At 62.0% G+C, this 57671-nt stretch carries 50 protein-coding genes (1 of these 50 cut by a window edge); 35 read left to right on the top strand and 15 right to left on the bottom strand.

Annotation, left to right across the window (positions count from 1 at the left end; all coding sequences use genetic code 11):
* From X566_RS16925 to X566_RS16875, 12 genes are all read left to right on the top strand, one after another.
* A protein-coding gene (locus X566_RS16925) for a polysaccharide biosynthesis protein (RefSeq protein ID WP_034469582.1) crosses the window boundary here: on the top strand, positions 1-259 show its 3' portion. Its footprint begins 770 nt before the window's first position; the window shows 259 of its 1029 coding nt (coding positions 771-1029); its start codon lies off the left edge, out of view; its stop codon occupies positions 257-259.
* Positions 260-264: 5 nt separating this feature from the next.
* Positions 265-1377 carry a UDP-2-acetamido-2,6-beta-L-arabino-hexul-4-ose reductase gene (gene wbjC, locus X566_RS16920; RefSeq protein WP_034469581.1) on the top strand — a complete coding sequence of 371 codons (1113 nt, stop codon included), beginning with the start codon at positions 265-267 and terminating at the stop codon, positions 1375-1377.
* Positions 1374-2507, top strand: a complete 1134-nt coding sequence (wecB, locus tag X566_RS16915; RefSeq protein WP_034469579.1) for a non-hydrolyzing UDP-N-acetylglucosamine 2-epimerase — start codon at positions 1374-1376, stop codon at positions 2505-2507. The genes wbjC and wecB overlap by 4 nt, the downstream gene beginning before the upstream one ends.
* 9 nt (positions 2508-2516) lie before the next feature.
* Positions 2517-3539 (top strand): glycosyltransferase family 4 protein, encoded by a 1023-nt coding sequence (locus X566_RS16910; protein WP_206538711.1) that lies wholly within the window; start codon positions 2517-2519, stop codon positions 3537-3539.
* Between the two features lie 279 nt (positions 3540-3818).
* Positions 3819-4751: an NAD-dependent epimerase/dehydratase family protein gene (locus X566_RS24400; RefSeq protein WP_081740285.1), complete on the top strand. Its 933-nt coding sequence runs from the start codon at positions 3819-3821 to the stop codon at positions 4749-4751.
* Positions 4752-4818: 67 nt separating this feature from the next.
* Entirely contained in the window at positions 4819-6003 is a 1185-nt protein-coding gene (locus X566_RS16905) for a glycosyltransferase family 4 protein (RefSeq protein ID WP_034469576.1), read from the top strand.
* A complete protein-coding gene (locus X566_RS25535; protein ID WP_081740284.1) occupies positions 5960-6877 on the top strand; it encodes a methyltransferase domain-containing protein in 918 nt (305 codons plus the stop codon). The genes X566_RS16905 and X566_RS25535 overlap by 44 nt, the downstream gene beginning before the upstream one ends.
* A 270-nt stretch (positions 6878-7147) precedes the next feature.
* Positions 7148-8452 carry a nucleotide sugar dehydrogenase gene (locus tag X566_RS16895; RefSeq protein WP_034469570.1) on the top strand — a complete coding sequence of 435 codons (1305 nt, stop codon included), beginning with the start codon at positions 7148-7150 and terminating at the stop codon, positions 8450-8452.
* A gap of 4 nt (positions 8453-8456) precedes the next feature.
* Positions 8457-9515, top strand: coding sequence for a Gfo/Idh/MocA family protein (locus X566_RS16890; RefSeq protein WP_034469568.1), 1059 nt, complete (start codon positions 8457-8459; stop codon positions 9513-9515).
* A gap of 2 nt (positions 9516-9517) precedes the next feature.
* On the top strand, positions 9518-10099 hold the full coding sequence (locus tag X566_RS16885; RefSeq protein WP_034469566.1) for an acyltransferase: 582 nt from the start codon (positions 9518-9520) through the stop codon (positions 10097-10099).
* Between the two features lie 3 nt (positions 10100-10102).
* Positions 10103-11212, top strand: a complete 1110-nt coding sequence (locus tag X566_RS16880; protein ID WP_152539942.1) for a DegT/DnrJ/EryC1/StrS aminotransferase family protein — start codon at positions 10103-10105, stop codon at positions 11210-11212.
* 127 nt (positions 11213-11339) lie between these two features.
* Entirely contained in the window at positions 11340-13268 is a 1929-nt protein-coding gene (locus tag X566_RS16875) for an SDR family NAD(P)-dependent oxidoreductase (RefSeq protein WP_034469564.1), read from the top strand.
* A gap of 3 nt (positions 13269-13271) precedes the next feature.
* Here X566_RS16875 and X566_RS24760 read toward each other — a convergent pair whose 3' ends face one another.
* Both X566_RS24760 and X566_RS16865 read right to left on the bottom strand, forming a co-directional pair.
* Complete coding sequence (locus X566_RS24760; protein ID WP_152539941.1) at positions 13272-14753, bottom strand: hypothetical protein; 1482 nt, start codon at positions 14751-14753, stop codon at positions 13272-13274.
* A gap of 489 nt (positions 14754-15242) precedes the next feature.
* The gene (locus X566_RS16865) at positions 15243-16370 is read right to left on the bottom strand and encodes an AGE family epimerase/isomerase (protein WP_034469560.1); all 1128 of its coding nucleotides are present in this window, start codon (positions 16368-16370) and stop codon (positions 15243-15245) included.
* A gap of 149 nt (positions 16371-16519) precedes the next feature.
* Between X566_RS16865 and rfbC the strand changes: the two genes are divergently transcribed.
* From rfbC to X566_RS16835, 6 genes are all read left to right on the top strand, one after another.
* A complete protein-coding gene (rfbC, locus tag X566_RS16860) occupies positions 16520-17083 on the top strand; it encodes a dTDP-4-dehydrorhamnose 3,5-epimerase (protein ID WP_034469556.1) in 564 nt (187 codons plus the stop codon).
* Between the two features lie 2 nt (positions 17084-17085).
* Positions 17086-18147 (top strand): dTDP-glucose 4,6-dehydratase, encoded by a 1062-nt coding sequence (gene rfbB, locus X566_RS16855; protein WP_034469554.1) that lies wholly within the window; start codon positions 17086-17088, stop codon positions 18145-18147.
* Positions 18144-19052, top strand: coding sequence for a dTDP-4-dehydrorhamnose reductase (gene rfbD, locus X566_RS16850; RefSeq protein WP_034469551.1), 909 nt, complete (start codon positions 18144-18146; stop codon positions 19050-19052). The genes rfbB and rfbD overlap by 4 nt, the downstream gene beginning before the upstream one ends.
* Positions 19049-19918 carry a glucose-1-phosphate thymidylyltransferase RfbA gene (gene rfbA, locus X566_RS16845; protein ID WP_034469549.1) on the top strand — a complete coding sequence of 290 codons (870 nt, stop codon included), beginning with the start codon at positions 19049-19051 and terminating at the stop codon, positions 19916-19918. The genes rfbD and rfbA overlap by 4 nt, the downstream gene beginning before the upstream one ends.
* Positions 19919-20048: 130 nt before the next feature.
* Positions 20049-21083 (top strand): NAD-dependent epimerase, encoded by a 1035-nt coding sequence (locus X566_RS16840; RefSeq protein ID WP_051444280.1) that lies wholly within the window; start codon positions 20049-20051, stop codon positions 21081-21083.
* A 116-nt stretch (positions 21084-21199) separates the two neighbouring features.
* Positions 21200-22141 carry a glycosyltransferase family 2 protein gene (locus tag X566_RS16835; RefSeq protein ID WP_034469546.1) on the top strand — a complete coding sequence of 314 codons (942 nt, stop codon included), beginning with the start codon at positions 21200-21202 and terminating at the stop codon, positions 22139-22141.
* Between the two features lie 12 nt (positions 22142-22153).
* Here X566_RS16835 and X566_RS16830 read toward each other — a convergent pair whose 3' ends face one another.
* On the bottom strand, positions 22154-23392 hold the full coding sequence (locus X566_RS16830) for an MFS transporter (RefSeq protein WP_034469860.1): 1239 nt from the start codon (positions 23390-23392) through the stop codon (positions 22154-22156).
* 348 nt (positions 23393-23740) lie between these two features.
* Between X566_RS16830 and X566_RS16825 the strand changes: the two genes are divergently transcribed.
* Entirely contained in the window at positions 23741-24709 is a 969-nt protein-coding gene (locus X566_RS16825) for a tripartite tricarboxylate transporter substrate binding protein (protein WP_034469544.1), read from the top strand.
* 81 nt (positions 24710-24790) lie between these two features.
* On the opposite strand, the gene X566_RS16820 is transcribed toward X566_RS16825, so the two are convergent.
* Entirely contained in the window at positions 24791-26020 is a 1230-nt protein-coding gene (locus X566_RS16820) for an ABC transporter substrate-binding protein (protein WP_034469540.1), read from the bottom strand.
* 239 nt (positions 26021-26259) lie between these two features.
* On the opposite strand from X566_RS16820, the gene X566_RS16815 reads away from it, so the two are divergent.
* On the top strand, positions 26260-27513 hold the full coding sequence (locus X566_RS16815) for a cytochrome P450 (RefSeq protein ID WP_034469539.1): 1254 nt from the start codon (positions 26260-26262) through the stop codon (positions 27511-27513).
* A 27-nt stretch (positions 27514-27540) separates the two neighbouring features.
* Here the strand turns inward: X566_RS16815 and X566_RS16810 are convergent, their stop codons facing one another.
* Positions 27541-28425 (bottom strand): NAD(P)/FAD-dependent oxidoreductase, encoded by an 885-nt coding sequence (locus tag X566_RS16810; protein ID WP_034469537.1) that lies wholly within the window; start codon positions 28423-28425, stop codon positions 27541-27543.
* Complete coding sequence (locus X566_RS16805) at positions 28419-28877, bottom strand: Rrf2 family transcriptional regulator (RefSeq protein ID WP_034469535.1); 459 nt, start codon at positions 28875-28877, stop codon at positions 28419-28421. The genes X566_RS16810 and X566_RS16805 overlap by 7 nt, the downstream gene beginning before the upstream one ends.
* A 363-nt stretch (positions 28878-29240) precedes the next feature.
* On the opposite strand from X566_RS16805, the gene X566_RS16800 reads away from it, so the two are divergent.
* From X566_RS16800 to X566_RS16765, 8 genes are all read left to right on the top strand, one after another.
* On the top strand, positions 29241-30212 hold the full coding sequence (locus tag X566_RS16800) for a tripartite tricarboxylate transporter substrate binding protein (protein WP_034469534.1): 972 nt from the start codon (positions 29241-29243) through the stop codon (positions 30210-30212).
* Positions 30213-30332: 120 nt separating this feature from the next.
* Complete coding sequence (locus X566_RS16795) at positions 30333-31421, top strand: tripartite tricarboxylate transporter substrate binding protein (protein ID WP_244434814.1); 1089 nt, start codon at positions 30333-30335, stop codon at positions 31419-31421.
* A 312-nt stretch (positions 31422-31733) separates the two neighbouring features.
* Complete coding sequence (locus X566_RS16790; RefSeq protein ID WP_034469858.1) at positions 31734-32699, top strand: tripartite tricarboxylate transporter substrate binding protein; 966 nt, start codon at positions 31734-31736, stop codon at positions 32697-32699.
* Between the two features lie 332 nt (positions 32700-33031).
* Complete coding sequence (locus X566_RS16785; RefSeq protein ID WP_152539961.1) at positions 33032-34003, top strand: tripartite tricarboxylate transporter substrate binding protein; 972 nt, start codon at positions 33032-33034, stop codon at positions 34001-34003.
* 208 nt (positions 34004-34211) lie between these two features.
* A complete protein-coding gene (locus X566_RS16780; RefSeq protein WP_034469532.1) occupies positions 34212-34673 on the top strand; it encodes a tripartite tricarboxylate transporter TctB family protein in 462 nt (153 codons plus the stop codon).
* A gap of 9 nt (positions 34674-34682) precedes the next feature.
* Positions 34683-36194: a tripartite tricarboxylate transporter permease gene (locus X566_RS16775; RefSeq protein WP_034469530.1), complete on the top strand. Its 1512-nt coding sequence runs from the start codon at positions 34683-34685 to the stop codon at positions 36192-36194.
* Between the two features lie 236 nt (positions 36195-36430).
* A complete protein-coding gene (locus X566_RS16770) occupies positions 36431-37414 on the top strand; it encodes a LysR family transcriptional regulator (RefSeq protein ID WP_034469528.1) in 984 nt (327 codons plus the stop codon).
* Between the two features lie 119 nt (positions 37415-37533).
* Entirely contained in the window at positions 37534-38325 is a 792-nt protein-coding gene (locus X566_RS16765; protein WP_034469527.1) for an enoyl-CoA hydratase/isomerase family protein, read from the top strand.
* A 216-nt stretch (positions 38326-38541) separates the two neighbouring features.
* Here the strand turns inward: X566_RS16765 and X566_RS16760 are convergent, their stop codons facing one another.
* From X566_RS16760 to X566_RS16720, 9 genes are all read right to left on the bottom strand, one after another.
* A complete protein-coding gene (locus X566_RS16760) occupies positions 38542-41688 on the bottom strand; it encodes an efflux RND transporter permease subunit (protein WP_152539960.1) in 3147 nt (1048 codons plus the stop codon).
* On the bottom strand, positions 41688-43013 hold the full coding sequence (locus tag X566_RS16755; RefSeq protein ID WP_081740280.1) for an efflux RND transporter periplasmic adaptor subunit: 1326 nt from the start codon (positions 43011-43013) through the stop codon (positions 41688-41690). Before X566_RS16755 ends, X566_RS16760 begins: the two co-directional genes overlap by 1 nt.
* Before the next feature lie 271 nt (positions 43014-43284).
* On the bottom strand, positions 43285-44001 hold the full coding sequence (locus X566_RS16750) for a rhomboid family intramembrane serine protease (protein ID WP_051444278.1): 717 nt from the start codon (positions 43999-44001) through the stop codon (positions 43285-43287).
* A 36-nt stretch (positions 44002-44037) separates the two neighbouring features.
* Complete coding sequence (locus tag X566_RS16745) at positions 44038-44979, bottom strand: alpha/beta fold hydrolase (RefSeq protein ID WP_034469524.1); 942 nt, start codon at positions 44977-44979, stop codon at positions 44038-44040.
* 204 nt (positions 44980-45183) lie between these two features.
* Positions 45184-46032, bottom strand: a complete 849-nt coding sequence (locus X566_RS16740) for a uroporphyrinogen-III synthase (protein ID WP_034469522.1) — start codon at positions 46030-46032, stop codon at positions 45184-45186.
* A 211-nt stretch (positions 46033-46243) separates the two neighbouring features.
* The gene (locus X566_RS16735) at positions 46244-47485 is read right to left on the bottom strand and encodes a CaiB/BaiF CoA-transferase family protein (protein WP_051444277.1); all 1242 of its coding nucleotides are present in this window, start codon (positions 47483-47485) and stop codon (positions 46244-46246) included.
* A 71-nt stretch (positions 47486-47556) separates the two neighbouring features.
* Positions 47557-48687 carry a serine hydrolase gene (locus tag X566_RS16730; protein ID WP_034469520.1) on the bottom strand — a complete coding sequence of 377 codons (1131 nt, stop codon included), beginning with the start codon at positions 48685-48687 and terminating at the stop codon, positions 47557-47559.
* A 276-nt stretch (positions 48688-48963) separates the two neighbouring features.
* The gene (locus X566_RS16725; protein WP_244434813.1) at positions 48964-49398 is read right to left on the bottom strand and encodes a host attachment protein; all 435 of its coding nucleotides are present in this window, start codon (positions 49396-49398) and stop codon (positions 48964-48966) included.
* Positions 49399-49543: 145 nt separating this feature from the next.
* Positions 49544-50446, bottom strand: a complete 903-nt coding sequence (locus X566_RS16720; RefSeq protein WP_152539940.1) for a hypothetical protein — start codon at positions 50444-50446, stop codon at positions 49544-49546.
* Positions 50447-50784: 338 nt separating this feature from the next.
* Here X566_RS16720 and X566_RS16715 point away from each other — a divergent pair, with 338 nt between their 5' ends.
* From X566_RS16715 to X566_RS16685, 7 genes are all read left to right on the top strand, one after another.
* Positions 50785-51957, top strand: coding sequence for an ABC transporter substrate-binding protein (locus X566_RS16715; RefSeq protein ID WP_034469852.1), 1173 nt, complete (start codon positions 50785-50787; stop codon positions 51955-51957).
* A gap of 184 nt (positions 51958-52141) precedes the next feature.
* On the top strand, positions 52142-53008 hold the full coding sequence (locus tag X566_RS16710) for a branched-chain amino acid ABC transporter permease (RefSeq protein ID WP_034469510.1): 867 nt from the start codon (positions 52142-52144) through the stop codon (positions 53006-53008).
* Position 53009: 1 nt separating this feature from the next.
* Positions 53010-54089, top strand: a complete 1080-nt coding sequence (locus X566_RS16705) for a branched-chain amino acid ABC transporter permease (protein WP_051444276.1) — start codon at positions 53010-53012, stop codon at positions 54087-54089.
* A complete protein-coding gene (locus X566_RS16700) occupies positions 54086-54838 on the top strand; it encodes an ABC transporter ATP-binding protein (protein WP_034469508.1) in 753 nt (250 codons plus the stop codon). The genes X566_RS16705 and X566_RS16700 overlap by 4 nt, the downstream gene beginning before the upstream one ends.
* The gene (locus X566_RS16695) at positions 54831-55544 is read left to right on the top strand and encodes an ABC transporter ATP-binding protein (RefSeq protein ID WP_034469504.1); all 714 of its coding nucleotides are present in this window, start codon (positions 54831-54833) and stop codon (positions 55542-55544) included. The genes X566_RS16700 and X566_RS16695 overlap by 8 nt, the downstream gene beginning before the upstream one ends.
* Before the next feature lie 18 nt (positions 55545-55562).
* Positions 55563-56417: an SDR family oxidoreductase gene (locus X566_RS16690; protein WP_034469501.1), complete on the top strand. Its 855-nt coding sequence runs from the start codon at positions 55563-55565 to the stop codon at positions 56415-56417.
* 81 nt (positions 56418-56498) lie between these two features.
* Complete coding sequence (locus tag X566_RS16685; RefSeq protein ID WP_034469498.1) at positions 56499-57617, top strand: cobalamin-independent methionine synthase II family protein; 1119 nt, start codon at positions 56499-56501, stop codon at positions 57615-57617.
* Positions 57618-57671: the final 54 nt, after the last annotated feature.

Raw genomic sequence — 57671 nt, 5'->3', positions numbered from 1 at the left:
GCTGTACGAAACGCTGCTTAGCCGTGAAGAGATGAGCCATGCGGAAGATCTTGGTGGCTACTATCGCGTGCCGCCGGACGGACGCGACCTCAATTATGAGAAGTTTATCGAGAAGGGTGAGAAGCGCATCAACCTCGGTCAGGACTACAATTCGCACAATACCCATCAGCTCGATGTGGAAGGCATGAAGGAGTTATTGCTTCGCCTGGACCTGATGCAGCGTGTGAAGCGCGGCGAGTCTGCCGCTGTGGATGATTGACTATCATGCGCATCGTCCTGACAGGCTCTGACGGATTCATGGGCGCCAACCTGAGTGTGCGGCTGCGCGAGGCCGGATACAATGATGTGGTTGGCATAACGCGTAACACGTCTCAGAAGCAATTTGAGGCTGCCATCGCGTCGGCTGAATTTGTGTTTCACCTTGCTGGCGTGAACAGGCCCAAAAGCGAAGATGAGTTCGCCTCGGGCAATGCGCGGGTCACCGAGGCGCTGTGTTCGATGCTTGCGGCCAGAGGCGTGGCGGTGCCTATCGTTTTCACTTCGTCGACCCAGGCCGTGATGCCGAATGCCTATGGTCGCAGTAAGCTTGCGGCCGAGGATGCTCTCTTACGCTATGGGCGCGAGAGCGGTTCGCCGGTGTATCTGTTCCGCTTGACCAACGTGTTCGGGAAATGGGCGCGTCCTAACTACAACTCTGCTGTCGCGACTTTCTGCCACAACATTGCACGCGACCTTCCCATCACTGTCAATGATCCCGCAGCAAAGTTGCGCTTGATCTATATCGATGACGTAGCGGACGCGTTTCTGAGCTTACTGAAATCGCCACCAGTCGAGAGCGGACCGGTGGAGGCTGGTCCCGTTTACGAGACGACGGTCGGGGAAGTTTCGAGCGTCATCCAGAGCTTTAAGGACAGTCGCCGCTCTCTTGTGATCCCACCGGTGGGAACTGGGCTGGTTCGGGCTCTGTATTCGACGTATGTTAGTTATCTGCCACCAGAGGCCTTTGCCTATCAGGTGCCGATCTACGGCGACCCGCGTGGGGCATTTGCCGAAGTGTTGAAAACTCCGGACTGTGGGCAATTCTCGTATTTCACCGCGCATCCCGGCATTACGCGGGGCGAGCACTACCACCATAGCAAGACCGAGAAGTTCGTGGTGATACGCGGGCTCGCACGCTTTCGCTTTCGCCACATCCTAACCGGTGAGTTGCGCGAAATCGACGTCCGCGGTGGCGATGGATACACCGTCGAGACGGTGCCAGGCTGGGCACATGATATCACGAACATTGGCGAGGATGAGCTCATCGTCATGTTGTGGGCGAATGAGATTTTCGATCGTGCGCGACCGGACACCATCGCGATGAAGGTGCTCTCGTGAAAAAGCTCAAGGTTGTCACTGTCGTTGGAACGCGGCCGGAGATCATTCGGTTGTCGCGCGTAATGGCGAAGCTCGATGCCTATTGCGATCACGTTCTGGTCCACACAGGGCAGAATTACGACTATGAACTGAACCAAATTTTCTTCGATGATCTTGGCGTCAGAAAGCCGGATCATTTCCTCGACAGTGCGGGCACGAGTGCCGCCCAGACGATCGGTAATGTCATAAGTTTGATCGATCGTGTGTTCGAAAGCGAGAAGCCGGATGCCATGCTGGTACTCGGCGATACAAACAGCTGCCTTGCTGTTGTTCCGGCGAAGCGGCGCAAGATCCCGGTCTTTCATATGGAGGCGGGAAATCGCTGTTTCGATCAGCGGGTACCGGAGGAGATCAATCGCCGGATTGTCGATCACACGGCCGATGTGAACCTGACCTACAGTTCCATTGCGCGAGAGTATCTGCTGCTGGAGGGGTTGCCTCCGGATCTTGTCATCAAGACCGGAAGCCCGATGTTCGAGGTTCTGACGCATTACCGGAGCAAGATCGAAGCTTCGGATGTTCTCTCGCGGCTTTCACTTGCCCCTAATGAATTCTTTGTTGTCAGCGTTCATCGTGAAGAGAATATCGATTCGCAGCGTGTATTCGGCAAGCTCGTGAATGTGCTGAATGCGGTTGCAGAAGATCACGATCTTCCGGTGATCGTTTCGACGCATCCGCGCACGCGGAAGCGCGTCGATGCGGAAGGCATTACGTTTCATCCGCGGGTACAGTTGCTCAAGCCATTGGGCTTTAGCGATTATGTCAAACTGCAACTCTCCGCCCGTGCTGTGATGTCTGATAGCGGCACGATCAATGAAGAGTCATCTATTCTAAATTTTCCGGCGCTCAATTTGCGCGAGGCGCATGAACGTCCGGAAGGCATGGAAGAGGCTGCCGTCATGATGATTGGGCTCGACGTCGATCGCGTTCGGCAGGGACTTGCCATTCTGGCAGATCAGCCTCGCGGTGAGGAGCGCGTGCTTCGGCAGGTGGGCGATTACAGTATGCCGAATGTTTCGGACAAGGTCGTGAGGATCATTCACAGCTATACTGACTACGTGAATCGAGTCATCTGGCGGAAATACGATTGAGAGAGTCCCTTGCATATCTTGATCGTAAGTCAGTATTTTTGGCCTGAGAACTTTCGCCTTAATGAGCTAGCTACAGAGCTCGTATCGCGAGGCCATGAGGTTACGGTTCTTACCGGGACACCCAACTATCCGGACGGGGACGTTTTTCCGGAGTTCAAGAAGGATCCTGCGCGGTTTTCTCAGTATGCGGGAGTTTCGATTGTTCGGCTCCCCTTTGTGCCCCGTGGGCAAAGCAAGATTCAGTTGATCCTGAACTACATGAGCTTCGTGCTGCTCGGTCTGACGCTGGGCGCCTGGCGATTGCGCGGCAAGAAGTTCGACGCGATTTTTGCCTACCTGATTTCACCGATTACAGCTGCCTTGCCTGCGCTCTTTCTTGGCAAATTAAAGCGCGCACCGGTCTTCATTTGGGTGTTGGATCTCTGGCCGGAAACGCTGTCGGCTGTCGGGGTGGTCCGCTCGCCATGGATTCTCGGTCTGGTTGGTCGGCTTGTCGCCTTCATTTACCGGCATTCCGATCGTGTGCTGATTCAATCAAAGGGCTTTGCCTCGAATGTTTCGCGATATGGTTGTGAGGCGGCACGTGTCAGGTATTTTCCTGGCTGGGCGGAACAGGTGTTTGAAGGGCAAGCCTCTGATAGCGAAGTGGCGCCAGAATTAGAAGCCTATAGAGATGGCTTTAATATTCTGTTTGCCGGGAATATCGGTGACGCTCAGGATTTCCCCGCGATACTAGACGCTGCCGATATTTTGCGTCACCGCAGCGACGTGCGATGGATTGTTGTCGGTGATGGTCGTGCGTCGCCGAAAGTGGTTGCTGAGATCGAGAAACGCAATTTGCATGACAAGGTTGTTATGCTGGGGCGCTTTCCCGTTGAGAGGATGCCGTTTTTTTTGCGGGGGCGGACGCCCTGCTGGTCACGCTGCGTAAGGATCCTATTTTCAGTCTTACGATTCCGGCGAAGGTGCAGAGCTATCTGGGTGCGGGGAAGCCAATTCTTGGTATGCTCGATGGAGAGGGCGCGAGCGTGATCGAGGAGGCTGAAGCGGGGTTCGTTGGGCCAGCAGGTAACGCAGCGATATTGGCTCGGAACGTCGAGCGATTAATTGAATCCGGTTCTGCAGAACGGATTGAGATGGGCGCCAGAGGTAAGGCGTACTGTCAGCGTGAGTTCGAGCGGACAAAACTCCTTGGTCAGCTCGAAGGATGGATGACTGAGTTGGCTTCTCCGTGATGGTGGGTTCTTGCCATCGGCTGATGCCTTCCCGCGTCGAGTTGTTGTAGCGCCACAGTGTTCGGGTATATTGAAGATGCCTTATCGAATTCTGGTGACGGGAGCGTCGGGCTTTATCGGGTCTGCGCTCGTGAACTCGCTTTCAGAAGAGGGGCATGATGTGGTTGCTGCGGTGCGTGAGCCTGAACGCTTTGTCGCTTCCAGGGGATGGGAGTGGGAGGCTGTCCGGTTGCCAGATCTCTCAGGTCCTATCGCGTGGGAGCGAATAGTCGAAGGTGCAGATATCGTTGTGCATCTCGCGGGTATCGCTAATCGAGGCGGTAGTGATGATACTCTCTATGATCGAGTTGTACATCTAGCGACCGCGGAGCTTGCCGATGCCTGCCTACGGCAAGGCGTAAAGCGCCTCATCTTTATGTCGTCCATAGGCGCGCAAACTGGATCCTTCGCAGATCATGTCGTAACGGAAGGCGACGATCCGCAACCGGTTACCGCGTACGATCGAGCGAAGCTTGCCGCCGAACGGGCTGTGGAACGATCGGGAATGCCTTACACAATTCTCCGGCCTGTAATTGTATATGGACCGGGTGCGAAGGGAAACATTGCGTTGTTCCTGCGGCTGGCAGAATCCGCTATTCCATTGCCCTTTGGGAGGTTTAACAATCTACGATCCTATGTGGCGCGAGAGAATCTTGTGAAGGCCATTGTATTGGCGCTTGATAGCCACTTGATGCAGAATGAAACCTTCATTGTTGCAGACCCCGAGCCGATCTCGCTTGCCGATGCTTTCACGGTATTGAGACAAGCGAATGGTCGTCCTGCCAATCTCGTCAAAGTTCCAAGCTGGATAATAAGATTACCTTTGATCGTGATGGGGCGTCGGACAACTTGGGAGCGAATAAGCGGCAACCTAATCGCGAGTTCCGAAAAGCTGCAAAAGGCAGGCTGGAACCCTAGGCTAAGTACCAGAGACGGTTTGGCTATGATGATTCAAGTAGATCGTCACTAATGCTATGGCTCAGCCGTGCTGTCTTCTTGCTTTGCAAGCCGCAAGCTGTATCAGTCTGGAATGAACTATGAAGATACTGATGTTATGTGAATTTTATAACGAGACGCTGGAGTACCAAGAGAATCTTCTCGTTAAGTATTACATTAAGAATGGACATCAGGTGACCGTGGTAACATCCACGTTTGATTCAGTTTTTGACTACTACAACGATAGACATGATAATTCCATATCTCCTAAGGTGTACTTTGATGGTGATGCCAAGATTATAAAGCTACGTTATCGGTATAATGTCCTCAATCGTTTGCGAGCCTACACGTGTATTGACGGCATTCTTGCCGAAGAGGCGCCTGATCTCATTTACGTACATGATATAAGTCCGAATTTTCCGGAGGTGATCAGGTACGTAAGAGCGCATCCGCGTTCTCGCGTAATTATGGATTATCACGCAGACTACAGTAATTCCGGAAAGAACTGGGTCTCACTGAAAATTCTGCATGGCATCCTGCGCAAATGGTTCCTCGATAAAGCACGGCCATATCTCAGCAAAATTTTTGTGGTGGTGCCCGCTTCGGCGCGTTTTCTAAATGAAGTCTATAAGGTGCCAAATGATGAAATTGAATTGCTGCCGCTAGGTGCTGACCTAGATACTTGTGCCGAAGTGAAGAAAGCGCAGTGCGGCAGAACGTTGCGCCGGAAATTAGGGATTCGAGACGAGGCAATCGTTATCTTCACGGGCGGGAAACTGGATCCATTAAAAAGGACGGAGCTATTGATCGAGGCTGTGGGACGTATGGCTCACTTACCTCTTGAGCTCGTTGTAGTCGGTGATAGTGATCCGACAAATAAGCGGTATGGCGATCATCTGCGTAGTATGGCGGCCGGCAGCGCAAATGTTCGATTTACGGGGTGGCTTAAACCTAGAGATATTTACGGATATCTAGATATGGCAGATATTGCCGTGTTTCCCGCGAGTCAGTCGATCCTGTGGCAGCAAGCTATTGCGATGGGGTTGCCGTTGATCGTGGGCGATACGGGGGAACAGGACGTTTCATATTTGAATCTCTACGAAAATATTATCATTCTTCAGAGCGAGGAGATCACTAGTAAGAAAATTGAGCAGATGGTGTCCGAAGTCATTCTTGGTCCGCAGCGTCTTCGAGCTATGAGCATGGGTGCGCAACGTGTGGCGTATGAGTGTTTGAACTGGGATGTTCTCATCCAGAAGACTATTCAGTTTTGTCCGCCCTCGTAGCCCATATACACACATCTCTCGCAGGCGCGTTATGGCTTCTGTTTCGCTCGACCACATATGTTGCCCTAATTGTGGCTCTCATGAATGCTTAGATTGGGCGGAGGAAAAGGGCTTCGCCGTTGTGCGATGTGTAACCTGTCAACTGCTCTATGTTAATCCTCGACCGGTTGCCACTGCAATTGATGCGGCGGTGAAAACGGGGGTGCATGAAAATGTAGGCAATCTTGACGTTCGTTCGCAGCGGATTCCGAGGAAGATTCGGAGCTACCGGAGGATTCTTCGGCGGATGTTCGGGAGTGTCTGGAAAGTGGGGCGCCCGATTGTGTGGCTCGATGTGGGGGCCGGATACGGAGAAATTATGGAGGCGGTTGCTGGTTTAGCGCCGGCTGGAAGCCAGGTTCTTGGTGTAGAGCCGATGGAAGCCAAAGCTAAGCAGGCAATAGCCCGTGGTCTTCAGCTTACGCATGGTTACTTAAGATCGGATCACGTCCCTGTAGATTTTGTCTCAGTCGTAGACGTTTTCTCTCACATTCCACAGTTTGCAGATTTTCTTGTTATCGTGAGAGACGTTCTCAAGCCAGGCGGGGAGCTGTTTATTGAGACCGGAAATCTAGCCGATATTGAGCACCGGTCGCATTTTCCGGGCGAGCTTGGCCTGCCAGATCATTTGGTCTTTGCAGGTGAGCGCCAAATCCGCAACTTTCTAGAGCGTGGGGGATTTGAGGTGCTCGAACTCGAGCGGCTGCGAATTGACGGCGTTGCGTACTTTGTGAAAAATGTCATAAAGGCATTTATCGGCCGATCAGTGCTCATTCGACTGCCCTATACGTCGCGCTACCGGCGCCTCTTGGTGCGCGCGAGGAAGCGGAGTTGAGGCTCCCACTCGATTGTGTTACGCGCCGTGTTTACTCCATACTAAAGCGCGAACTCGCAGCAGACGATTTGATGTTTGAACGGCCTAGTGGCGTATTCGATTGAAGTTTTTGCGCTGGCCGGGTAGTTATACCGGTAGCGCATGATGTCTTTTATGGCGACATGACGGGCGTTGTTTTGCGAGAGTTGCTCTTTCGTAACAAACGAAAATAACAAGTGAAATGACATTCGAAAATTCGGGTGTCATCTGACTATCCGCTATGAGCTTCGAATGAATATTGAACTTGTCAGCCGGCTTGAGCGTAGAACCGCGACAATAGGCATCGTAGGCCTGGGTTATGTCGGCTTGCCGCTGATGCTTCGCTACTGTGAGGTCGGCTACAAGGTCGTCGGTTTCGATATCGATCAGGCCAAAGTTGATACGCTCAAAGCCGGCAAATCCTACATCGAGCATATCTCGCCGAAGAGCATTTCCGATGTGGTCGGTCGTACGTTCGATCCGACGACCGACTTCTCTCGTGCTTCCGAAGTCGATGCGCTGATCCTATGCGTGCCCACACCGCTCAATAAGTATCGGGAACCGGATCTCAGCTTCGTGCTGAATACGGTCGACTCCCTATTGCCATATCTGCACAGCGGCATGGTGGTCTCGCTCGAGAGCACGACGTATCCAGGTACGACTGAAGAAGAGCTGAAGCCTCGGATCGAGAAGCGGGGGCTCGAGGTCGGTCGGGACATCTTCCTTGTGTTCTCGCCGGAGCGCGAAGATCCAGGCAATCAGAATTTTTCCACGCGCTCGATTCCGAAAGTCTGCGGTGGATGCACACCGGTCTGTCTGGAGGCAGGCCTCGCGCTTTATCGCCAAGTGATCGATAAAGTCGTGCCAGTCAGTTCCACACAGGCAGCTGAACTGACCAAGCTGCTCGAGAACATCCATCGTTCGGTCAACATCGGTCTCGTTAACGAGATGAAGATGGTCGCAGACAAGATGGGGATCGACATCCATGAGGTCATTCGAGCAGCTGCCACGAAGCCCTTCGGATTTGTGCCTTATTATCCGGGGCCCGGCATTGGCGGTCACTGCATTCCGATCGATCCGTTCTACTTGACCTGGAAAGCGCGTGAATACGGCATGCATACGCGCTTCATCGAACTCGCCGGCGAGATCAACTCGTCGATGCCGGATTATGTGGTCGCCAAGGTTGCGTCTGCCTTGAATGGCAAGCGCAAGTCGATCAACGGCAGCAAGGTTTTGGTCCTGGGTATCGCCTACAAGAAGAACGTCGATGATGTGCGCGAGTCGCCTTCGGTGTTTCTGATGGAGCGTCTGCGCGATCAGGGTGCCCGCGTTGCCTACAGCGACCCGCACGTGCCGGTTTTCCCCAAGATGCGCGAGCATCATTTTGACCTGTCCAGCGTGGCGTTGAGCGCCGAGGTTCTTGCCGGTTTCGATTGCGTGTTGCTGGCAACCGATCACGACAGATTCGATTACGATCTGATCAGGACAAAATCCGGGTTGCTGGTGGACTGCCGCGGCAAGTTCTCCGAGCCCGCCAGCCATATTATCAAGGCATAGAGCGATGACGTATTTCGCGCCGATCGTAGATCGAAACATCAAGTTCGCCCTCGTCGGTTGTGGGCGGATCGCGAAGAACCATTTTAGTGCGCTCAAGCAACACGCCAATCGGGCCGAAATCGTTGGCGTATGCGACGTCGTTCCGGAAGCGCTCGAAGCTGCGGCTCGCGAGACTGGCGCCGTGCCCTATCGTACTCTGTCTGAAATGCTAGCGAAAACCGATGCGGATATCATTGTCCTGACGACACCGAGTGGATCGCATCCGCAGCAGGCCGTGGAAGTCGCGCGGTCGGGCCGCCATGTGCTGACTGAGAAGCCGATGGCCACTCGCTGGCACGACGGCCTGCGCATGGTGCGTGCCTGTGATGAAGCCGGTGTCCGATTGTTCGTCGTGAAACAGAATCGGCGAAACTCGACGTTGCAGATGCTAAAGCAGGCCATTTGGAAAGGCCGGTTTGGCCGCATCTACATGGTCAACATCAACGTGTTCTGGACGCGGCCGCAGGACTATTACGATGCTGCGTCATGGCGCGGAAAGTGGGAGCACGACGGCGGCGCGATGATGAATCAGGCCAGCCATTATATCGATCTGCTTGACTGGTTAATCGGTCCTATCGAAAGCGTGCATGCATATACGGCGACACTGGAACGTAAGATCGAAGCGGAGGACACAGGCGTTGTCAGCATTCGTTGGCGTTCGGGTGCGCTCGGCTCGATGAATGTGACGATGCTGACCTATCCGAAGAATTTCGAAGGCAGTATTACAATTCTCGGCGAGAAGGGAACGGTGCGCGTCGGCGGTCTAGCTGTGAACGAAATCCAGCACTGGGAGTTTGCAGACTCCGACCCTGACGACGCGAAGATCAAATCCGTCAACTATGAAACGACCTCTGTCTACGGCTTCGGCCATCCGCTTTACTACGATAACGTCATCAAGGTTTTGCGCGGAGAGGCGGAGCCGGAGACGGACGGCCGCGAAGGACTGAAGTCGCTTGAAGTGTTGATTGCGACCTATCTTTCGGCGCGTGACGGCAAGCGCGTGGCGCTGCCGTTGGATTACTGACCATGTCTGTCCAGATTCATTCGAGCGCGATCGTCGACGACGGGGCGGAGATCGGTGACGGCAGTCGAGTGTGGCACTTTGTCCATGTTTGCGGCAAAGCCAGGATCGGCAAGAACTGCTCGCTTGGGCAAAACGTGTTTGTCGGCAATGACGTTGTCATCGGCAACAATGTGAAAATCCAGAACAACGTTTCTGTTTTCGACGCGGTGCGTATCGAGGACGATGTGTTCTGTGGGCCGAGCATGGTCTTCACGAATGTTTACAATCCGCGTTCTGCCATCGTTCGTAAGGATGAGTATCGGGAAACCTTCGTGCGCAAAGGCGCTTCGCTGGGGGCAAACTGCACGATCGTTTGCGGTACGACGATTGGTGAATATGCGTTTGTTGGAGCGGGGGCGGTCGTCCATCGAGACGTAGCGCCCTATGCGTTGATGGTCGGTGTCCCAGCGCGCCGGGCTGGCTGGATGTGCCAGTGCGGTGTTCAGTTGCCCAAAGCCAAAACCGGGAAGGTGTCCTGCACCTCGTGCAGCAGGATTTTTCAGATCGAGGCTGACGCCTGCAATCTCATTTCGGAAGGAGCGTAGATCATGGCCATCGAGTTCATTGATCTGAAGGCGCAGCTGCGGTCGATTAGGGCACCCGTGAACGAGCGCATTCAGAAGGTGCTCGATCACGGCCAGTTCATCATGGGCCCCGAGGTCGCAGAGATGGAGCAGCGGCTTGCTGCGTTTACAGGCGCAAAGCATTGCATCAGCGTTGCGTCCGGCACGGAAGCGCTTCTGATCGCGCTGATGGCATTGGGTGTCGGGCGAGGGGACGAGGTGATCACCACGCCGTTCACGTTCGTTGCTACGGCGGAAGTCATCGTGCTGCTCGGAGCGACGCCGGTCTTCGTCGATGTCGAGCCCGATACATGCAACATCGATCCGGAGAAGATTGAGGCGGCGATCACGTCGCGCACCAAGGCGATCATGCCGGTTTCGCTCTACGGAGCGACCGCCGACATGGACGAGATCAACGCGATCGGTGCCAAGCACGGCATTCCTGTCATCGAAGATGCTGCGCAAAGCTTTGGCGCCGAGTATCGCTCGCGGAAAAGTGGCAACGTCTCTTCAATTGGCTGCACCAGCTTCTTCCCGAGCAAGCCGCTCGGTTGTTATGGTGACGGTGGCGCCATCTTTGCCTCCGACGACGCGCTTGCCAAGGCGATGAGCGAGATCCGCACCCATGGACAGGAGAGCCGCTACTACCACACGCGCATCGGCGTGGGTGGGCGGATGGATACGATCCAGTGCGCGGTTATCCTGGCAAAGCTCGACACTTTCGATTGGGAAGTCGAGCAGCGCATTCGCTTGGGGCGAACCTACCGCGATATGGTCGCGGCCATTCCTGGTATTCAGGCGCCGGTGGTGCGTAACGACCGGACATGCGTCTGGGCTCAATTCACGGTTCAGACCGATAAGCGCGATGCAGTGATCGGGTCATTGAAAGAGGTTGGGGTGCCGACCGCCGTTCACTATCCGATTCCTCTGCACAAGCAGCCAGCTTACCAGTCGCTTTGCCGTGTGGTCGGCGGGGCCGACGTGTCGGAGCGAGTATCGCAACGTGTCCTCAGCCTCCCGATGCATCCCTATCTTGATGAGGAAACAATGCAGACGATCGTGAGTGCTTTGGGCAAGGCTGCGAAGTCTGCGTAGCGAAAAGCGGCGATTGTGGGCTTGCGCCCGGCAGGGCTGGTTGTGCTAGTCGACTGTATTTGTTAGGAGAATCTCGCCCGCAAGGTGTGCTTGGTTAGGGGCCGCACGCCGATTAAATTCCGCTGATATGACAAGGCTTCCTGTTTTCACTTTTCGTAACCTGCTGATTGCGACGCATGATGTTCTCGCGACCGCAGCGGCGGTTATTCTGAGCTTCTATTTCCGCTTTGGTGACGAGGACTTCGCAGGGCGTTTGCCATTGCTTCTGCGGATTCTGCCGTATTTCCTCATTCTCAGCGTCGCCGTTTGTTACGCCTTCAATCTGACGATGACGAAATGGCGATTCATCTCGACACCCGATCTATTGAATATCGTCAAAGCGGCAACGGTCTTGGCGGTCGCTTTGATCGCACTGGACTACGTCTTTGTTGCACCAAATGTTTATGGTACGTTCTTCTTCGGAAAGGCAACCATTCTTGCCTACTGGTTTTTTGAGATCGCTTTTTTGAGCGGTTCTCGAATCGCTTACCGGTATTATCGCTACACCCGAACTCGAAGTCGGACGCGCTCCTCGAACGCAGCCCCAGCCCTTATTGTCGGGGTCGCGGCCGATGTGGAGTTAGTACTTCGCAGCGTCGAGAGCGGTGCCTTCCGCCAAATTTGGCCCGTAGGAGTACTTTCTCCGTCCAGGGCCGATCAAGGACAGTTGATCAGGGGGGTGCCTGTCCTTGGTGGAACTGACGATCTTGCCAAGGCGCTTGAGCAACTCGCCAGTCGCAAGCGGTCGATCGAGCGCTTGGTGATGACGCCGTCCGCGCTTGTGATCGAGAACGGGCCTGAGCACTTGTTAAGTGCTGCACGCAAGGCGGGGCTGCGCGTCAGCCGTCTGCCGGCGATGGAAGACGGACGAGAGCCACTAAAACTCGCTCCTGTCGCGGTAGAGGATTTGCTTCTGCGCCCCGCCGTGAAGATCGATTATGCTCGCCTTGAAGGTCTGGTCAAAGGTCGGTCTGTGCTTGTGACAGGTGGCGGCGGTTCGATCGGTTCGGAAATCTGCCGTCGCGTCGTGACTTTCGGCGCGGCGCGTCTCATGATTCTCGAGAATGCCGAGCCAGCACTCTATGCGATTCAAGAAGGATTAAACGCCGTCGCCGCCGATGTCGAAATCGCCGGCCGGATCGCCGATATCCGCGACCGTGATCGTATTTTCACGGTGATGGCCGAATTCAAGCCGGATATCGTATTTCATGCAGCCGCGTTGAAGCACGTGCCGATCCTGGAGCGTGACTTTGGCGAGGGGGTGAAGACCAATATTTTTGGTACGATCAACGTTGCGGACGCGGCCCTCGCTGCGGGGGCACAGGCGATGGTCATGATTTCCACCGACAAGGCTATCGAGCCGGTTTCGATGCTTGGCCTGACGAAGCGCTTTGCCGAGATGTACTGTCAGGCGCTGGACCACAACATTGCGACGTCGGATTCAAGGGAGACTGCAACGCGGTTTATCTCGGTGCGTTTCGGCAACGTGCTGGCCTCGAATGGTTCCGTGGTGCCGAAGTTCAAGTCGCAAATCGAGGCTGGCGGTCCGGTGACTGTTACCCATCCGGACATGGTTCGGTTTTTCATGACGATCCGTGAAGCCTGTGATCTTGTTCTCACGGCTGCTAGTCATGCACTGAAAACGGCAACCCGGGACGTGTCGGTTTATGTGCTGAATATGGGACAGCCGGTAAAAATCGCAGATCTTGCGGACCGTTTGATTCGGCTTTCGGGCTTTGTGCCTGGGGAAGATATCGAGGTTGTTTTCACGGGCATGCGGCCTGGCGAGCGATTGCACGAGATCCTCTTCGCGAACGAGGAGCCGCCGACTGAAATTGGTGTCGACGGCGTGATGGCTGCAAAGCCCAACGAGCCGCCAATAACTGTTCTACAGGGGTGGATAAATGACTTGCGTGCTGCGGTAGACAAGCGCGACAGCGGGAAAGTACGATCTATCCTGAAGGGGGCTGTCCCTGAGTTTAAGGGCGCGCAAAGGCCTAGCTCGGATATACACTGAGTCTCAATGAACTTGGTAAATAGTAACGCTGCGACCTCGGCTTCCAATTACTTTACCTACTATGTGTCCTTCATCTTGAAGCGTAGAGTACCTTTGGGCGTTTTTGTTTGGAGTTTCGACGACTACGTAATTCGATTGTCGGATGTCGTTCTCTGTTGGAACGGAGGTGACAATTAGTTTTTCTAGGGGGCGTCCAGAAAAGTACGCAATACGCGCATCGTTGATAAGAATTTTTGCATCTGGATGTAAATTCTTCTGAATCCAAATCCCAGCCTCGCGCAGATACTCCAGCTGCTGATCTCGCGGAAAGGCAATGCACCACGGCACAGCGATTGTTAAGAGCGTTGCTGCGAATAGGAGGCGGCCGCGGACAGTCCCGGATGCCCACTGTGCGCCCGCCTCATATGCGGTGAACACAGCGGGAATAGTCATTACAAAGGCAAAGGCCATGGCATAACGCCAGTCGATGAACAGACTGAGCGCGGCGAATACCATCAATAGCGGTATTTGCCATCCTGCAAACCAGAGAACAAGTCTGCTCGATTCCCTTGGCATCAACGGTCGTGGGAAAAAACTGAGGAGTGCGAGAATTGCTATTGGAAAGGTAAGAGCGCGGAGGCCAGTATCGATAGTAATTGCACCTACGATGCCCGCATATGCAATTCCTCCAATATTTCTAGAGGGCGGTAGGAGTGCCGCTAGATCGGAAGTCAGTTTAGAGAATTGCTCTTTGAGACTGAGAGACCACGCAAAGAACGTGTCGAACCCAAAATGGCCAGTCGTAAAGCCCGTGATGAATACTCCGCTTGTCCAGCCAATGTATCCGGGAACAAGCAAAGTTGAGATGACAAGCACGCCAATTAAAATGAGAGCACGTGAAGCCGCTCGTTTTGCACCGGCAAACAAGTAGTACGCGGCGACGAGTAGGCAGAGGAAGAGAGCTTCTACTCGAAATAACGTTGCTAGGAGGATCGCCGCAATAATCAGAGCTTTTTTTAGTACACGAGGGTATTGTTGATCGCTTGCGACAAAATAAAGGGTTAGGAAGAGAAAGCAAAAAAAACCGTGATCTCGAACGACAACAGGGCGCAATTGAGTAAGGCGTGGATGTAGCAAGATAATAGCTGCCGCAAAAATAGCAAAGTTAACACCACGCCCGCGGGAAAGTACGTTCAATAGTGCTATAAAGGTTACGACTGTCATACAGTCGAGTGCCGCGTTAAGAATTTGCGCGGCAACAAGTGTTGAGGTTCCAACGCTAATCTGTATTCCCGAAACAAGCAGGCTATAAAAAGGCCACCGGTAGACACCTAACCCTTCGCTCCACTTGCTTTCGGAGAAAAGTTCTGCAGCACGAAGATAGTACAGCGCATCCTGATTTGGAATCTCCTGAACAATGGCGCTCCAAACTGAGAGCGAAATGCTGACCAATGCTGAGAGAAAATAGACCCACCGGATTGTCGGAGTGTTCCATGTGAGCTTCAAGTTATAAATCCTCTACTAGCAAGATATCGTTGAGTGTATCAGAGGTAGCGTCAGAGTCGATTTTCATTTAGCTGTGCCAATGCTTGCTGCGCTTGAAACAATGTTGGCCGAAGGCCGGCGTCCAGATACTCAATCAGTACTAAGCCTCAGGTCTGCGTGCTGTAGATTGATCTACAGTCGAAACGGCGATGCGCCGAATGATAACCTCGGTCATCACGTGCGCGGAGCAGGGTGCGGCTGTGGCCTGAGACAGTCGAGCGGGGCGCCATCTGGTCAAGCATCCTAGTAAAACCTGATGCACGACTCCGCTGCAAACGCATGCTCATCGTTCCGAGCACTGGGGCTGGTATGTGTGGGGGCGCGGCTCGGCGAGAACCGACCTAAATTTCGATCAGCCCGTTCATCGGCTTGCCAATCCTGGAAGTGCTCAGTGAAGATGATATTGTCCGTCTGGACGACGTCTACAATCGCGCAGGCGGTTGAAGCACTTTACGCCAGCACCTGCTGCGCCTCCGAGAGCGCGCAGAGGATGTGGTAGAGCGCTGATGCCGGGATGGTGTCGATGGTCGAGCGGCCATCCGCGTCGAGCTGGGCGTGCCAGCCGCCACGCACCGGGTGGTCGAGATAGAGGGCCTGCAGCCGTGCCAACGCCTGGCGGGCCTCGTCGGCGGCCCCGTCTTCGCCCCCTTCGGCCTGCGCGATCCAGGCCTTCGCCAGTTCCGTCTGCGGCCAGAGCTTGCGGGTCGTTTGGGTGATGGTGCCGTCGCGGTCGCCCTCGTCGGTAAGGCAGCCGCTGGCGTCGCGGTAGCGCAGCAGCGAGGGCATCAGCGCCGAGCGGTGCCGGCCCGTCGGGCAGCCTGTGATCCGCTCGAAGCCTTTCAGCAGCCAAGTCCATTCCGCCAGATGTCCGGGCTCGACCCGTACCGGCTGAATGTTGGACCAGTCCTCCTCATAGTATTCGCCGAGCGTGGCCGAGCGGCCATCGAACAGGCTCGCCGAGAACAGGCCGAAGAACTCACCAGCGCGCTGCTGGAACACCGGCTCGCCGGTGGCATCGAACAGGGCGATCATCGCCTCGAACAGATGCATCTGCGGATTCTGCCGTCGCGGTGGCCGCTGTGGCAGCTCCTCGACGAAGCCGCCATGGGAGGAGCGCAGCTTCTGGTCGAGGAACAGCAGGTTGCGATCGATTTCGGCGCGCACTTGCGCGTCACCGGTCAATCCCAGCAGGGTCGCCTGCGCCAGCAGCACGAAGGCGAGATCGTAGGTGTCGCGCTTCGCGTCCAGCACGGCGCCGTCGGCGGCCGTGAGGTGCGGAAAGCCGTTCTCGGTGTCAGTGCCGCGCAGCTTCAGCAGCGCCTCCAGGCCGTCCAGAGCGATCTGTTTGGCGTTCGGGTGCCAGTCGAACTGGGCCGCCTTGGCGTAGCAGTAGATCTGCCGCGCCTGCACGAACGTCCGGCGCGGGGCGTCGCGGTCGGGGGTTCCGTCCGCGCCCAGCCGCTCGACGAAGCCGCCATGGGTGCCATCCCAGCCGGTGGACGCCCACAGCGGCAGGGCATGCTCGGTCATCCAGCTGCGGAGCGTTGCGATCGCGTCGTCGTTAACCAGCGTGTCCATGGGTTATTTTTAGGGCCGGAGCGCGCGCGGCGCCAGTCGTTTCAGGGGCGCGATCCCTGCATACGGTACCGGCATGAAACGGGCTTGCGTTGATCCAAACCGGGAAACCTGCTTACTGCGGCCAATCTTCCATTCGTGAGCTGTGACCTGTGGACTTCCAGCGCTTTGACATCGAGGGGCTGATCGTGATCACGCCGCGCAAGATCGCGGATGCACGCGGGTTCTTCTCGGAAACCTACCGTGCCGATCAGGCTGCGGCCCATGCTGTGCCGACGGCCTTCGTGCAGGAAAACCACGTGTATTCCACGACGCGAGGTGTCCTGCGCGGGTTGCATTTTCAGGTGCCTCCGCATGGTCAGGGCAAACTGGTGCGCGTAACGCGTGGCCGAATTCTGGACGTCGCCGTCGACATCCGCGACGGTTCGCCCACCTTCGGCCGGCACGTTGCTGTCGAGCTTTCGGCCGAAAATTGGCGTCAGCTCTGGGTGCCGGTGGGCTTCGCGCACGGCTATCTCACGCTGGAGGACGATACCGAGGTCCTGTATAAAACGACGGATTATTACGCGCCGCAGGCTGATCGCGGCATCGCCTGGAACGATCCGGCGCTCGGCATCGATTGGGGTGTGGCCGCCGATGCGGTGACGCTCTCGGAGAAGGATCGCAAGCAGCCGCGCCTTGGCGATATCGGCGTGGTGTTCCCTGGCTTGGTGTGAGCATGCGTTTTCTGGTGACGGGCGGAGCAGGGTTCATCGGGTCGGCGCTCTGCCGCTATCTTGTCGGCACGCTGAAGCAGTCGGTGGTCAACGTTGATTGCCTGACCTACGCCTCGACGCTGACGTCGCTGGCGAGCATCGAGAGCGACCCGGGCTATATCCTCGTCAAGGCGAACATTTGCGATCCGAAGGCGATGGCAGATGTGTTTGCGCGCTACGAGCCTGATGCGGTGGTTCACCTCGCCGCCGAAAGCCACGTGGATCGTTCGATCGCGTCGGCGCAGGTTTTCCTCGAAACCAATGTGATGGGCACGGCGGTTCTGCTGGAGGCCGTGCGCGCCTATCTGGATAAAGCCGGCCAGGCCAAGCGTGACGGTTTCCGCTTCCTGCATGTCTCGACCGATGAGGTTTATGGTTCGCTCGGCGATGATGGCCTGTTCACCGAGCAGACAACCTACGATCCGTCGTCGCCGTATTCCGCAAGCAAGGCCGCGGCCGATCACCTGGTGCGGGCCTGGCACCGGACGTATGGCATTCCGGTTCTGATCTCCAACTGCTCGAACAACTATGGGCCCTATCATTTCCCCGAGAAGCTGATCCCGCTGACGATCCTCAACGCGCTCGAAGGCAAACCGCTGCCGGTCTATGGCAATGGCTCGAACGTGCGCGATTGGCTCTATGTCGAGGATCATGCCCGCGCGTTGCATCTGATCGTCACCGAAGGGCGGCTTGGCGAGAAGTACAATGTCGGCGGTTCGAACGAACGCAGCAATCTGCAGGTGGTGCAGGCGATCTGCCATCTGATGGATCGTCTTGCGCCGAAGCCTGCGCCGCATGAAAGCCTGATCAGCTTCGTCACCGATCGTCCGGGACACGATCAGCGCTATGCGATCGATGCGAGCAAGCTTCAAAGGCAGTTGGGCTGGCGTGCGGAGGAGACCTTCGACACGGGTCTTGAGAAGACCGTGCGCTGGTATCTCGATCGGCGCGACTGGTGGGCTCCGATCCGCGACAGGGTGTACCGTGGCGAGCGGTTGGGGCTCGTCGAGGCTGCACCGCGATGAAGGTGCTGGTCGCCGGCAGCACGGGGCAGCTCGCACAGGCGCTGGCTGAGGCGGCTTCGGCCGCGCGGATCGACCTGCGTGCATATGGCCGGCCAAACCTTGATCTCGAAAGCAGGGCGGGTGCGGAGCAGATCGCGGCGTTGGCGCCGGAGGTGATCATCAATGCCGCCGCTTACACCGCCGTCGATGCGGCGGAGAGCGAAGCGGCGCGGGCCTTCGCGGTGAACCGTGACGGGGCCGCTTGGCTGGCAGGGATTGCGGCAGCGCGCGGCATCCCGTTCATCCACGTCTCCACGGATTATGTGTTCGATGGCGCGAAAAGCTCCGCCTATGTCGAACACGACGCGACCGGGCCGCTTGGCGTCTATGGCCGCTCAAAGCGCGAGGGCGAACAGGCCGTGCTGCACGTTTGTCCGCACGCGCTAATCGTCCGCACCGCGTGGGTCTACAGCGCCTACGGCAGCAACTTCGTCAAGACGATGCTGCGGCTGGCGCGCGAGCGCGAGGCGCTGCGCGTGGTGGACGACCAGACAGGCAATCCGACGTCGGCTCACGATATAGCGGCGGCGCTGCTCGCCATCGCGCGGACGATGCTCTCAGGTACGGCGTCGGACGCGTGCGGTATCTTTCATCTGGCTGCGCGCGGCGAGACCACATGGTGTGGGTTTGCGCGGGCGATCATGCGTCTTGCGGACGAGGCGGGCCATCGCTCGGTGCCCGTTGTGCCGATCACGACGGCGGAGTATCCGACACCGGCGAGACGGCCGGCGAATTCACGGTTGGATTGCGGAAAGCTGCAGGCCACATTCGGCATCGCGCTGCCGGACTGGCGGGAGAGCCTGCCTGGCGTGGTCAGGCGCCTGGTGGCCGACGCAAGCGGCAAGGCGACAGGGGCGGGCTCATGAAAGGCATCATTTTGGCGGGAGGGCGGGGCACGCGGCTCTATCCGATCACGCGTGCGATCTCGAAGCAGCTGTTGCCGATCTACGACAAGCCGATGATCTACTATCCGCTGTCGGTGCTGATGCTGGCGGGCATTCGCGAGCATCTGATCATCTCGACGCCGGAGGCGCTGCCGCTCTATCGCGAGCTGTTGGGCGATGGCCGCCAATGGGGCATGAGCATCGACTATGCGGTGCAGGACAGTCCGGGCGGGCTCGCGGAAGCATTCATCATCGGCGAGATGTTCGGCGGCGGTGCCCCCACCGCATTGGCGCTGGGCGACAACATCTTCTATGGGGCGGGCCTCACCGGTTTGGTCAAGACTGCAGCGGAGCTGAAGCGGGGGGCGACGGTGTTTGCCTACGCGGTGCCCAACCCGCGGGCCTTCGGCATTGTCGAGATGGATGCGACGGGCCGGGCGCTGTCGATCGAGGAGAAGCCGGACGCGCCGAAGTCCAATCTCGCGGTCACCGGCCTCTACTTCTATGACGGCGACGTGTACGACATTGCGAAAGAGGTGAAGCCTTCGCCGCGCGGCGAGCGGGAGATCACGTCGATCAACAATGTTTATCTCGCGCGCGGCGACCTGACCGTGCAGCGCATGCCGCGCGGCATGGCCTGGCTCGATACCGGAACCCCGTCGAGTTTGCTCGAGGCCGCGCAGTTCGTCGAGACGATCGAGCGGCGGCAGGGCTTGAAGATCGCCTGCCTGGAAGAGATCGCCTGGCGCAATGGCTTCATCTCGTCGGAGCAGATGCTCAGGCTCGCGCGCGACTACAACAACGATTACGGACAATACCTTCAGGACGTTGTTCAGACGGGGCGATAGCGCATCATGGCCACGGAACTGTCGCACGATCGTCATGCTCAACATCGCGGCACGCGGTAGCAAAGAAATGACATCATGATCGGCTTTCGTCGCCTCGGATCATGGAACTAAGATGAGGTCGCAGGCGATTATGGCTTCAGGCAAGGTGGCTCCGAACAATGCGACCGACGATGCAATTCTGGTGACGGGGGCTGCGGGCTTCATCGGTCTGCATGTCGCGCAGCGTCTGCTCCAGCAAGGCCGTACGGTGGTCGGCATCGACAACATGAATGCCTATTACGACCCGTCGCTGAAGGAGGCGCGGCTGTCGATCCTGCGTAACCACGACAGGTTCGCCTTCGAGAAGCTCGACATCGCCAAACAGGACGACCTGTTCACCCTGTTCAAGCAGCACAGGTTCGGCCGCGTCATCCACCTCGCCGCCCAGCCCGGTGTGCGCTACTCGATCGAGCATCCGCACGTTTATGCGAGCGCCAATCTCGACGGCTTTCTCAACATCCTCGAAGGTTGCCGCCACAACGGCTGCAGGCATCTGCTCTATGCCTCGTCGTCGTCGGTCTACGGCGCCAACAAGAAGGTGCCGTTTTCGATCCACGACAGCGTCGATCATCCGGTCAGCCTGTATGCGGCGACCAAGAAGGCCAACGAGCTGATGGCGCACTCCTACAGCCACCTTTATGGGCTGCCGTGCACCGGCCTGCGTTTCTTCACCGTCTATGGCCCGTGGGGCCGTCCGGACATGGCGACCTACCTGTTCGCGGACGCGATCGCCCAGGGCAAGCCGATCAAGCTGTTCAACAACGGCAACATGCGGCGCGATTTCACCTATGTCGACGACGTTGCCGAAGCGATCGTGCGGCTGATGGACAAACCGCCGCAAGCGAACGGTGCGAGCTTCGATCCCGGCAGCAGCGCCGCGCCCTGGCGGGTCTACAACATCGGCAACAACAAGCCGGAAGAGCTGATGAAGGTGGTCAGCCTGTTCGAGAAGGAATTGGGGCGAGCGGCGGACAAGCAGTTTCTGCCGATGCAGCCCGGCGATGTCCCCGAGACTTACGCCGATATCGAGGATCTGGCACGCGCGATCGGCTTCACGCCGAAGACCTCGATCGAGGAGGGCATACGCAAGACGGTTGCGTGGTATCGTGACTACCACGGGGTCTGACGCGATCTGATTCGGCCTGCATGATCCCGAAAGCCGGTGTCACTTTCGGAACAGATCATGCCGCGACGCTATAGAAACTCCGCAAGGACAGCCTGGCCGATCGTGCGGAGCGTCGCATGAACGCCGATGCTGTGTCGGCTGCGCCGCGGATCGCGGTCATCGTACCTTGCTACAATGAGGCGCTGACCGTCGCCGCCGTCGTTGCGCGCGCCAAGGCGGCGCTGCCGACCGCGACCGTCTATGTCTACGACAACAACTCCACCGACGAGACCGCAGCGATCGCGCAGCGGGCAGGGGCGGTGGTCGGCATCGAGCGCTATCAGGGCAAGGGCAACGTGATCCGGCGGATGTTTGCGGACATCGACGCGGACATCTACGTGATGGTGGACGGGGACAACACCTATGATCTCGAGGCCGCGCCGAAGCTGATCGCGCTGCTGCGCAGTCAGTCGCTCGACTTCGTCAACGGCGCCCGGGTCGGCAAGGAGGCGGAGGCCTATCGGGCCGGCCACCGCTTCGGCAATCGCGTCCTGAGCGGCCTCGTGCAATGGACCTTCGGCTATCAGTTCAGCGACATGCTGTCCGGTTACAAGGTGTTCTCGCGCCGGTTCGTCAAGTCGTTCCCGGCGCAGTCGAAGGGCTTCGAGATCGAGACCGAGCTGACGATCCATGCGCTCGAGCTGCGCATGCCTTCAAGCGAGGTGCCGACCGCCTATGGCGTCCGCCCGGAAGGCTCGGCGAGCAAGCTCTCGACCTTTCGCGATGGCTTCCGCATCCTGGTCCTGATCGCGCGGCTGGTGAAGGACGAGCGGCCGCTGCAACTGTTCGGTCTGTTGGGCGTCGGTTTTGCGATCGCCAGCCTTTGGTTCGGAATCCCGGTGGTGATCCATTTTCTGGCCACCGGGCTGGTGCCGAAGCTGCCGACCGCGGTGCTGGCCACCGGGCTGATGCTGATCAGCGTGATGAGTTTTTCCATCGGCCTCGTGCTGAGCACCGTGACCAAGACCCGTCGTGAGATGAAGCGGCTGGCGTACCTGACGTACGCGCCGCTGGCTTAGTCCGCTCAAGGCTCAAGCCGCGGCAGCGGCTGCCTGGGGCGCCTCCTGCAGCTTCGGCGGTCGCACGTTCATCATCAGTTGGAACGTTCCGGCGATCAGCCCGACCACCACCGCAGACTTCCAGGCAACGTCATAGCTGCCGAGCATGTCGTAGATCAGTCCGCCGCCCCAGGCGCCGATGAACGAGCCGGTCTGATGGCTCAGGAAGGCGATACCGGTCAGCGTCGCCATGAAGCGCAGGCCGAACAGCTGGACGACGAGGCCGTTGATCAGGGTCGCGGCGCCGAGCCACAGGGTGCCGAGGGTGGCCGCGAACAGCACGGTGGTCAGCGGGGTCGGCGGGAACATGAAGTAGAGCCCGATGGCCAGCGAGCGGGTGATGTACAGCCCGCCGAGCAGGTACTGCTTCGGCAGGAAGCTGCCGAGCCAGCCGAACAGGTAGCAGCCGAACACGTTGAACAGGCCGATCAGCGCCAGCGCCGTGGCGCTGAGGGAAGGGTCCATGCCGCAGATCGCCAGGTAGTTCGGCAGGTGGTTGGTCATGAACACGAGCTGCAGGCCGCAGACGAAGAACGCCAGCGCCATGGTGACGTAGCCCGAGTGTCCGAACGCCATCTGCAGGGTCTTGCGGAAGGTCGCCTCCGGGTCGTCGGATGCGGGAACTTCGACCCCGTCCGCCTTCCCGGCCAGCAGGGCGGCCGGAACCATGACCGCTGCAAGCCCCAGGAAGCCCACCAGTGCGATTTGCCAATTGAAGGCGGTCATCAGCGTCTGGGCCAGTGGCGACGCCACCACGAGCCCCAGCGAGCCCATGGCGGCCACTGCGCCCATAGCGATGCTGCGCCGGGCCGGTACCGCGGCGCGGGTGGTGACGCTCATGGTGATGCTGGTGGCGGTGCACGACAGCGCCACCCCGACACAGAAGCCCATGCCCAGGATCAGGACGGCGGCCGAGGTCGAGAAGATGATGATCACGAGGCCGGTGGCGTAGCAGAGCGCCCCGCCCAACATGACGTAGCGGGACCCGTGCCGGTCGGCCAGCAGGCCGACGAACGGCTGGGTGATGCCCCAGATCGCGTTCTGCAAGGCCATGGCGAGGGAGAAATCGGAACTGGTGATGCCTATCGCCTTCACCACCTCGGGCTGGAACAGGCCGAAGGTCTGCCGCATGCCCATGGCGAGGCTGAGCATCAGCGCCGCGCCGCCCATGATCGTCCAGCGCTGGGCCGAGGTCAGGTCGGCGTTGCGCAGCTTGGTTCGCACCTTGCCCTGCATGCGTGGCTCCCGGCGCCCGCCTCGGTCAGGCCGCATGGAATATTCATCCTGCAGCTTGGCCATGGACGATTGTTTCATTCCCTTTTATCGCGGCAATCTGGCACAGAATCGCTGAAGCGGGAAATGAGTTCGCGGCATGGGAGCATAGCGGACAGACGGTTCGCCGATTGCGGTCGGAGGTTTTGCGGCCGCGCCGCGCATCATCGTCTGTCGTGGCGTCGGGTCCATCCAGGAACGGCAGTGCTGCCTCATCTGCGCTTGCGCCGGTTCCGGCCGCGGGCTAAGGCGCCGCCGCATCCGGCAAAAACAACAAAAAGGACGATCATGATTCGACGCCAACTCCTGGTGGCCTTCGGCGCGGCTGCCGCCCTGGCCACGTTCGGGCCTTCCGCGAACGCGCAGGACTATCCCACCAAGCCCGTGACGCTGATCATCCCGTGGACTGCGGGCGGCCCGACCGACGTCGCCATGCGTGCGATCGCCGAAGCCGCTTCCAAGCATCTCGGCCAGCCGATCCTGATCGAGAACAAGGCCGGCGGCGGCGGCGCGCTGGGACCGGCGACCATGGCGGCCACCGCCAAGCCCGACGGCTATACGCTCTCGCAGATCCCGATCGGCGTCTATCGCCTGCCGATCATGCAGGACGCGACCTGGGACCCGCTGAAGGACTTCACCTACATCATCCATCTGACGGGCTATGTGTTCGCGACCTTTGCCAGCGAACAGTCCGGCTTCAAGACCTGGAAGGAGGTCGTCGAGTACGCGAAGGCGAACCCGGGCAAGGTCACCTATGCGACGCCGGGCGCAGGCACCTCGCTGCACATCGGCATGGAGCAGATGGCGGCGAAGGAAGGCATCAAGCTGACGCATGTGCCGTTCAAGGGCGCGTCCGAGGTCAATGTCGCCGTTGCCGGCGGCCACACCATGCTCGGTGCGTCGGGCACCAGCGGCAAGCCGCTCGCCGATGCCGGCAAGCTGCGCTACCTGACGATCTGGACCGCCAACCGCGTCAAGCTGTTCCCCGATGTGCCGACGCTGAAGGAAGTGGGGCTGCCGTTCGTGTTCGACTCGCCGTTCGGCCTCGCAGGCCCGAAGGGCATGGACCCGAAGGTGGTGGCGAAGATTCACGACGCGTTCAAGAAGGCGCTCGAGGACCCGCATGTGCTCGCCGCCTTCGACAAGTTCGAGATGGTGCCAAACTACATGAACAGCGCCGACTACACCAAGTTCGTGCAGGACTTCATGGTGTCGGAAAAGAAGGCGCTGACCGACATCGGTCTCGCCAAGAAGTAAGCCGAATCCGCGCATTCTGAAGAGCAACGGCCGCCGCGAGCCTTCGCGACGGCCGTTGTCGCTGAGCGGGAGCGCGGACGGCTACTTCCGCGCTGTGCTGGCATCGATGACGTCGCCGAACAGCTGCCAGGCCTCGCCGTCGAACCGCATCAGCTGCATCTGCTCCAGCGGATAGAAGTCGGTGGCGCTGGTGTTGGCGCTGATGCCGGGCAGCATCATCTCCGACGTGAAGCCCTTCAGGCTGGCAGCCTGCTTCATCACGTTCTCACGGGTGAGATCGTCGCCGCACTGCTTCAGCACCTGCACCAGCGCTTGCGCTGCGACATAGCCGTAGATGTTGTTGGCGTTGCTTTTGTCGCCGTCCGGAAAATACTTATCCATGTAGGCGAGCCACGCTTTCGTTGCGGGATCGTCCTTCCAGGCCGGGTCGGTGGCATCCTTCAGGTAGGCGGTCGAGATGATGCCCTTGGCGTTGTCAAAACCTGCAGGGCGCAGCACGGTGGCCACCGAGGTCGAGGTGTTGGACAGGAAGAACACCGGCTTCCAGCCGAGTTCGGCGACTTTGCGGATCGCCTGCGCGGCAGCCTTCGGTGCGGTGAACGTCAGGAAGACGTCCGCGCCGGAATCCTTCAGCGCGACGATCTGGGAGTCCACCGTCGGATCGGTCACCTCGTAGGATTTGTCGGCGATGATCATGTTGGCCTTGTCGCCGAGGCCTTCGCGCAGACCCTTCAGCGTATCCTTGGCGGAGTCGTCGTTCTGCCAGAGCACGGCGATCTTGCCGTTGGGATGCTTGTCGAGGATGTACTTCGCGTAGATGCGGCCCTCGCTCTGGTAGGTCGGCTGCCAGCCCATGGTCCAGGGGAAGTTCTGCGGGTCGCCCCACTTCGAAGCGCCGGAGCCGACGAACAGTTGCGGCACCTTCTTCGTGTTCAGATACTTCTGCGTCGCCGTGTTGGACGGCGTGCCGAGCGCCTGGAAGATCAAGAGCACCTCGTCGCTCTCGACGAGTTTGCGGGTCTGCTCCATCGCCTTCGGCGGGCTGTAGCCATCGTCATAGGTGATGAAGGTGATCTTGCGGCCGTTGATCCCGCCGTCCTCGTTGATCTTCTTGAAGTAGGCAGCTTCCGCCTTGCCGATCGAGGCATAGGCCGAGGCTGGGCCGCTATAGGGCATCAGGTTGCCGATCTTGATCTCGGTGTCGGAGACGCCGGGGCCATAGGCCTTCTGCGCGAGCGACGGCGTTGCCGCGAGGGCGCCCGCGATGATCGCCACGGCGAACGATAGCGATGGCTTGGCCGATCGGGACATGATCGGTTGGAACGGGACGGGTCTGACGGGTCTGAGCATAGGGTCCTCCGGAAGCCGGCCTCTTTGCGGGCCGTTGTGGATTTGTTGAACGCGGACACCTTCGCTAGCATTTTGCTTGCTTTCCAACTAGCAAATAGTTCTGATGCATGCTGCGAGGCGCCGGAGAAGCGCAGGCCGTCACCACCAGCGGCGGACCAATATCTATTGTCACATCGTGCATTGTCATTGGGAGAGACGCCATGCAGAGCACGCAGCGCGGCGCACGGGATTTTGCAACGAGGCTGCCGCTTGATGCGATCGACGTCAGCGATCCGCAACTCTATCAAGACGACACCTGGCGGCCGCTGTTTGCGCGGCTGCGTGCGGAGGATCCGGTTCACTATTGCCGCGACAGCGCGTTCGGTCCGTACTGGTCGGTGACGACATACGACGACATCCTGAAGGTCGAACTCGATCACTCGACCTATTCGTCAAGCTCCGAACTCGGCGGCATTCAGGTCACCGATCAGCCCAAGGGCAAGGAGACCATCAGCTTCATCCGCATGGACCCGCCGGGGCACACCGCGCAGCGAAGGATCGTTGCGCCGATCGTCGCGCCGACCCATCTTGCCAACTTCGAGCCGGTCATCCGCGAGCGAACCGCACGGGTGCTGGACGGCCTGCCGCGCAACGAAACCTTCGACTGGGCGGACCGCGTCTCGGTCGAGCTGACGGCGATGATGCTGGCGACGCTGTTCGACTTTCCGATGGAGGAGCGCCGCAAGCTGACCTATTGGTCGGATGTCGCGATTGCCAACATCAACTCGCCGGAGTCTCCGATCACGTCGGAGGATGAGCGCTCCGAGAAGCTCGGCGAGATGGCGGCCTGTTTCAAGGCGCTATGGGATCGCCGTGCGGCGGTCGAACCGAAGTTCGATCTGGTGTCGATGCTCGCCCATGGCGCGGCCACCCGCGACATGGGCGTGCGCGAACTCACCGGCACGATCGGCCTGTTGATCGTTGGCGGCAACGATACGACGCGCAACTCGATGACCGGCGGCGTGCTTGCGCTGCATGACTATCCGGAGGAGGCGGAGAAGCTGCGCGGCAATCCGGCGCTGATCCCGAGCCTCGTCTCGGAGATCATCCGCTATCAATCGCCGGTGCTGCACATGCGCCGCACGGCGCGCGTCGATGCGGAGATCGGCGGCAAGACGATCCGCGCGGGCGACAAGGTGGTGATGTGGTACATCTCCGGCAATCGCGACGAGAAGAAGATCGAACACGCCGACCGCTTCGTCATCGATCGCGCCAAGCCGCGCCAGCACCTCGCCTTTGGCGCGGGCGTGCATCGCTGCGTCGGCGACAGGCTCGCCGAGCTGCAACTCAGGATTTTGTGGGAGGCGATCCTCGAACGCGGATTCGTGATCGATGTCGTCGGCGAGCCGAAGCGGCTCTATTCCAACTTCATCCGCGGTTTCCGCTCGCTTCCGGTGCGCATCCGGACTGCGTGACGTTCTGACGTCCTCGCGCCGTCGCCGCTACAGTCCCTCGAAGATCAGCGAGCGGTGCGCCGACACCCCGGCCTGGGCGCCGTCGCCGACGGCGAGGGCCACCGAGCCTGCCGCGCGCGCGAGGTCGCCGCAGGCGAACACGCCGGGAACCGACGTTTCCTTGGTCATGTCGGTGCGGATGTAGGGACCGGCCGGTCCGTCTTCGAGCGCGCAGCCGAGCCGTTCGGCGAGCGGGCTCGCCGGCTGTGTCTGCGTCATCGTGAACAGGCCGTCGAGGGTGATGGTGCGCCCGTCCCGCAGCCGCACGTCGGCGTCGCCTGAGATCGCCGCGACCGGCTCGTGTTCGATGCGGACACCGCGCTTGCGCAGTTGCGCGATCTGCGTCTCGTCGAGCGCGAACGCATCGTTGACGAAGAACGTGGTCTCGCCCCAGTCGGGCAGCATCAGCGCGTGATGCATCGACATCGGCGAGATGCCGAGCACGCCGATGCGGCCCTTGTTGAGCTCGTAGCCGTGGCAGTACGGGCAGTGGAAGACGCTTCTGCCCCAGCGCTCGGCGAGGCCGGGGATCGCGGGCAGCGCATCGACGACGCCGGTGGCGAGGATCAGCCGGCGTGCGTCGTGGGTCGCGCCGGGGGTCTCGATGGCGAAGCCTTGGGCGATCGCCTGCGATCGTTCAGCCTGCGCGTCGATCCAGCGGACGGTCGGATAGGCCGCCAGCTGCGCGCGCGCGTCGTCGGCGATCGCGCCGGGTGCGCGGCCGTCCTGACCGAGGAAGCCGTGCGATGCCTCGGCGAAGCGGTTGCGGCGGCGGCCGCCGTCGATCACCAGGATCTCGCGGCGGGCGCGGGCAAGCTGCAAGGCCGCGGAGAGGCCGGCATAGCTGCCGCCGACGATGATGGCGTCTAACATGAGGCGTTCTTTCGATTTTGCTTGCGGTGTTTGGCGAGGCCGCTGCGGAATTCGTCGGCGAGCTTGGCGAGCGTCACATCGCCCAGCCTCGCAATCAGCAGTTGTTCGGCATCGCGGAACGCGCCATTGAGCGACCGGTTGACGGCCTGCTCGACCAGGCACTCCGGATGCTCGATGTGCACGCCGATGGCGAGCAGGGTGGGGGCGCCGAGTGCGTCGTAAATGTCCTTCAGCGTGACCTTGCTGAGATCGCAGGCGATCTCCCAGCCGCCGCCATGCCCCTTCTCGGACCGAACGAGACCGGCCTCGCGCAGGCCGCTCATGGTACGCCGGACGACGACGGCATTGGTCATCATGCAGTGTGCGAGTTCGGCCGAGGTCATCGGCTGGCCGCGCTCGGCCATGTGCAGCAACGCGTGCAGCGTGGCGGAAAGTCTGCTGTCTCGTCTCATGTAACTTCATATGATGCATGATGGGCGAGCTGTCAAGCCGCGCGGGAGTGCCTCAGCGCGGTGCTGCGCAACGGCACGCACGCCTGATTGCCTGCAACGTGCACTGTCAAAATGTCGCACTGTGCAGTGCAAACAGTTTTGCTGATCATGTCATGGCGCGGCGCAGCGTGCGCCGAATTCGTACACGCAGCGCGCGAATTCGGAACGGGTTCGGCAAGACTCTTTGTCGTGATCCGGCGCCGTGTGCGCAGCAGATTCTGCTTCTCGCCCGGGGCCGAAGTCTGGTTTGATGCCGGCGCGCGAGAGAGGCGGGCCACGACAACAACAACCAGGCGCCGCCGACGAGGGAGGGAACGACATATCATGACGGGAGGATTCCGTTTGCTGACGGCTGCGCTCGCCGCCGCAGGATTGATCGCAGGAGCTGTGCCTGCGTCCGCCGATGACTATCCGAGCAAACCGATCACATTGATCGTGCCCTGGCCCGCGGGCGGGCCGACCGACGTGACCATGCGGGCGATGGCGGAGGCTGCCGCGAAGCATCTCGGCCAGCCGATCGTGATCGAAAACAAGGCCGGCGGTGCGGGCACGGTGGGGCCGGCGGCGATGGCTGCGACCGCCAAGCCCGACGGTTACACCCTCGCGCAGATGCCGATCACGGTCTATCGCCTGCCGCTGATGCAGAAGACGACCTGGAGGGCGGACGACTTCACCTACATCATCCATCTCACCGGCTACGTGTTCGCAGCCTTCACCGGCGCCGACACACCGTTCAAAAAATGGGAAGACGTGATCGCCTATGCCAAGGCGAATCCCGGCAAGGTCACCTATGGCTCGACAGGTTCCGGCTCGTCGCTGCATCTCGGCATGGAGATGCTGGCGGAGAAGTCCGGCGTGAAGTTCACCCACGTTCCGTTCAAGGGCGCAGCCGAGGTGAATGCGGCGATCGCCGGCGGTCACGTCATGGTCGGTGCGAGCGGCACCAGCGTCAAGCCGCTGGTCGATGCCGGCAAGGCGCGCTTCCTCAATGTCTGGACCGCCAAGCGCGTGTCGTTCCTGCCCGACATTCCGACGCTGCAGGACCTCGGCTATCCGTACGTGATCGACAGCCCTTGGGGGCTTGCCGGGCCGAAGGGCATGGACCCGAAGGTGGTGCAGAAGATCCACGATGCCTTCAAGAAGGCGCTCGAAGAACCGCAAGTGGTCGAGACGCTGGCGCGCTTCGACATGGTGCCGAACTACAAGAACACGGCGGATTATAACGCCGCGGTGGCCGAGCAGATCAAGCTCGAGACGGCGCTGCTAAAGCGTATCGGCATGGAGCGGAAGGACTGAGGGCGGCGCGGCGTCGTATCGTGCATCGCCGCCGCGCCGCAGAGGCGTTTGATCGGGATCGAACCGGCTCCACCCAACGAGACGCCGGACGGTTCGCACAGGAGGAGAGGGAGAACGCTCATGAGTCATGGGCATGAAACGCACATGCATGAGAAGCATGTGCGCGAGAAACATGTGCATGAGAAGGATGGACATGCGCGGTATGGACGCGAGCCGGAGTCCAAGAGGCACGACTGCGGGCATCGGCGGATCCCGGTTGCCTTCGCCCTCGCGCTGGCAGCGTTCGGCGTCGCGACGACATCAGCATCCGCGCAGAGCTTTCCGACACGTCCGGTGACGCTGATCGTGCCGTGGGCTGCGGGCGGCGCCACCGACATCACCATTCGCACGATGGCGGAGGCGGCTTCGAAGCATCTCGGCCAGCCGATCGTGATTGAGAACAAGGCGGGCGGCGGCGGCACGGTGGGCGGCGCGACCATGGCAGCCTCCGCCAAGCCGGACGGTTACACCATCGCCCAGATCCCGATCAGCATCTTCCGCCTGCCGATCATGCAGGGAGCGACCTACGATCCGGTGAAGGACTTCACCTACATCGGCAACTACGCGGGTTACGTATTCGCGACCTACTGTTCCACCGAAAGCAAGCTGAACAGCTGGAACGACGTGATCGCGTTCGCGAAGGCCAATCCCGGCAAGCTCACCTATGCCTCGCCCGGTCATGGCACCTCGCCGAACATCGGCATGGACCTGATGGCGGCACACTCCGGCGTCAAGTTTACCGAGGTACCGTTCAAGAGCACCAACGAGGTGAATGTCGCGGTCGCCGGCAACCATACGATGTGTGGTGCAACCGGGCTCGATGCCAAGCCGCTCGCGGATGCAGGCAAGGTGAAGTTCGTCAACGTCTGGACGGCGAAGCCGAATGCGAAGCTGCCTGGCGTGCCGACATTGAAGGAGCTGGGTTATCCGTTCGTGTTCGACTCGCCATGGGGCTTCGCGGGACCGAAGGGCATGGACCCGAAAGTCGTCCTCAAGTTGCAGGACGCGTTCCGCAAGGCGCTGGACGATAAACTCGTTCAGGATGCGCTCGACAAGTACGACATGATCGCCAACTACATGGATGCGGCCACCTACACCGCGTTCGTTGCCGATTACATGAAATCCGAGCGCGAAAGCCTCACCAAGCTCGGCCTCGCCAAGAAGGACTAGGCTCGAGGCGGGGGCGTTGTAGCGAGACCGCGGGCATGCGGTCTCGCTCCGTCGCGGCGGTTCTGGATAGCCAGCAGCGATTGACAGTGCGACCGCAGGGCGGATTAGATGCATGCGGCTGCGCTTCCGCATGTTTCAAGAGCACTGTTGGAAACGTTTCCGCGGCATGAGGTCCGTCTCGCGCGCTGCAAATGTGTGGGGCGACACGACGTCCGCCTGCCTGAACGGCACATCAAGAACCGGTCGGGGGCCTTCGCCTTGCGGCCGCAAGAGAACAAAACGAGGGAAGAAATGACGACGATCTCCGGCCCGATGCGCGTGGCGGCAAGCCTTGCGCTGGCAATCACGGCCTTCGCGGCGCTCGCGCCTGCCGCCTGGGCCCAGGACTATCCGACGCGTCCGGTGACGCTGATCGTGCCGTGGGCTGCGGGCGGGCAGACCGACATCACGCTGCGGACGCTGGCCGAGGCCGCGTCGAAACATCTCGGCCAGCCGATCGTGATCGAGAACAAGGCGGGTGGCGGCGGTACGGTCGGCGGCGCCACCATGGCGGCGACGGCCAAGCCCGACGGCTACACCATCGCGCAAATTCCGATCGGCGTCTTCCGCCTGCCGATCATGCAAGGCGCGACCTATGATCCGCTGAAGGATTTCACCTACATCGCCAACATCGCCGGCTATGTGTTCGCGACCTATTGCAGCGCCGAGAGCAAACTCAAGAGCTGGAAGGACGTCGTCGACTATGCGAAGGCGAATCCGGGCAAGCTGACCTACGCCTCGCCCGGCCACGGCACCTCCAACAACATCGGCATGGAGCTGATCGCCGCCAATCTCGGCGTCAAATTTACCGAGGTGCCGTTCAAGAGCACCAACGAGGTCAACATCGCGGTGGCGGGCAACCACACGATGTGCGGCGTCAGCGGCCTCGATGCGAAACAGCTCGCTGATGCAGGCAAGCTGACGTTCGTCAACGTCTGGTCGGCGGAGCGGGTGCAGAAGGTGCCTGACGTACCGACGCTGAAGGAACTCGGCGTTCCGTTCGTGTTCGAATCGCCGTGGGGACTCGCCGGTCCGAAAGGCATGGATCCGAAGATCGTCGCCAGGTTGCAGGATGCGTTCAAGAAGGCGTCGGAAGAGCCGGCGGTGAAGGAGGCCTTCGTCAAATACGAGATGGTGCCGAACTACATGGATGCGGCGACCTATACCAAGTTCGTCGCCGACTACATGGTCTCCGAGCGTGCGAACCTGACCAAACTCGGCCTCGCCAAGAAAGATTGACGCGCACAGAGGAGACATGCACGCGGTCCAATAATTGGAACGCACTCGTGATCCACAGCGAGGCGGCGTTTCGTCGCCGTCTCGTTTTGCATCGCGGAACAGGTTGACAGTCCGTCGCAGAGCCGGATTAGATGAAACCGCTCGCCGCCAGGCTCGTTCAACGGGTTGAAAGACGGTTCGGGCACTCGGCCTGCTGGACGGAAGCTTGCAGTGACGTCTGCACTGATGGCCGGTGAGCCACCTCAACCATAACAAATCGGTTCCGACGACACGTCGCGAACTCGCACAGGGGAAATGCGAGAGGAGATGACATGACAATGATCCGCGGCAGGATGAGGGCATCGATAGCGGGCCTCGGCCTGGCGATTGCCGCCGCAGCGTTCTCCGTTGCCGAAGTCAGGGCGCAGGACTTCCCCACCAAGCCGATCACGCTGATCGTTCCGTGGCCAGCAGGCGGCTCCACCGACATCACCCTGCGCGCGATCGCCGAAGTGGCAGGCAAGCATCTCGGCCAGCCGATCGTGATCGAGAACAGAGCAGGCGGCAACGGCACGGTCGGACCGGCCACCATGGCCGCCTCCGCTAAGCCGGATGGCTACACGATCTCGCAAATTCCGATCACGGTCTTTCGTCTGCCCTTGATGCAGCAGACCACCTGGGATGCGGACAAGGATTTCACCTATATCGTTCACCTCACCGGCTACACCTTCGGTGTCACTACGAGTGCGGAAGGGCCGTTCAAGACCTGGCAGGACGTGATCACCTATGCCAAGGCCAATCCGGGCAAGGTGACCTATGCCTCGCCCGGCGCCGGCGGTTCGCTGCACATCGGCATGGAGCAGATCGCGTCGCAGGCCGGCATCAAACTCACCCAGGTTCCGTTCAAGGGCGGCGCGGAGACGAATGCCGCGGTGCTCGGTGGGCACACCATGTTGCAGGCGGACTCGACTGGATGGAAGCCACTGGTGGATTCCGGCAAGCTGCGCCTGCTGATGCTGTGGACCGCCGAGCGTTCGCCGAACTATCCGAACGTGCCGACGCTGAAGGAGCTCGGCTATCCGTTCGTGTTTGATTCCCCGTTCGGCATCGCCGGTCCGAAGGGAATGGATCCGAAGGTGGTCGCCAAGTTGCACGACGCCTTCAAGGCGGCGATCGACGACCCGGCGATCAAGGCGACGCTCGCCAAGTACGATATGGTCGTCAATTACAAGAACACGGCTGACTACGTGCAGTTCGTCAAGGACGTGACCGCCAGCGAGCGCAAGGTGGTGGAAAGCCTGGGACTTGGGAAGAAAGCAAATTGAGGTCTGACTGCCGGAACTGGAGCCGAACTGCCAACGCGTCTAGGGCTTGATCGCCACAAGGACGGGACGGGCGTCCCGATCCGGCCGTGCTGGCCGGGCGCCCGCGAACCGGCTGGAGTGATCGGGATGGGACGCATCGCGGTGCTCGGCCACAGGATAGAATGAATAGGGTAGGCGCACGGGGACCGGCGCTTAAGGGGTAAGAAACGTGAAAATCGACAACACCGAACTGTGGGCCGGCATCTTCGGCCTCGCATTGAGTGCCTTCGTCGTCTGGTCGGGCTATGCATTGCAGCTCGGCACGATCCATGATCCCGGCTCCGGCTATGTGATGTTCTATGCCGGGCTGCTGATGGTGCTGTTCTCGCTCATCATCCTGCTCTCGGCGATCAAGGAGGGCGGCCCGACCTTCCGCTCGCTGTGGCAGAACGTGCTGTGGACCAAGCCGCTGATCGTCATCGCGGCGCTGGTCGTGTTTACGGTGTTGTTCGAGCCGCTCGGCTTCCTGATCTCGACCACGCTGCTGCTGATCGTGCTGTTGCGGGTGATCGATCCGGTGCCGTGGGGCAAGGCGGTCGCGATCGCGGCGCTGGTGCCGCTGGTCTGCTGGTACGTGCTCGACAAGCTGCTGCTCATCCAATTGCCCTCGGGCCTCCTCAAGATCGGCTAAGGGGCAACCATGGATACGATTGCACTCGTCGCACACGGCTTCGGCGTCGCGCTTCAGCCGGTCAATCTGCTCTACTGCTTCATCGGCGTCTTCATCGGCACGCTGGTCGGCGTGCTGCCGGGCATCGGCCCGGTCTCGGCGATGTCGCTGCTGCTGCCGGTTACGCTCGCCGGCACGCCGGAGTCCGGCATCATCATGATGGCCGGCATCTACTACGGTTCGATGTATGGCGGCTCCACCACCTCGATCCTGGTCAACATCCCGGGCGAGGCGGCCTCGGTCGTCACCTGTATCGACGGCCACGAGATGGCCAAGAAGGGACGCGCCGGTCCCGCGCTCGGCATCTCGGCGCTGGGTTCGTTCATCGCCGGGACCTTCGCGATCATTCTGCTGATGCTGGTTGCGCCGCGGCTTGCGGAAGTGGCGATCGCGTTCGGCCCGGCCGAATACTTCAGTCTGATGGTGCTCGGCCTGGTCATGCTGACCTTCCTCACCCAGGGGTCGATGGCGAAGGCGTTGCTGATGGCCTGTCTCGGCGTCGTGCTGGGGCTCGTCGGCCTCGACAGCATCAACGCGCAGCCGCGGCTGACCTTCGGCAGCATCCATCTGATCGACGGCATCGGCATCGTGCCGCTGGTGATGGGCTTGTTCGGCGTCGCCGAAGTGCTGTTCAACACCGAGCAGTCGCTGAAGCGTGACATCGTCTCGGCCAATATCGGCAACCTGCTGCCGAACAAGGAAGACTGGAAGCGCAGCTTCGGCCCGATCGGCCGCGGCACCGTGCTCGGCTTCTTCCTCGGCGTGCTGCCGGGCGGCGGCGCGGTGGTGGCGTCGTTCGGCTCCTATGCGATCGAGAAGCGTCTGTCGCGCCATCCGGAGCAGTTCGGCAAGGGCGCGATCGAGGGCGTCGCCGGACCTGAGGCGGCCAACAACGCGGCGGCGGGCGGTGCCTTCATTCCGCTGATGACGCTCGGCATTCCGCCGAACGTGGTGATGGCGCTGCTGCTCGGCGCGTTCATCATCCACGGTCTGCAGCCGGGACCGTTGATGATCGCGCAGAACCCGGGCCTGTTCTGGGGCATCATCGCCAGCATGTACATCGGCAACTTCATGCTGCTGGTGCTCAACCTGCCGCTGATCGGCATGTGGGTGAAGCTGTTGAAGCTGCCCTACAACGTGCTGTTCCCGCTGATCATCCTGTTCACGATCATCGGCGTTTACGCCTCGGGCAACAACGTGTTCGACATCTACGTGATGATCTTCTTCGGCATCTTCGGCTACTTCATGCGCAAGTTCGGCTTCGAGCCGGCGCCGCTGGTGCTGGCGTTCGTGCTCGGTCCGCTGCTCGAGAACAACCTGCGCAAGGCGTTGATCCTGTCGCAGGGCGATCTCGTGACCTTCGTGTCGCGACCGATCTCCGGCGTCTGCCTCGTGATCGCGGCGCTGCTGTTGCTCGGTCCGCTGCTGCCGTCGCTGCGCAAGAAGCGTGAGGTCGTGGCGCTCGATTCCGAAGCGTCGTAATTCCAATAATTGGAACGAAACGTGCGAGGGCCGGCCGTTGTGCCGGCCCTTTTTCGTTTTCGCCCGCGCGTTTGTTGCAACCTATCCATGCCGGAGCACGCCGACGTTCAATCTCGCTGGCGTCGTGGATCAAGCCTGCTATGGTTTCAGCGGGCGCGAGGGCTTCCGGTACGGCAACGCGATGGCCGCGCCCGGACGATTCAGCGGGGTCTGATCGAAACCCAGAGGGAAAGGCGATGTTCGATCTGGATTTGCTTCGGTTGTTCGTGAAGGTTGCAGAGCTCGGCAGCATCGCAGCGGCAGCGCGCGCCGAAGGCATCTCGCCGTCGTTCGCCAGCCGCCGCATCACCGCGCTGGAGCAGACGCTGAACTCCAAGCTCGTGGTGCGCACGACGCGCAACCTGATGCTGACCAATGCCGGACAGGCCTGTCTGTCCTGGGCACGCGACAGCCTAAACCGACACGACCAGCTGATCGATGAACTGTCGTCGCTGGAGGGCGTGCCGCGCGGCGTGGTGCGCGTCGCCTCGCACATCTACACCGGTCACACCTATCTCAACGAGACGATCCGCGAATTCCGCGTCAGCTATCCGGACGTGCATTTCCAGATCACCATCAGCGATCGTCCTGCCAGTCTCGTCACCGAAGGCTACGACATCGCGATCCATTCCGGGCCGATGCCGGAAGGCAATTTCGTCGGCCGCAGGATCCGCAACTACGGCCGGCTGGTCTGTGCTTCGCCCGATTTCCTGTCGCGGCATTTCGAGCCGGCGGTGCCGCGCGATCTCGCCCGCCTCGACATTCTCAACCACTCGCTCAACGAGCCCTCGACCTGGCACTTCCGCCAGGAGGACGGCACGGTGGTCATGCAGCCGCTGCGGCCGATACTGGAATCGAATTCCTACCTGCTGCTGCGCGATCTCGCATTGAAGGGGACGGGCGTCATTCGCATCAGCGAAAACATGATCGGCAATGAGCTGGCGCAGGGACGGCTGGTGCGGCTGCTGCCGAAATACACCTGCGTCGATCCCGGCGGCGATGATTATGCCGTGCGTCTCGTCTACCCCGACCGGCATCTGCCGTTCCGCGTGCAACTGTTCGCCGAGCATCTGCTCGCGCGCTGGAGCAGCGGCCGGTCGCCGGAAGACGAGGAAACGCGAACCATCCCCGACGTGCCGCCGGTCGTGCCGTACCCGACACGGCAGACGGAACGGCTGTAAGAGTTTTCAAGCAGGACCGTTCGCTTAGGGTGCCGCCGCAACACCGGCTGCTGGCGGCTCGTCGATTTCGTGCGTGCTGCGATCCGTCATCCGCCGCAACGAATTGGCAGGAGACGACCATGGCCGAGCCCGTCCTCAAGTATGAAGTGAAGAACGAGATCGCTTACATCACGCTGAATCGCCCGCATCGGCGAAACGCGCTGAACGATGAGCTCTCGCAGGCGCTGATCGACGTCTGGCCGAGGTTTGAAAAGGATGACGACGCCCGCGTCGGCATTCTGCGTGCGGAGGGCAAGGACTTCTGCGTCGGCCTCGATCTCAATCCGGGCGAGGTGAAAAACGAAATTCCGCACCTGATGCACCAGGGTTATCCGCGCAACGGCACCGAAGTCTTCAAGCCGCTGATCGCGGCGGTGCAGGGCAACTGCATGGGCGGCGGCTATGCGTTCGCGATCCGCGGCTGCGATTTCACCATCATGGCCGACACCGCGCGGCTCGGCTTCCCTGAGGCGCGGGCTGGCATCTCGATCGCGCCGATCGACTACGTGCCGCTGATGCCGTTCAAGATCAGCCTCGAATTCATGATGCTGGCCTACAAGGGGGGCCGCTTCATGGACGCGCAGCGCGCCTATCAGCTCGGCGTCGTCAACGAGGTGGTGCCGGAGGCGGAGCTGCTTGCCGCCGCCGAACGCTGGGCGGAGATGCTGAAGACCATCCCGCAGCTCTACATCAAGGCGATCAAGCGCGGGCACTACAAGGCGATGCACATGGAGTATCTGCAGCGCGAGATGGATTACGTCCATTACATCTGGCCGCAGCAGATCAGCGAGGAACGGAAGGAAGCCGCCGCTTCGATGCGCGAGAAGCGCGCGCCGGACTACAGGAAGGCAAAGGCCAAGAAGACCGGCTGAAGCGTTTTCGAGCGAAAGCCTGTCCCGGCCTCGATCCGGGATGGATACCGGTTCGTGTGAAGAACGCGCGTCCGGCAAGGACCAGCGCTCTCGGTTCTGGCTTCATCAGGGTCCACAAAGGCTCGCGAGCCGTCAGGCCCGCAACAAAAGGCGCGCAACGAAAAAGCCCGGAGGCAAGACCTCCGGGCTTTTTCGCTGTGAAGACCTGCGGGCCGGTTATTCGGCCGGTGTCGCCGCGGTGTGATGGCCGCCCTTGGCCTTGCGCTCGTCGATCGATTCCGCCGAGCGCGTGACCAGGCGGAAGAACAGCGGCACGAAGATGATCGCGAACGCGGTCGCCGCGATCATGCCGCCGATGACGCCGGTGCCGATCGAGTGCCGCGCCGCCGAGCCCGCGCCGGTCGAGATCGCCAGCGGCATCACGCCGAGGATGAAGCAGAGCGACGTCATGATGATCGGGCGGAAGCGCAGCCGCGCCGCCTCGATCGCCGAATCGAACAGCGACAGACCTTCGCGGTGGCGTTCGGCCGCGAACTCGACGATCAGAATCGCGTTCTTGGCGGCGAGACCGATCAGCGTGATCAGGCCGATCTGGAAGTACAGGTCGTTCTCGATGCCGCGCACATAGATCGCGCCGATCGCGCCGAACAGGGCGAACGGCACGGCCGTCAGCACGGCGAGCGGCAGCGACCAGCGTTCGTACTGGGCGGCGAGGATCAGGAACACCATCACGAGACCGAACAGGAAGCCCTGATAGCCGGTGCCTGCGGTGGAGATCTCCTGATAGGCCGAGCCGGTCCAGCCGATGGTGTATTCCGGCGGCAGCTCCTTCTTCACCACCTCCTGGATCGCCTCCAGCGCCTGTCCGGACGAATAGCCGGGCGCCGGGTTGCCCATGATCTTCGCGGCCGGGAAGATGTTGAAGCGGTCCACCGTGTCCGGGCCGATGATGCGCGTGGCGGTGACCAGCGCGTCGAGCGGCACCAGCGCGCCGGTTTCGGAGCGCACATACAGGTAGCGCATGTCGTCCGGCGAGCGGCGGAAGTCGGCCTCCGACGACAGGTTCACGCGGAAGGTGCGCCCGTACAGGGTGAAGTCGTTGACGTACAGGCTGCCGAACGCGCTCTGCATCGTGTCGAAGATCGCGTTCATCGGCACGCCGAGCATCTTCGCCTTGTCGCGGTCCACCGTGGTCCGGTACTGCGGCACGGCGGTCGAGAACAGCGACTGCACGCCGCGCAGCTCGGGCCGCTGCGCTGCGGCTGCGACCACCTTGTTGGCCGCCTGCGCGAGGCCATCGAGGGTGCCGCCGGACCGGTCCTGCAGGTAGAACTCGAAGCCGCCAGTCATGCTGATGCCCTGGATCGGCGGCGGGTTGATGCCGAACATCATGCCGTCGCGGAACGTCATGTTCAGCGCGCCGAATGCGGGAGCCGTGCGCCGTGCGTCCTGCGCCGGGTCCTTGCGCTCGGCCCAGTCCTTCAGCGTCACGAAGGCGACGCCGGCGTTGGTCTTCTGCGCGAACGACAGCACGTCGAAGCCCGCCATCGAGAAGATGTTCTGCACCGCGGGGTTCTTCTGCACGCCCTGGATGATCGTGTCCTGCACGTTCTTGGCGCGCTCGAGCGAGGCGGCCGGCGGCAGCATCGTCACCAGCAGGTTGTAGCCCTGGTCCTCGTCCGGCAGCAGGCCGCCCGGCACGCGCAGGAACATGAACGTGGTCAGCCCGAGCATGACCGCGACGATCGCCAGCGACTGCACGGTGTGCCGCAGGAAGTAACCGACGATCTCGGTGAAGCGCGCGGTGATCCAGTCGAAGCCGCGGTTGAACACGCGGAACGGAGCGATCGGCTCCTTGTGGTCGGACTGCAGGAAGATCGCGCCGAGCGCCGGCGTCAGCGTCAGCGCGACGATGCCGGAGATCACCACCGACACCGAGATCGTCACCGCGAACTGGCGGTAGAGCTGGCCGGCGAGGCCGCCGAGGAACGACACCGGAATGAACACCGCGCAAAGCGTCAGCACGATCGCGACGATCGGGCCGGACACCTGCTCCATCGCCTTGATCGCGGCCTGACGGGCAGGGAGCTTCTCGGTGCGCATGATGCGCTCGATGTTCTCCAACACGACGATGGCGTCGTCGACGACGATACCGATCGCCAGCACCAGGCCGAACAGCGTCAGCAGGTTGATCGAGAAGCCGAGCGCATACATGCCGGCGAACGTGCCGAGGATCGACACCGGCAGCGCCAGGATCGGGATGATTGTCGCGCGCACGTTCTGCAGGAACAGGAAGATCACCAGCACGACCAGGATGATCGCCTCGATGAAGGTCATGACCACTTCCTCGATCGACACCTCGACGAAGCGCGTGGTGTTGAACGGGATGTCGTAGCGCAGGTCCTCGGGGAAGCGCTGGGCCAGCCGCTCCATGGTCGCGTTGACGTTCTTGGTGACCTGGATGGCGTTGGCGCCGGGCTGCAGGAAGATGCCGATCGGCACCGCCGGCCGGCCGTTGTAGGTCGCGTCCAGCGAATAGTCGCGGGCGCCGAGCTCGACCCGGGCGACGTCCTTGATGCGCAGCGCACCGCCGAATTCGTCGCTGCGCAGAATGATGTTCTCGAACTCCTTCGGGTCGGAGTAGCGGCTTTGGGTCGAGACCGAATAGGTGAACGCGGTCTTGTCCTTCTGCGGCTCCTCGCCGAACCGGCCGGCCGAGAACTGGTTGTTCTGCTCGCGGATCGCGGTGGCGATGTCGCTCGGGGTCAGGTTGTACTGGGCGAGCTTGTCGGGACGGAGCCAGACGCGCATCGAGTAGTCGGCCGCGCCGAACAGCACGGCGTCGCCGACGCCCGGCGTGCGGCGCAGTTCGTCGATGACGTTGATCAGCGCGTAGTTCGACACGAAGATCGTGTCGTAACGGCCGCCCGGCGACGACATCGCAATCACTTCCAGGATCGACGACGAGCGCTTCTGCACCTGCACGCCGAGCCGCTGCACCTCCTGCGGCAACAGCGGCATCGCCCGCTGCACGCGGTTGTTGACGTTGATGGTCGCCTGGTCCGGATCGGTGCCGATCGCGAACGTCACGGTGATCGTCAGCGTGCCCGAGCCGGTCGAGGTCGACTTCATGTACAGCATCTTCTCGACGCCGTTGATGTTCTGCTCCAAGGGAGCCGCGACGGTCGAGGCGATGCTTTCGGCGGAGGCGCCGGGGTAGGTGGCGCTGACCGTCACTTCCGGCGGCACGATTTCCGGATACTGCTCGATCGGCAGCACGCGCATCGCCACGAGACCGGCGATGACGATGATGATCGAGATGACCGACGCGAAGACCGGACGATCGATGAAGAAGCGCGAGATCATTTCTTCGCCTCGTTCGGTTTGGCGTCGGCCGATGCGGGCTTCGCGTCGGCAGATTTGGCATCCGCAGGCTTCGCATCGGCCGTCTTGGCCTCAGGCTTGGCACCGGCGGCCTTCGTGTCAGCGGGTTTGGCGTCAGCAGATTTCGCGTCGGCCGCCTTGGCCGCCCCGTTCTGCTTCGGCTGGTAGGGGGAGGCCTTCACCGGCGCGCCGGGACGCACGCGCATCACGCCATCGACGATGATCTTGTCGCCTTCTTTCAATCCTTCGCGGACCACCCAGCCGGTGCCGATCTCGCGGTCGAGTTTGACCGGCCGCACCTCGGCTGCGCCTTGCGCATTGACGGCGAACACGAAGGTCCCTTGCGGACCCTGGCTGACCGCCTGCTGCGGGATCACGATGGCCTTCGGCAAGGTGATGCCCTTGAGGGTCACGCGCACGAACTGGCCGGGCAGGATCACGCCGTCGCTGTTCGGGAACACGGTGCGGATCTGCACCGTGCCGGTGCGCAGATCGACGTTCTGCGACGACATGATCACCTTGCCGTTCTGCGGGTAGGTGGTGCCGTCGCCGAACTGGACCGAGACCGAGATGTCGTCGTCGCCGAGCGGCTTGTTGCGGCCTTCGCTGAGTTCACGGAACTCGCGGTACTCGGCATCGGTGACGGAGAAGTTGACGTAGGCCGGGTCGAGCTGGGTGATGGTCGTCAGCACCGTCTGCTGCGCCTGGGCGATCGAGCCTTCCGGCGGCGACAGCAGGCTGGTCGGGCCGGAGACCGGCGCCTTGACCACGGTAAACTCGAGATTGAGACGGGCGGTCTCGATATCGGCCTCGGCCGACTTGATCGCTGCGCGCGCCTGGTCGCGCGCGGCGCGAGCGTCCTCGAGCTGCTTCGGCGTCGCCACCTGCTTGGCGTTGAGCTCCTCGATGCGCTTGAAGTTTTCTTCCGCCTGCAGCGAGGTGGCCTTCGCCTGTGCGAGCTGCGCGTTGGCGCGATCGAAGGCGGCCTTGTAGGGACGCTCGTCGATCCGGAACAGCACGTCGCCCTGGCGCACGCGCGCGCCCTCGATGTATTCACGCTTCATGATGGTGCCGGACACCATCGAGCGGATCTCGACGGTGCGGAAACCCGCGACGCGGCCGGCATAGGCGAGCGTGAGCGGTACATCGGCGCTCTTGACGTCGATCACGCCGACATCCGGCGGCGGCATGCCGCCGTGCTGTTGCGGCGACTGTCCGCCCTTGCCGCCGAAGGTGTAATATCCGCCCGCGGCGAGCGCAGCGAGGATGACAGCGATGCTGACGATGCGTGTAGTGCTAGCCATTGCAAAATGCCTGCCGAAGTAATCGCTTGTGCGATCGATTGCGGGCGCGGTGATGCTGCGCCAAAACTCACCCGAACGGGGTGCGTTGCAATATCATGACGGTCACTTTGCGGAAACCCGTCTGTGGATCGTTCCTGCCAGAATGGCGCCAGACTGTGGCCCGCCCACTTCACTATCGCAGCATAATATCAAGAAAACCGGCTGATCTTGCGGAAAAGATCGCAAGCGGACCTTGCGGCGGACTGGCGTCCGCTCGAACGGGAAGGCCGCGTCAGGCCGCGGTGTCCGGCGGCCGGTCGTTGCGCGCGGAGAGGCACTGGAACAGTTTCAGGCCGCGTGGGCTCAAGAGGATGAAGGCGGCCGCGCCGCCGAGCAGTCCGCCGCCGTGGGCCAGCATGGCGAAGGCTTCATCCTCGCGATGCCAGAGAACCTGGAAGAGCTGCAGCAGTCCCCAACTGCCCACGGCCCAGGACGTGGAGAGATGGACATCGAATCGGGGCAGGGCCAGATGCACGCCCTCGCAGGGCTTCAGCATCAGGTAGGCGGCGACGACGCCAGCGACGCAGCCGGAGGCGCCCAGCAGCGGCAGCGTTGCCCCACCGTCGAGAACGACGTAGCCGATCGCGCCGCAGATGCCGCTGAGGAGATAGAGCAGCACGAACCGCAGCGGCCCGAGCGCGTCCTCGACGTCGTCGCCGAACATCCAGAGGTAGAGCATGTTCCCGGTGAGGTGATCCCAGCTTCCGTGCAGGAACAGCGCGGTCAGCGGTGTCAGCCAGACCGGAAAGCCGCCATAAGGGCGCTCGCCGCCGTTGACGATCTCCGGCGTCACCCCGAACCGCAGCATCAGTTCGGACGCCTCGTTGTCGCCGAGCGAGGCCTGCAGCAGGTAGACGGCGATCGTCAGGGCGATCAGCGTCCAGGTCGCATAAGCGGGCTTCCGCCGCTGCGAGGCATTCCCGGTCCGGCGCAGCGAGACGATGAACACGATAGGCGAACTCTGGCGTGAAGACGATGCGCGCCGTCAGCGGCGCAGCATCTCAAGCAGCACCTTATTGAACTCGGCAGCGCTTTCATACGCGACCCAATGTCCGCCATCCTCGACGACGTGGAATTGGCAGGCCGGGTCGATCTTCAGAAACATGGCGCGGATTTCGTCGATCTTCCAAGCGGATACCGAATCGTGGCGGCCCCAGATCGCCGCCAGGCTCGGCTTGGCCTGCTCCAGCGCCGGGATGGTGGTGAGGTGGCGCGGCGGTTTGCGCGACAGCGTACGCATGCCATTGCGCATCTGGATGTTGACCGCGAGGTCGTCGATCGAAGCTTCGTTGTGCAACATCAGGATGCCGACGTTCTGCCGCTGCACCTGTTCGAGCTCGGCCTCGGTCTTGGCGAAGCGCCAGGTGGCGAGCGGTCGCATCGTCGGCGTGCGCGGCACCAGACCGGCTGCGCCCGTCAGCACCAGGCGGCGGATCTTGTGCGGGATGCGGGCGGCGACGTTCGCAGCCGTCATGCCGCCGAACGAGAAGCCCACCAGGTTGATCTGTTCGCTCGGCACGATCGTTTCGATCGCGCCGGCGAGGATGCGCGCCAGCGCTGGCATCTGGATCGGCGGCGGCTGCCAGGCAGGATCGAGCGGGTCGCGGATGTCGGCGGTTTCGCCCGGGAGCAGGTCGAGGTCGGCGCCGAGAAACGGATCGGAATCGCCCATGCCCGGCAGGTCCACCGCATAGACGGCGTAATGCTTCGACAATTCCGGAATCGTCCGGATCCAATGGGTCCAGGAGCCCGAACCGCCATGGAAGAAGAACAGCGGCGTGCCGGAGCCCCATTTGCGCCAGACGATCCGGCCCTTGCGCAGCGGCGTCTCGATCCGCTCCGCCTTCGCATCCCATTCGGCGACGGTCGGATGATCCTTGATCTGCAGCGAGGCGAGGGATTTGTCTTGGAGATCGGCAACGGTCATGGGCAGGCGGCACTTCGCGGGACGGAAACGTTTCCGGTTGATAGCGTGCGGCCGCGTGCAGGTGAAGGCGGTAGCACCGGTTGCACCCCGCGGAAGCGGCAGACGGCCTATGCATGGATGATTGTGCCGCGGGACGGTCCATTGCGGCGTGCGGCGGCGCTGCCGATTCCAGCCCGGCAGAAGCGGGGCGACTTGGCGTCCGCGTTACTTGCCGACGGAGCGGTTACGCGGCGCCGACTGCGCGAGGCTCGACGCCATCGCCGCGATCAGCGGACGCATGAAGAAGGCCTCATTGTCCGGCGCGATGTCGGTCTTGAAGCCGAACGCCGTCAGTTCCTCCGAGACGACGGGACCGATCGAGGCGACGGGGGTGTTTGCCATCGCCTCGCGCAACCGCGCTTCCAGGCGGTTCGCCTTGGCGGCATCCACCAGCCGCCGCACCTGGCCGGAACTCGTCAGTGCGATCGCATCGACGCGACCCGCCGCCATCTCCTCGATGGCGTTGACGATGTGCGCCTCTGCAGCCTGGCTGTCATAGATGTAGGGCAGCACGGGATCGACGGTCGCGCCGCGCGCCGTGATGGCCTTGATCAGCGCGGAGTGATCGCGTTCCGGATAGAGCTGCAGCGCCAGCCGATGGCCTGCAAGATCGAGCTTGGCGAGCGTCTCGACGATGCCCTCCGAGGTCGGCTTCTCCGTCGTCACCTGCGCTTCCAGACCGAGTTCGCGCAACGCCCGGCCGGGCTTCGGCCCGCGCGCAAGTGTCCGCGTGCGGGCCAGGGCGGCAATGAACGGTTGTTCGAGGTCGCGCTTGCGCACCACCGTCATGATCCGCCGCAGGCCTTCGCCGGTCGTCAGCACGAGATCGTCGCAGGGCTGGTCGATGAAGCGCTTGATCCAGGCCTCGACCGGCGCGGGATCCGGCGCGTCCTTGATGGTGAACATCGGGCACTGCATCACGTCGGCGCCTTGATCCTTCAGCAGCCGCGAGAACTGCGCCTCCTCGCGCGTTTCCAGAATCAGGATGCGATAGCCGGTCAGTTTCTCGGGCATGGATATGGCGGCTGTCCTACAAGACGACGGTTGGGCGAAGACGACGGCAACGGCCGCGATGTTGAACGTTTTGAGCGTGTCGGTCCAGGTTGAAGATTGGTCCCATTTTCAGCGTCGTCCCCGCCTGCGCGGGGACAACAGCAAGCATGCCGATACAACACCTGGATCGGTCAAACACCGGGATCAGTTAAGGCGTGTGGCTCAGCAAGCGCTAAACCACGTCGCGTGTCTTCAATTCCGCGATCCTGTTCTTGTCGAAGCCCAGCACCTCGAGCACGGCCTGCGTGTGCTCGCCGGCGTCCGGCGCCGCGAGGCGGATCGATGAGGGCGTGCGCGACATGGTTGCGGCCTGGCCGACCACGTTGATCTCGTTCAGCGCGTGATGCTTCACCGGCTTCACCTGGCCGAGCTGCTTCACCTGCGGATCGGCGAACATCTGGTCGATCGAATAGATCGGCCCGCACGGCACGCCCGCCTCGTTGAGCAGGTTAACCCACTCCTCCGATGTGCGCGTCACCGTCACCTCATCGATCAACGCGTTCATTTTCTCCTTGTTCTTGCGGCGTCCTTCGGCTTTCGACCACACCGGGTCGGTCTTCCATTCGGGCCGGCCGAGCGCGTCGGCGAGCCGCACGAACAGCTTGTTGCCGGAAGCGGCGATGTTGATGTGGCCATCCTTTGTCTTGAACACGCCGGTCGGGATGCCGGTCGGATGATCGTTGCCGGCCTGCGGCGGCACCTCGTTGCCGATCAGCCAGCGCGTCGCCTGGAAGTCGAGCATCTGGATGATCGCCGTCAGCAGCGAGGTCTTGACCCACTGGCCTTCGCCGGAGCGCTCGCGCTCATACAGCGCCATCAGCACCGCCTGCGCGAGGAAGATGCCGGCGGTGAGATCGCAGATCGGAATGCCGACGCGCACCGGGCCCTGTCCCGGCAGGCCGGTGATCGACATCAGCCCGCCCATGCCCTGGGCGATCTGGTCGACGCCGGGGCGGTCACGATAGGGGCCGGTGTCGCCGAAGCCGGAGAGGCTCGCATAGACGATGCGCGGGTTGAGCTTGCGGATGGTCTCGTAGTCGATGCCGAGGCGATCCTTCACCGCCGGGCGGAAGTTCTCGACGATCACGTCGGCTTCCTTCGCCAGCTCCTTGAAGATCGCGAGCCCGTCCTTGTCCTTCAGGTTCAGCGTCAGGCTGCGCTTGTTGCGGTGCAGGTTCTGAAAGTCGAAGCCGTGCCGGTCGCCGGTCGCGACATCGTCGCCACCGGTCGGCTGCTCGATCTTGATCGCGCGTGCGCCCCAGTCGGTGAGCTGGCGCACGCAGGTCGGACCGGCGCGCGCATGGGTGAGGTCGAGCACTTTGATCTGCCACAGCGGGCCATCGCCTTTGGCTGACGGTCCCCACGCCGCATCGCGCGGACCGGCTGCGCTGGCGATGACTTCTGGTTTGTTCATGGCAGTTTCTCCGAGAGCCTTTCAAAAAGTATTTCGGTCCGGCGCGCCCTGACGCCGGACCGGCGTAGATATCAATCGATCGCCGCGTGGACGATGTTGGCGATGCGGTCGAGCCGCAGCGTGTGCCAGGGTTCGGCGGCGAAATGGTTGGTCATGTAGCTGAACGAGACGCCGCTGGTCGGGTCGGCCCATGAGTAGGACGAGCCCGCGCCGCCATGGCCGAATACGCTGGGCGCACCGATCGTGCCGAGGCCGCGGATGCGGTCGCTCTCGCCGCGGACGTGCGGACCAAGGCCGCGATGCATCGGCGTGCCGCCCATCGCCGCGTCCGGCATCTCGCCGGTATGGTTCTTCGACACATAGGCGATCAGTCGCGGCGAGACGATGCGACGACCGTGCAGCGTGCCGCCGTTCAGCAGCATCTGGTAGAGCGCGGTGATGCCGCGCGCGGTGCCGTAGCCGCCGCCGCTCGGCAGGCCGGCAACGCGATGGGCGCGGCGGTTGTCGCGCAGCTCGCCGTCACCGGAGATCATCACGCAGCGGTTGTCCTGGGCTTCCGGGACGCCGATGTAGACGTCGTCGGCGATGCCGAGCGGCTCGGTGATACGCTCGCGGATCGCGTCGCGATAGTCCTTGCCGGTCACGGCCTCGATCACCATCGCCTGCACGAGGTGCGCCGACCGCGGGTGGTATTGCATGCGCGTGCCGGGCGTCCAGTCGAGCGAGAAGTCGCAAACCTCCTCGCGCATCAGCTCATGATCGGTCCAGGTCGCTTCGGAGACGTTGGCGGATGGAAAGCCGCCGGTATGGCTCATCACCTGATGCAAGGTGATGTCCTGCTTGCCGCGGGCGGCGAAGTCGGGGAGATGGTCGGCGATCTTGTCCATGAAGGACAGCTTGCCTTCCTCGATCAGCGTCCACACCGTGGCCGACGTGAACACCTTGGTCTGCGAGAACATCTGGAACAGGGTGCGGTCGTCGGCCGCCGCGGCGGCTGCATCCTGTGCCGTCTTGCCGTAACTGCGGAACAGCAGCAGCTCGCCGTGCCGGGCGAGGGCGATCTGCGCGCCCGGATAGCGGCCCTCGGCGATATGCTGCCTGATCAGCGCATCGAGATGATCGATCTGCCGTGCGGCGATGCCATGCTTCTTGAGATCGCCTGCAGGCAGCGGATAGGCGTCGACTTTGACGGGCGCGTTCATGGCGGGTCCTTTGGCGTTTCCTGGCCTGTCCCACAATCGTTGCTGTTGATTTGGCCGGTGCGGGAGGCGGATGGATTCAACCGCGTCCGGCGGACCGGCGCAAGAGGAAGCCGCGCGCGTCCCATGCACATGATCCATGCTGCGAGCGGTCGCACCGGTGTTCGCGATCCGGTGGTCCGCCCGGTGGGCCGTCGCGTCTGACAGAACGTTCGGCGGAAACGGCGGCATGGACATCATGCCGCCGCGCCGGTTGGAGAGGAAAATTTTCGGCCCGCCTCAGGCCGTCAGCACCTTTTCGATTTCGTATACCGGCTGGTTGGCAAGGTCCTTGTCCACTTCGGCGATGACGCGCTTTTTGACCTCCTCGTGCAGCGACTTGCGCAATTCGGCGAGGGTTCGTGGCGGTGCGGCGATCACCAGCGCAGCGACATTCTTCTCCCGAACCAGCGTTTCGAGCTCGGCGGCGAGCCCCTTGGCGAAGCGCTGCTCCTCGATCGCATGCGTGTCGGCTTCTTCCATGGCGCTGCGTCGCGCGCCGACGCTGGCGAAGCCGCGGCCGGGTTTGTCGGTCCCTTGCTCGCGCGTCGGCGGATTGTCGTTCTCGAATACCTGTTCGGTTTTCAGGTTCGGAAACTTGGTGTCGCCTTCATTGCGCAGGATCAGCGCCTTGCGGCCGTCGCCGACGAACACATAGGCGTTGTGGGGGATCATGAGGGACGGTTTGCCGCGCGACATTCTTCTCGGACCTCGTTCTTGTGGCTGGTCTGCACCAATCCCGGAACGCGGTGTCCGGTTCCACACGGTTGCGAGAGCGCCGGACGGCGACAAACGGTTTGGCGGGAAAACGGAGGTCGGATCAGAAATCATACAGCGTGGCTGGATTGGCCACGAGGATCGCGTCGCGGTCGGCCGGGTGCGGCATGCAGCGCTCCAACACCGCAAGGCCTGCCGACAGACCGTCGGCGCCGTGTTCGGCGGCCCGGGGACCGCTGCCCCAAACCAGCCGGTCTCTGCGCGTACCGGCAAGAGCCCTCGCAAGTGGTGAGGGTTCGTCCCAAAGCTGGAGCTGGGCGGGGGCGAGGTCGTCGCTCGCAAGCTTCAGCCAGTAGCGGCCGAGCTGCATGAGGTCGAGAAGGAGTGCGATGTCCGCCGCGTCCGCCGCCCGGCCATGCCGCGCACAGGACAGGCCGGAGACGCAGACGGCGAGAGGGAATTGCATCAGGCTCCATTCGACTTTCGCCAGCGCGCGATAGGCGCCGGCGGCGGCGACGTTGAGTTCGATGTGCCAGCCGTAAGGAACGATGCGGTCGGCGAGTTTCAGCACCGGATCGAGGCCGCCGCTGTCCAGGTGATCGATGGCGAAGCGAAGGCCGCGCACGCCGCTCGCGTGCAGCCTGGCAAGCATGGGAGCGTCGAGATGAGGCGGCGCTGCGATCACCGCGCGCCAGGCCGGGGCGTCGGCGCCCGCCAGCGGCGACAGCGATGCCGTTGACGCGGGCAGGCGGTTCAGCACGACCCGCGCGATGCCCGCCGTGGCGAGCCCGTCGCAAGCGCCGCGATCCCAGAGGTCGGGATCGAAGTCGCAGTCGGTCCGCAGCGCGCTGACGGGCCGCTCGCCGGCGACCGTGCGCTGTGGATGAAGGACCTGCGGATGCGGATCCCGCGCATGAATGAAAGACTGCGCGGCGATCGCATCGCCTCGCGCGGGCCCATAAGCAAGCCGATAAGAACGCAGCACCCGTGTCAGCGTTTCCCGCAAGATCCGCTCCCCCCGGTCCCATCCCCGCAGCAGCCGCGACGTTCGGAAGGAACGCCGGATTGCCGCGTCGGACCCGGTTACTTTACGCAACTCCATTCTGATTCGCTGGGGTTTGGGGCGATGTCAGGGCAGGAACGAGCCGTTTTGGTGCCCGGTTGTCGCGCGTCGTGTCGTCGCGCGACAGGGTGCGGAATCGGCGCGTGCGCTGCATCGTCAAGCTGCAAGGCATCACCATTCGCTTGGTCGTTGCTGTTCGTTTCGGTTACGATCGGGGCAAAGGCCGCGGAACGTCGGCCGGTCGATCCAGAATTTTTGCAGACATTTCGGGGAGGGGTTTGATGCCAATCACTCTGATATCCGTCGCGCGGACGGCAATCGTTGCCGCGTGTGCGTCCGTGATGATCGTGCCGGCGCTAGCGCAGGGCACCGTCAAGATCGGGCTGATCGTGCCGTTGACCGGCGGCCAGGCCTCGACCGGCAAGCAGATCGACAACGCCATCAAGCTCTACATGCAGCAGCATGGCGCGACCGTCGCCGGCAAGACCATCGAGGTCATCGTCAAGGATGACGGTGCGGTGCCGGACAACTCCAAGCGGCTCGCGCAGGAGCTGATCGTCAACGACAAGGTCAACATCGTCGCCGGGTTCGGGGTGACGCCGGCCGCGCTGGCCGTGGCGCCGCTGGCGACCCAGGCCAAGGTGCCGCAGATCATCATGGCGGCCGGCACCTCGATCATCACCGAGCGTTCGCCCTATATCGTGCGCACGAGCTTCACGCTCGCGCAGTCGTCGGAGATCATCGGCGACTGGGCGGCCAAGAACGGCATCAAGAAGGTGGCGGCGCTGGTCTCCGATTATGCGCCCGGCACCGACGCATTGAACTTCTTCAAGGCGCGCTTCACCGCCGGTGGCGGCGAGGTGGTCGAGGAGGTGAAGGTGCCGCTGGTCAATCCGGACTTCGCGCCGTTCCTGCAGCGGATGAAGGACGCCAAGCCGGACGCGATGTTCGTGTTCGTGCCGGCGGGGCAGGGCGGCAACTTCATGAAGCAGTACACCGAGCGCGGGCTCACCGGGATCAAGGTGATCGGGCCGGGCGACGTGATGGACGACGACCTGCTCAACGGCATGGGCGATGCGGCGATCGGCGCCGTCACCGCACATCTTTATTCTGCGGCGCACCCCTCGCAGAAGAACAAGGATTTCGTCGCCGCCTACCAGAAGGCGTTCGGCCAGCGGCCGGGCTTCATGGCGGTCGGCGGCTACGACGGCATCCACCTCGTCTACGAGGCCTTGAAGAAGACCGGCGGCAAGGCGGACGGCGACTCGCTGATCGCGGCGATGAAGGGCATGGCCTGGGAAAGCCCGCGCGGGCCGATCTCGATCGATCCGGAGACGCGCGACATCGTCCAGAATATCTATATCCGCGAGGTGAAGAAGGTGAACGGCGAGTTGTGGAACGTCGAATTCGCTACCTTCGAGGCGGTCAAGGATTCCGGCAAGACCAAGAAGTGAGGCTTGCGGGCCTGTGGGGTTGTTATACTTGGATTCCCTCCATTCTCCGTCATTCCGGGATGCGCCTCTTGGCGCAGACCCGGAATCCATATTCCCTGTGGTGGTTATGGATTCCGGGCTCGCGAGCTTTGCTCGCGCCGCGGAATGACGGCATTATGTAGGCCATGCTGGACGATCTCGCTTGATGACGCTGCTGACCATTCTGTTCGACGGCATCGCCTACGGCATGCTGCTGTTCGTGCTGGCCTGCGGGCTCGCCGTAACGCTGGGGCTGATGAATTTCGTCAACCTCGCGCATGGCGCGTTCGCGATGGCGGGCGGTTACGTGTGTGCGGTTCTCGTCAACCGGCACGGCGTGCCGTTCGTCGCCGGCCTGCCGATCGCCTTCCTCGTCAGCGCCGCGATCGGCTTCGTGCTGGAGCGGCTGTTGTACCGCCATCTCTATGGCCGCAGCCATCTCGATCAGGTGCTGTTCACCATCGGCCTCGTGTTCATGTCGGTGGCGGGCATTGATTATGTGATGGGATCGTCGCAGGTGTTCATCAACCTGCCGCAGGCGCTGCAAGGGCGGATCGACGTGTTCGGCATCGGGGTTGGCCGTTACCGGTTGCTGATCATCGTCATCTGCGGCCTGCTTGCGCTCGGTCTGCAGTGGACGCTGACGCATACCCGTTTCGGCAGCCGCCTGCGTGCGGCGGTGGATGATCCGCGCGTGGCGGCGGGACTCGGCATCAATGTGCCGGGGGTGTTCGCGCTGACCTTCGCCTTCGGGTCGGGACTTGCGGGGCTCGGCGGCGCGCTGGGGGCTGAGATCCTCGGCCTCGACCCATATTTCCCGCTCAAGTTCATGATCTACTTCCTGATCGTCGTCACGGTCGGCGGCTCCTCCAGCATCACCGGCCCGTTCCTGGCGTCGCTGCTGCTTGGGATCGCCGACGTCGCGGGCAAGTATTACGTGCCGAAGCTCGGCGCCTTCGTCATCTACACGGTGATGATCGTGATCCTGATCCTGCGTCCGAACGGTCTGTTCGGCAAACCGGCGGCGCGCTGACATGCCGTTACGGGAACAGACCGGCATCGTCCGAAGCATCGCCGAGCTGTCGCGCTGGCGGCTCAACGAGCTGTTGTTCTGGACCATCGCGCTGATGGCGATCCTGCTGTTTCCGAACCGCTATCTGCTGCTGACCGAGATCGCCTGGCTCGCACTGTTCGTGCTCTCGCTCGATCTGATCCTCGGCTATGCGGGCATCATCTCGCTCGGCCATGCGGCGTTCTTCGGCGTCGGCGCCTACAGTGCGGGGCTGCTCGCGCTGCACGGCATCATCACCGAGCCGGTGCTGGCGCTGGTCGCGTCCGGACTTGCGGCGATGGCGCTCGGATTCATCACCTCGTTCCTGGTGTTGCGCGGGGCCGACCTGACGCGATTGATGGTGACGCTCGGCATCGCGCTGCTGCTGCGCGAGCTTGCCAACCGTTTCTCCGACATCACCGGCGGCTTCGATGGCCTGCAGGGCATCGTCATGGAGCCGGTGCTCGGCCAGTTCGAGTTCGATCTGTTCGGCAAGACCGCCTTCATCTACTGCCTGGTCGTGCTGTTCGTGATGTTCGTGATCGCGCGGCGCATCGTCCATTCGCCGTTCGGCCTGTCGCTGCGGGCGATCCGCAACAATCCGCTGCGGGCGGCGGCGATCGGCATTCCGGTCAACCGCCGGCTGACCGCGATCTACACCATCGCCGCCTTCTATGCCGGGCTTGCGGGCGCGCTTTCGACCCAGTCGACGGCGCTTGCCTCGCTCGACGTCTTTTCGTTCGATCGCTCGGCGGACCTGCTGCTGGTGCTGGTGATCGGCGGAACGGGCTATCTGTACGGCGGGCTGATCGGCGCGGTGGTGTTCAAGCTGCTGCAGGATGTGCTGTCGAGCTGGACGCCGCAGTACTGGCAGTTCTGGATCGGGCTCATTCTGGTGGTCTTGGTGCTGGTCGGCCGCGAACGCGTGCACCGCTGGGTGGTGTGGTTGCCGGATCGCATTCGCGATGTGCGCGACGCGCGCGCCAAGTCGGTCGCCAAGTCGGCCGCCAAGTCGGTCGCGAAGGCGGGCGGCAAGAAGCCGGCGGGAGATGCGCGGCCATGATTGCGGCGCTCGAGACCGACGGGCTGGTCAAGCGGTTCGGCGGCGTCACCGCCACCCGCGACCTGTCGCTGACGGTTGCGCGCGGTGCGCGCCACGCGCTGATCGGTCCGAACGGGGCCGGCAAGACCACCGTCGTCAATTTGCTGACCGGAGTGCTGCGGCCCGATGCCGGGCGCATCCGCCTCGATGGCGAGGAGATCGCAGCACTCCCGGTTTACAAGCGGGTACGCAAGGGTTTGTCGCGGACGTTTCAGATCAACCAGCTCTTCGCCGATCTGACGCCGCTGGAGGCGATTTCGCTCGCCGTCTCGGAACGGCGTGGCCAGGGCCTGCGTTTCTGGGCAGCGCTGCGTGACGACGCCGAGACCGTGGAGGAGATCGAAGCCCTGCTGGAGCGGTTCCGCCTGACCGATGCGATGAACGTGCGCACCGCGACGCTGCCTTACGGCAAGCAGCGCCTGCTCGAGATCGCGCTTGCCATCGCCGCAAAGCCGCGCGTGCTGCTGCTCGACGAGCCCGCCGCTGGCGTGCCGGAGGCGGAGCGCCACGATATCCTGGCGGCGGTCGCGGGCCTGCCGCGCGACGTGTCGGTGCTGCTGATCGAGCACGACATGGACCTGGTGTTCTCGTTCGCCGACCGGATTTCGGTGCTGGTCAATGGCGGGTTGTTCGTCGAAGGCACGCCGGACGAGGTGGCGAAGGACCCGCGGGTGAAGGCCGTCTATCTGGGCGAGGCGGCCGATGCCTGATTTGCTGGCCATCGAGGACTTACGTGCGGGATATGGCGAGGCGGTGGTGCTGCGTTCGCTGTCGCTGCGGCTCGGCCAGGGCGAGGGGCTGGCGTTGCTGGGACGCAACGGCACCGGCAAGACGACGCTGATCAATTCCATCGTCGGCGTCACCCGCCGCTTTGCCGGACGCATCATATTCGGTGGCGACGATATCAGCCGCGTGCGGGCCGACCAGCGCGCCCGCGCCGGCATCGGCTGGGTGCCGCAGGAACGCAACATCTTTCCCTCGCTGACGGTGGAGGAAAACATGCTGGCCGTGGCGCAGCCGGGCCCATGGTCGGTCGAGAAGGTCTACACGTTGTTTCCGCGGCTGAAGGAGCGGCGCAGGAATTTCGGCAACCAGCTGTCCGGCGGCGAACAGCAGATGCTGGCGATCGGCCGCGCGCTGACGCTCAACCCGAAGCTGCTGCTGCTCGACGAGCCCCTGGAAGGGCTCGCGCCGATCCTGGTCGAGGAGCTGCTCGCCGCGATCAAGGCGATCCTGCACGGCGAAGGCACGTCCGCGATCATCGTCGAGCAGAATCCGAAGAAGGTGCTGGCGCTGGCCTCTCGCGCCGTGGTGCTGGACCGCGGTGCCATCGTCCATGCAGGATCGAGCGAGGCCCTGCGCGCCGATCCGACGATGCTGGACCGCTATCTCGGCGTGTCGGCGACGCATGCTTGAAATCACAGAAGGACAGTCATGACCGAGAGTCTTTTTTCGACCGGACACGTTGCCGTCATCACCGGCGCCGCCAGCGGCATCGGCCTTGCGGCCGCGACCAAGTATGCCGGACTCGGCATGAACGTCGTGCTCGCCGACTTGCCTGGGCCGAAGCTCAACACGGCCGCCGCCGCCGTGGCTGCGGTGTCCAATCCGGCGAGCGTTCTCGCAGTGCCGGTCGATGTCAGCGTTGCCGCCGATCTCGAGCGTCTGCAGGCGCAGGCCTTCGATCGTTTCGGCGCCGTGCATGTGCTGATGAACAATGCCGGCATCGGCCTCAATCCGGGCAGCGCCTTCAAGGCGCCGGACGAGTGGCGACGGCTGCTCGATATCAATCTGCTGGGTGTGGTCAACGGCGTGCAGGCGTTCCTGCCGGCCATGATCGCAAGCAAGACGCCCGGTCTCGTCATCAACACCGGTTCGAAGCAGGGGATCACCACGCCGCCCGGCAATCTCGCCTACAACGTCTCCAAGGCGGCGGTGAAAGCCTATACCGAGGGGCTCGCGCACGAACTCCGCAACACACCGGGCTGCGCCATCACCGCTCACCTGCTGATTCCCGGCTACACCTTCACCGGCATGACCGCGCGATCGGCGGAGAAGCCGGCGGCCGCCTGGACCGGTGAGCAGGTGATCGATTTCATGATCGCCAGCATCGGCCGCGGCGACTTCTACATCCTGTGCCCGGACAACGACGTCAGCCGGCCGATGGATGAGCGGCGCATCCTGTGGGCTGCGGGCGACATCATCGAGAACCGGCCCGCGCTCTCGCGGTGGCACAAGGATTACACCGCAGCGTTCGAGGCCTTCATGGAGGACGCGCGCAAGCGGTGAGATCGCGCCTTCCGTCGCGAATGCTGTTGAAATTGCCGCAGCGCGGTGCGCTAATGCACGCCTCAGGGAGAGTGTAGAGCCATGCTGCGAACCAGACCGCCGTTCCGCGCCGACGAGGTCGGCAGCCTGTTGCGTTCCGACCGCGTCAAGCGGGCCCGCGCGCAGCATGAAAGGAAGGAGATCGGTGCGGGCGATCTGCGCCGGATCGAGGATTCGGAGATCGAGAAGATCGTGCACAAGCAGGCTTCGCTCGGCCTGAAGCTTGCGACCGACGGCGAGTATCGCCGCTCCTGGTGGCACTTCGATTTCCTGCGGCATCTCGGCGGCTGCGAGATGTATGCCACCGAGGGCATCCAGTTCGCGGGCGTCGTGACCAGGGGCGAGGGCATCCGCGTCAACGGCAAGCTGGATTTTCCAGCCGATCATCCGATGCTCGCGCATTTCGAGTTTCTGAAGAAGTGTTGCGAGCAGGCGCATGTGACGCCGAAGATGACGATTCCGTCGCCGTCGGTGCTGCACTTCCGCGGCGGCCGCAAGGCGATCTCGGCGGCGGTTTATCCCGATCTCGAGGCGTATTTCGAGGATCTGGCCAAGACTTACCGCAAGGCGGTGCGCGCCTTCTACGATGCCGGTTGCCGCTACCTGCAACTGGACGACACGGTGTGGTCGTATCTGTGCTCGCAGGAGGAGCTTGCGAAGATGCGCGCGCGCGGCGACGATCCGACCGGCCTCGCCGAGACCTACGCCCGCGTCATCAACTACGCGATCGCCGAGCGGCCCGCCGACATGACCATCACCACCCATGTCTGCCGCGGCAATTTCCGCTCCACCTGGATCGCGTCGGGCGGTTACGAGCCGGTGGCGGAGACGCTGCTGCGCCATGTCAATTACGACGGCTACTTCCTCGAATACGACACCGAGCGGGCCGGCGGCTTCGAGCCGCTGCGTTTTCTGCCGAAGGGCGACAAGATCGTCGTCGTCGGGCTCGTCACCTCCAAGACCGGTGCGCTGGAGACGAAGGACGACATCAAGCGCAGGCTCGACGAGGCAGCGCGCTTCATTCCCTACGAGCAGATGGCCCTGTCGCCGCAATGCGGCTTCGCCTCCACCGAGGAGGGCAACATCCTCACCGAGGACGAGCAGTGGGCGAAGCTGCGGCTCGTGGTGGAGGTCGCCGATGAGGTCTGGGGCGGGCGCTGATGCGGTGCGCACTCACGCGGGCGGCAGCGCGGGATCGATCCCGGTCATCGTCAC

Origin of the sequence: Afipia sp. P52-10 (assembly GCF_000516555.1) — a bacterium.
Taxonomy (GTDB): Bacteria; Pseudomonadota; Alphaproteobacteria; order Rhizobiales; family Xanthobacteraceae; genus P52-10.
This window is presented reverse-complemented; position numbering and strand designations above follow the sequence as displayed.

Bases quoted from the DNA above. Each gene is read 5' to 3' on its own strand.
- X566_RS16685 (WP_034469498.1), top strand. From the start codon at position 56,499: ATGCTGCGAACCAGACCGCCGTTCCGCGCCGACGAGGTCGGCAGCCTG.
- X566_RS16895 (WP_034469570.1), top strand. From the start codon at position 7,148: ATGAATATTGAACTTGTCAGCCGGCTTGAGCGTAGAACCGCGACAATA.
- X566_RS16770 (WP_034469528.1), top strand. From the start codon at position 36,431: ATGTTCGATCTGGATTTGCTTCGGTTGTTCGTGAAGGTTGCAGAGCTC.
- X566_RS16755 (WP_081740280.1), bottom strand. From the start codon at position 43,013: ATGGCTAGCACTACACGCATCGTCAGCATCGCTGTCATCCTCGCTGCG.
- X566_RS16805 (WP_034469535.1), bottom strand. From the start codon at position 28,877: ATGAGACGAGACAGCAGACTTTCCGCCACGCTGCACGCGTTGCTGCAC.
- X566_RS16775 (WP_034469530.1), top strand. From the start codon at position 34,683: ATGGATACGATTGCACTCGTCGCACACGGCTTCGGCGTCGCGCTTCAG.
- X566_RS16875 (WP_034469564.1), top strand. From the start codon at position 11,340: ATGACAAGGCTTCCTGTTTTCACTTTTCGTAACCTGCTGATTGCGACG.
- X566_RS16725 (WP_244434813.1), bottom strand. From the start codon at position 49,398: ATGATCCCCCACAACGCCTATGTGTTCGTCGGCGACGGCCGCAAGGCG.
- X566_RS16730 (WP_034469520.1), bottom strand. From the start codon at position 48,687: ATGAACGCGCCCGTCAAAGTCGACGCCTATCCGCTGCCTGCAGGCGAT.
- X566_RS16815 (WP_034469539.1), top strand. From the start codon at position 26,260: ATGCAGAGCACGCAGCGCGGCGCACGGGATTTTGCAACGAGGCTGCCG.
- X566_RS16840 (WP_051444280.1), top strand. From the start codon at position 20,049: ATGGCTTCAGGCAAGGTGGCTCCGAACAATGCGACCGACGATGCAATT.
- X566_RS16765 (WP_034469527.1), top strand. From the start codon at position 37,534: ATGGCCGAGCCCGTCCTCAAGTATGAAGTGAAGAACGAGATCGCTTAC.
- X566_RS16810 (WP_034469537.1), bottom strand. From the start codon at position 28,425: ATGTTAGACGCCATCATCGTCGGCGGCAGCTATGCCGGCCTCTCCGCG.
- X566_RS16745 (WP_034469524.1), bottom strand. From the start codon at position 44,979: ATGACCGTTGCCGATCTCCAAGACAAATCCCTCGCCTCGCTGCAGATC.
- X566_RS16715 (WP_034469852.1), top strand. From the start codon at position 50,785: ATGCCAATCACTCTGATATCCGTCGCGCGGACGGCAATCGTTGCCGCG.
- X566_RS16690 (WP_034469501.1), top strand. From the start codon at position 55,563: ATGACCGAGAGTCTTTTTTCGACCGGACACGTTGCCGTCATCACCGGC.
- X566_RS16865 (WP_034469560.1), bottom strand. From the start codon at position 16,370: ATGGACACGCTGGTTAACGACGACGCGATCGCAACGCTCCGCAGCTGG.
- X566_RS16835 (WP_034469546.1), top strand. From the start codon at position 21,200: ATGAACGCCGATGCTGTGTCGGCTGCGCCGCGGATCGCGGTCATCGTA.
- rfbA (WP_034469549.1), top strand. From the start codon at position 19,049: ATGAAAGGCATCATTTTGGCGGGAGGGCGGGGCACGCGGCTCTATCCG.
- X566_RS16820 (WP_034469540.1), bottom strand. From the start codon at position 26,020: ATGTCCCGATCGGCCAAGCCATCGCTATCGTTCGCCGTGGCGATCATC.
- X566_RS16705 (WP_051444276.1), top strand. From the start codon at position 53,010: ATGCCGTTACGGGAACAGACCGGCATCGTCCGAAGCATCGCCGAGCTG.
- rfbB (WP_034469554.1), top strand. From the start codon at position 17,086: ATGCGTTTTCTGGTGACGGGCGGAGCAGGGTTCATCGGGTCGGCGCTC.
- X566_RS16785 (WP_152539961.1), top strand. From the start codon at position 33,032: ATGAGGGCATCGATAGCGGGCCTCGGCCTGGCGATTGCCGCCGCAGCG.
- wbjC (WP_034469581.1), top strand. From the start codon at position 265: ATGCGCATCGTCCTGACAGGCTCTGACGGATTCATGGGCGCCAACCTG.
- X566_RS16795 (WP_244434814.1), top strand. From the start codon at position 30,333: ATGAGTCATGGGCATGAAACGCACATGCATGAGAAGCATGTGCGCGAG.
- X566_RS16790 (WP_034469858.1), top strand. From the start codon at position 31,734: ATGCGCGTGGCGGCAAGCCTTGCGCTGGCAATCACGGCCTTCGCGGCG.
- X566_RS16740 (WP_034469522.1), bottom strand. From the start codon at position 46,032: ATGCCCGAGAAACTGACCGGCTATCGCATCCTGATTCTGGAAACGCGC.
- X566_RS16710 (WP_034469510.1), top strand. From the start codon at position 52,142: ATGACGCTGCTGACCATTCTGTTCGACGGCATCGCCTACGGCATGCTG.
- X566_RS25535 (WP_081740284.1), top strand. From the start codon at position 5,960: ATGTTCTCATCCAGAAGACTATTCAGTTTTGTCCGCCCTCGTAGCCCA.
- rfbD (WP_034469551.1), top strand. From the start codon at position 18,144: ATGAAGGTGCTGGTCGCCGGCAGCACGGGGCAGCTCGCACAGGCGCTG.
- X566_RS16800 (WP_034469534.1), top strand. From the start codon at position 29,241: ATGACGGGAGGATTCCGTTTGCTGACGGCTGCGCTCGCCGCCGCAGGA.
- X566_RS16885 (WP_034469566.1), top strand. From the start codon at position 9,518: ATGTCTGTCCAGATTCATTCGAGCGCGATCGTCGACGACGGGGCGGAG.
- X566_RS16880 (WP_152539942.1), top strand. From the start codon at position 10,103: ATGGCCATCGAGTTCATTGATCTGAAGGCGCAGCTGCGGTCGATTAGG.
- X566_RS16735 (WP_051444277.1), bottom strand. From the start codon at position 47,485: ATGAACAAACCAGAAGTCATCGCCAGCGCAGCCGGTCCGCGCGATGCG.
- X566_RS16890 (WP_034469568.1), top strand. From the start codon at position 8,457: ATGACGTATTTCGCGCCGATCGTAGATCGAAACATCAAGTTCGCCCTC.
- X566_RS16905 (WP_034469576.1), top strand. From the start codon at position 4,819: ATGAAGATACTGATGTTATGTGAATTTTATAACGAGACGCTGGAGTAC.
- X566_RS24400 (WP_081740285.1), top strand. From the start codon at position 3,819: ATGCCTTATCGAATTCTGGTGACGGGAGCGTCGGGCTTTATCGGGTCT.
- X566_RS16700 (WP_034469508.1), top strand. From the start codon at position 54,086: ATGATTGCGGCGCTCGAGACCGACGGGCTGGTCAAGCGGTTCGGCGGC.
- X566_RS16825 (WP_034469544.1), top strand. From the start codon at position 23,741: ATGATTCGACGCCAACTCCTGGTGGCCTTCGGCGCGGCTGCCGCCCTG.
- X566_RS16695 (WP_034469504.1), top strand. From the start codon at position 54,831: ATGCCTGATTTGCTGGCCATCGAGGACTTACGTGCGGGATATGGCGAG.